This is a genomic window from Streptomyces griseorubiginosus (assembly GCF_001514195.1).
GTDB lineage: Bacteria > Actinomycetota > Actinomycetes > Streptomycetales > Streptomycetaceae > Streptomyces > Streptomyces griseorubiginosus.
The window spans coordinates 600,056-654,132 of record NZ_KQ948735.1; the positions used below are offsets into that span (position 1 = coordinate 600,056).

Sequence of the window (54,077 nt, forward strand, 5' to 3'; positions counted from 1 at the left end):
ACGGGCATCGAGCTCACCAAGGAGGAACTGGAGCTGCTGGAGCCGATCGCCGGCCAGGTGGCGGGCGACCGGTACGCGGACATGCGGTTCTCGTCGGCGGGCCGGGAGTGAGCCAGCCGGCCACCGATCACCCGACTGTCACCAAAGTCATGACCAGGTACAGCTAGAGCTCCGCCAGCAGTTCCGCCTTCTTCACGGAGAACTCCTCGTCGGTGACCAGCCCGGCCTGGTGCAGCTCCCCGAGGTGGCGGATCCGCTCGGCGATGTCCGCGGGGTCCCGGCGCGGCGCGGCCACGGCCGTGACCGCCGCCGTGGCCCCGCGCTGCTTCACCGCGGCCAGCACCGCGGCGGCGAAGGGCAACGACTCGTGCACGGGCCCGTACCCGAGCCCGAACACCACGGCCGCCGGGTCCTGGTCCGCCTGCACCGGCCCCGGCTCCCCGCGGAGCAGCCGCAGATGCCCCTCGAAGACCTCCGGTGACCGCCACTCGACACCCGTCAGCTCGGACACCGGGAAACTCTGGTCCCCGGCCTTCCACTTCGCCGAGGACGCTCCCGTCCAGAACCACCGGAAGCCGACGGTACGGCCGTCGAAGGACGCCTTCCCGTCGTACGCCTTGAACTGCAACGGCACTTCGGGCGCCGCGACCAGGAAACGATCCGCCTGCTCGTCGTCCTCCTTGAGCAGCCCGCGCAGCTCGTCCCGGTAGTACTCGGCGAGCGTCTCCTTGTCCGCCGGCAGCACCAGCCGGTACGGATCGCACCCTTCCTTCAGCTGCCCCGCCGCCGCCTCCATGAGGGGGTCCGCCCCCGGTCGCGGTACGGCGTGCAGCACCACTGTGCCCCGCTTGCCGGGAGACAGGGTCACCCCGGAGATCGCCCCCAGGGGGACCCGTCGTTCGCCCAGCGCCTGGAAGAGCTTCGGCGTGCGGATCCCCCGTTCGTAGCGGATGAGCACGGAGTCGGACTCGAACTCCCAGGCGGCATGAAATCCGGCCAGTACGTCACCCATGCGGGTCATCGTATGCGGCACGAGCTCCTTCGTCCCCTCCTCGCGCAGACCGCGGTTCCTGCGGTCTCTACGCGCGTCCGGCCGTGGCCGTGCCGGACAAACCGGCACGGCAGGCTTCGTCCTCGTGGGCGCACCGCACCGAGCGGTATGCGCCAACGCCGATGTCGGCGAAGTTGTCGAGACTCTCCGTTCCGGGTTGGAAGTAACCGGCGTGGCCGTCCGCACCCTGCGCGGACAGCACCCGGGCACCGAACGCGGAGGACACCGGGTCGGCGCCGTGGCCGAGCCCGCCGAGCTCCAGGTACGGCACGTCCTGGATCCAGTCGTCGGCGTCCCGCATCGCCCACACCCGCGCGGAGGTGCGCAGATGGGAGGCGTTGGCGACCCGCATCCCGGGGCTGCCGGCCACCGCGATGTCGGCCACCCGGGCGGGCAGCGTGTGCGCGGCGACCCCGCACACCACGGAGCCGTAGCTGTGGCAGAACAGGGAGACGGGGGTGGCGCCGGGCAGCGCGCGCACCAGCGCGTTCAGCCGTACGGCGCCGCTCTCGGCGCGCATCGCGGTGGCCGATTCGATGCCGAGTCCGGCGGGGGCGGTGTAGTCGGCCCAGGCGATCACCGCCGTACGCGTGGCCGGGCTCGCCGCGCGCTCGGCCTGGTACAGGGCCTTGGCCATGCCGACCGGGGCGGACCAACTGCGGTTGGTGCGCTGGAAGGTGAGCAGGTCGGTGTCGACACCCGGCACGACGACCGAGACCCGCTCCGCCGTGCGCAGGTCGCCGAAGACCTCGGCGACCCGGCCGGAGCCGTCGGGGTCGAAGGCGAGGATGTGGCGGTCGGGGGCGGTCAGCGCCTCGAAGCGGCGCATCCGCTCGCCCGCCTCCTGCTGGCCGGAGGGCGTGAGCCGGGGGTCGTGCATGCGTGCACGCTCGACGCCACGGGCCTGGAGCAGCGCGAGGCGGTTGGCCTGGTAGCGCAGTCCGACCGGGGCGCCGTTCATGTTGCCGACCGCGAGCGGGTAGCGCTGCGCGAGGTGGACGCGCTCCTGCGAGCCGAGCTTCGCGAAGTACCGGGAGAGCAGCGCGGGGGAGGCGTCCGGGTCGGGCAGCCGGTGTCCGTGGAGCCGGCCGTGCGTCCAGGAGTCGAGGGAGGCCTGGAGCGGGGTGGTCTCGCGCTGGTTGTGCAGCGCGGTCCACCCGGTGGTCGCCAGCATCACGAACACCACGGCCAGCGCGAGCAGTACGCGCCAGACGCTGAGTTGCGGGGAGGTGTCGAAGGAAGTCACTGAAAGGACACACTAGGAGAACGGGACGGTCTCGGGTTAATCGAGTGACGGGTATCACGTTTTGGTGTAAGGGAGCCACTTGCCCGCCAGGGCCGGTCCCAGCAGTTCCAGGTGGGAGACCGTCAGCTCCCGCATGGCCTCCAGGCTGAAGTCCCCGTCCGTCATCCAGCGGCGTTCCGTCATCCGCATCACCCCGCCGAAGGCGGCCACGGTCAGGCGTGGCCGCGGGTCGGTCTCCGGGTCGAGGCCCTCGCGTTCGGCGAGCACCTGTGCGAGGACCTCCTCGGCCTCCACCGAGCGCCGCAGATGGGCGGCGAGCAGCACGGGGGTCGATTCGATCACCCGGTACAGGGCGAGGAACCGCTCCACCGGTACGACCGAGTCCACGACCTCGTGCAGGGTGTCCCAGCCCTCCAGGACGGCCTGGCGCAGCGCCTGGAGCGGCGGCTCGTGCGCGGGGCGCGCGCGTACCGCCTCGACGAAGTGCGCGACCGTCATCTCGTCGAGCGCGAGGGCCGCGTCCTCCTTGCCGGCGAAGTAGCGGAAGAAGGTGCGCTGCGAGACGCCGACGGCGTCGGCGATGTCGTCGACGGTCGTGCCTTCGTAGCCGCGGGTGGTGAACAGTTCGACGGCGACCCGGAGGAGTGCCTCCCGGGTGCGCTGCTTCTTGCGTTCGCGCAGGGTTTCCATTGGTGTCAGTTACCGACTTGTGAATTGGTTTGTCAATTGTCAGTGGCTGTCACTAGCCTCGAACACATGACTAGTCAGACCACCCTCGACACGACGGGACCGGGGGACGGGGCGTCGCCGTCCGCGTCGGATCAGGTGCCCGCCTCCGGGCTGCGCGGACACCCCTGGCTCACCCTCCTGACCGTGGCTGTCGGCGTCATGATGGTCGCCCTGGACGGCACCATCGTGGCCATCGCCAACCCGGCCATCCAGGCCGACCTCAAGGCGAGCTTCGCGGACGTCCAGTGGATCACCAACGGCTACTTCCTCGCCCTGGCGGTCGCCCTGATCACCGCGGGCAAGCTCGGTGACCGCTTCGGCCACCGCCAGACCTTCCTGATCGGCGTGGTCGGCTTCGCCGCCGCCTCGGGCGCGATCGGGCTCTCCAGCTCCATCGCCGCCGTCGTCACCTTCCGCGTCCTCCAGGGCCTGTTCGGGGCGCTGCTGATGCCGGCCGCGCTCGGTCTGCTGCGGGCCACCTTCCCGGCCGAGAAGCTCAACATGGCGATCGGCATCTGGGGCATGGTCATCGGCGCCTCCACCGCCGGCGGCCCGATCCTCGGCGGTGTCCTCGTCGAGCACGTCAACTGGCAGTCGGTGTTCTTCATCAACGTGCCGGTGGGCGTCCTCGCGCTCGTCCTCGGTGTGCTGATCCTGCTCGACCACCGTGCGGAGAACGCCCCGCGCTCCTTCGACCTGCTGGGCATAGCCCTGCTGTCCGGCGCGATGTTCTGCCTGGTGTGGGCGCTCATCAAGGCCCCGACCTGGGGCTGGGGCGACGGACTGACCTGGACCTTCATCCTGGCCTCCCTGGCGGGCTTCGCCCTCTTCGCCCTCTGGGAGACGAAGGTCAAGGAGCCGCTGATCCCGCTCGCGCTGTTCCGCTCGGTGCCGCTGTCGGCGGGTGTGGTCCTGATGGTCCTCATGGCGATCGCGTTCATGGGCGGCCTGTTCTTCGTGACCTTCTACCTCCAGAACGTGCACGGCATGAGCCCGATCGACGCCGGTCTCCACCTGCTCCCGCTCACCGGGATGATGATCGTCGGCTCCCCGCTCGCGGGCGTGCTGATCACCAAGCTCGGCCCCCGTATCCCGCTGGCCGGCGGTATGGCGTCGGTGGCGATCGCGATGTTCGGCATGTCGACGCTGGAGACGGACACCGGCAGCGCGGTCATGTCGCTCTGGTTCGCCCTGCTCGGCCTCGGCCTCGCGCCGGTGATGGTCGGCGCCACCGAGGTCATCGTCGGCAACGCGCCCATGGAGCTGTCCGGTGTGGCCGGCGGTCTCCAGCAGGCCGCGATGCAGATCGGCGGCAGCCTCGGTACGGCCGTGCTGGGCGCCGTGATGGCCTCCAAGGTGGACGGCGACCTCGCGGGCAACTGGAAGGACGCGGGCCTGCCCCCGCTCACGCCGGCCCAGCTGGACCAGGCGTCCGAGGCGGTCCAGGTGGGTGTGCCGCCGGTCACCAAGGGGACTCCGCCGGAGATCGTCGCGAAGATCACCGATGTCGCCCACGACACCTTCATCTCCGGGATGAGCCTGGCGTCCCTGGTCGCCGCCGGGGTTGCGGCGTTCGCCGTCCTGGTGGCCCTGCTCACCAAGCGCGGGGTGAACGCCGAGGCGGGGGCGGGCGTGGGACACATCTGAGCAAGAACCGCAGGTCACGCCTGACGGGACGTCAGCGTTCTTCCCCTATCAGGGTGAAGGGGCTAAAGATTTCTCGCACCCGGTACGCGCCGCAGGTCACAGTAAGTCATGCCCTCCGCACGGCACATCTCGTGTGACGGGGAGGGCGGACGGCGCTGCGGCGCGCTGCCGGAGGGGGGCGGCGCGCCGCAAGGCCGGAGGATTATCGGCCTGAACCGGGGTACTCGCATCGTTGAACCCAAGACGAACCCAACCAACCGAGGGTGTCAGGGAGTTGATGATGGCGGGCTTCGGACAGGGAACGCGCAGGTACCCCCGATCACGTGGCCGTACGTGGTCACGGAGCGGGCCGGATCGCGCGACGCTCGGGATCATCGGAGTCATCTGCGCGGTGGCCGGTTTCTTCGTGCTGGGCATCGTTCTAGGCCCCGTTGCGATGGTCTGTGGTTGGCTCGCGATGGGTCGCAGCTGGTCGGGCGGCGGCAACCGCGCCTGGCCGGCCTTGGTCGCCTTCGTACTGGGCGCCATCGACACGCTCCTGGCGATCATCTGGCTCGTCGGAGCGGCCACCCCGGGCACCGGCATGTTCTGACCCGGGGCGCGTGAGGGAAGGGCCCCCGGTGGGACGACCGAGGGCCCGCCTCATGCCTGCCGACGGCTGAGCGGCTCCGGGACTGTTCCCCAGAGAGGCCGGTACCCGTGTGCTCACGGGCTGCTTCGTGCCGGGCGTCATCCGTGGCCCCTCACGATCAGCTGCGGCCCGCTCGCAATGGCCGCCGGGTGAGAGCCCAAGCCGGCCGCGTCCTCGGCGGAGTCCCCGTCAGCCGCCGACGGACGTCTTGCGCAAGGCCGCCACCTCGGCTCGTAGTGCGCGGACCTCCTCTGTCAGGGCTCTGATCGCCTCCGTCTGTTCGCGTTCCTCCACGTCGTCCTTCTCGAAGCGTTCGATGAACCAGGCGGCGATGTTCGCGGTGACGACACCGAGGAGGGCGATGCCGGAGAGCATCAGCCCGACCGCGATCATCCGGCCCAGGCCGGTCGTCGGGGCGTGGTCGCCGTAGCCAACCGTCGTCATCGTGGTGAAGGACCACCACACCGCGTCACCCAGCGTCCGGATGTTCCCGTTCGGTGAGTCCCGCTCCACCGAGAGCACCGCCAGCGAGCCGAACATCAGCAGCCCGACGACCGCCCCGCCCACGTACGTCGTCACCCTGATCTGCGAGGCCATCCGCGCCCGCCGCCCCACCAGCAGCAGCGTGGAGACCAGCCGCAGCAGACGCAGGGGCTGTATGAGCGGGACCACCACGGCACACAGGTCCATCCAGTGCTGCCGTACGAACCCCCGGCGGTCCCGCGACAGCGACAACCGCATCAGGTAGTCGACCGCGAAGAACCCCCACACCACCCACTCGGCCACCGTGCACGCCGCCGTCAGCGAATGCCCCGCCGAGGTGTCCACGATCGGCACGGCATAGGCGACGGCGAACAACACCGCGAGGGCCAGCAGGGGCCGCTGAGTGTGCTGTTCCCAACGGTCCTGCGCCGACTGTTCCTTCATGTCCGCATAGTAGAGAAACGGTAAAGGGCGGTGAGCCTTAGAGCCCACCGCCCCTGCAACCCCCAGGGGCGCGGGGAACTGCGCGACCAGCCCCCACGCGCCCGCAGCCGAAGAACTACGCGTCGCCCCCAGCCGCACCCGGGTCAGCCGCCGACACATCCAGCAACTGGTACCGGTCGATCGCCTGCTTCAGCACCGACCGGTCCACCTTCCCCTCCCGCGCCAGCTCCGTCAGCACGCCCACCACGATCGACTGCGCGTCGATGTGGAAGAACCGCCGGGCCGCCCCGCGGGTGTCCGCGAAGCCGAACCCGTCCGCGCCCAGCGACTGGTACGTCCCCGGCACCCACCGCGCGATCTGGTCCGGAACCGCCCGCATCCAGTCGGACACGGCCACGAACGGACCCTCCGCGCCGGCGAACTTGCGCGTCACGTACGGCACCCGCTGCTCCTCCTCGGGGTGCAGCAGGTTGTGCTCCTCGCAGGCCACCGCGTCGCGCCGCAGCTCGTTCCAGGAGGTCGCCGACCAGACGTCGGCCTTGACGTTCCAGTCCTCGGCGAGGATCTTCTGCGCCTCGACCGCCCACGGCACCGCCACCCCGGACGCGACGATCTGCGCCGGGATCGACCCCGCCACACCCTCGCTGAAGCGGTAGACGCCCTTGAGGATGCCCTCCACGTCCACGTTCTCCGGCTCGGCCGGGTGCTGGATGGGCTCGTTGTAGACGGTGAGGTAGTAGAAGACGTCCTCACTGTCCGGGCCGTACATCCGCCGCAGACCGTCCTGCACGATGTGCGCGATCTCGAACCCGAACGCCGGGTCGTACGCCACACAGCCCGGGTTGGTCGAGGCGAGCAGCTGCGAGTGGCCGTCCGCGTGCTGGAGCCCCTCACCGGTCAGCGTCGTACGGCCCGCGGTCGCGCCCAGGACGAAACCGCGCGCCAGCTGGTCCGACATCTGCCAGAACTGGTCGCCGGTGCGCTGGAAACCGAACATCGAGTAGAAGACGTAGACCGGGATCAGCGGCTCGCCGTGGGTGGCGTACGCCGAACCCGCCGCGATCAGCGAGGCCGTGCAGCCCGCCTCCGAGATGCCGTCGTGCAGCATCTGGCCCGTCGGCGACTCCTTGTACGCCAGCAGCAGCTCGCGGTCCACCGACTCGTACTGCTGCCCGAGCGGGTTGTAGATCTTCGCACTCGGGAAGAACGAGTCCATGCCGAAGGTGCGGTACTCGTCCGGCGCGATCAGCACGAACCGCTTGCCGATCTCCTTGTCCCGCATGAGGTCCTTGAGCAGCCGTACGAAAGCCATGGTGGTGGCGATCGACTGGTGCCCGGAGCCCTTCTTCACGGTCGCGTACGTCTTGTCGTCCGGCAGTGCGAGCGGCTCGGCGCGCACCACACGCGTGGGGACGTAACCGCCAAGACCCTGCCGGCGGTCGTGCATGTACTGGATCTCCTCCGAGTCCCGGCCCGGGTGGTAGTAGGGCGGCGCGCCCGACTCCAGCTCCTTGTCGGAGATCGGCAGGTGCAGCCGGTCGCGGAAGCGCTTGAGGTCGTCGACCGTCAGCTTCTTCATCTGGTGCGTGGCGTTGCGGCCCTCGAAGTTGGGGCCCAGCGTCCAGCCCTTGACGGTCTTCGCGAGGATGACCGTCGGCTGGCCCTTGTGCTCCACGGCCGCCTTGAACGCCGCGTAGATCTTCTTGTGGTCGTGCCCGCCGCGGCCCAGGTGCAGGATCTGGTCGTCGGTCATGCCCTCGACCATCGCGCGCAGCCGCTGGTCGTCGCCGAAGAAGTGCTCGCGGATGTAGGCGCCCGACTCGGTGGCGTAGGTCTGGAACTGGCCGTCCGGAGTGGTGTTCATCCGGTTGACCAGGATGCCGTCGCGGTCCTGCGCGAGCAGCGGGTCCCAGGTGCGGTCCCAGATCAGCTTGATGACGTTCCAGCCGGCGCCCCGGAAGACCGACTCCAGCTCCTGGATGACCTTGCCGTTGCCGCGCACCGGGCCGTCGAGGCGCTGGAGGTTGCAGTTGACGACGAAGGTCAGGTTGTCCAGGCCCTCGCGGGCCGCGATGGTCAGCTGGCCGAGCGACTCCGGCTCGTCCATCTCGCCGTCGCCGAGGAACGCCCACACCTGCGACTTGCTCGTGTCCGCGATCCCGCGCGCGTGCATGTAGCGGTTCATCCGGGCCTGGTAGATCGCGCCGATCGGGCCGAGGCCCATCGACACGGTCGGGAACTCCCAGAAGTCCGGCATGAGCCGCGGGTGCGGGTAGGAGGACAGGCCGTGCGGGGCCTTCGACTTCTCCTGGCGGAACGCGTCGAGGTTGGCCTCGCTCAGCCGGTCCAGGAGGAACGCGCGGGCGTAGATGCCGGGGGAGGCGTGGCCCTGGAAGAAGACCTGGTCACCGCCGTCGCCCTCGTCCTTGCCGCGGAAGAAGTGGTTGAAGCCGACGTCGTAGAGGGAGGCGGAGGAGGCGAAGGTGGCGATGTGGCCGCCGACGCCGATCCCGGGACGCTGGGCGCGCGAGACCATCACGGCCGCGTTCCACCGGGTGGCGTTCAGGATCTTGCGCTCGATCTCCTCGTTGCCCGGGAAGAACGGTTCAGCCCTGGTCGGGATGGTGTTCACGTAGTCCGTGCTGCGCATCTCGGGCACGGCCACGCGCTTCTCACGGGCCCGCTCGATGAGCCGCAGCATCAGATAGCGGGCCCGCTCCCGGCCGCGCTCGTCCACGGCGGCGTCGAGGGAGTCGAGCCACTCCTGGGTTTCCTCGGGATCGAAGTCAGGAACCTGACTCGGAAGGCCGCCAATGATGATCGGGTTGCGATCGGATCCGGAAGCCACGCTGTTCCTTACCTGTCAGAGGGCCGTATTTCTAGAGGTCTGCACCGCTCCCCATCGTGTACCTCGGGGGGCCAAACGTCATCTCTACTCCGGGGTAACCCAAGGCCCTTTACCCGGGTATGGTTCCCAAACACGCAAAGAGGGCAGAAAGGTGTGGCATGCGTCACGACGTGACCGCGACGATGTGCCTGGAGTTGCGGTGACACGTTCCGGAACGTCACCGTTTCGGCCGTCAGAAACGCCGGGTACTTGCGCGATCCGCCCCGCCCGTGTGGACTACGGCCATTGCTTCGCGCACGCGCGTGGCTGATACATACCCAAAGACAAGATCAGGAGGCACCCCGTGAGCGCGACCGCGGACCACGCGGAGACGAGCCCTGCCGTGAGGCTGGGGTTCCAGCCCGAGCAGGTGGTCCAGGAGATCGGCTACGACGACGACGTAGACCAGGAGCTCCGCGAGGCCATCGAGCAGGTCATCGGCAGCGACCTTGTGGACGAGGACTACGACGACGTCGCCGATGCCGTGGTGCTCTGGTTCCGTGACGAGGACGGCGACCTGACCGATGTGCTGGTGGACGCCACCACGTACATCGAGGAGGGCGGCTCGATCCTGCTGCTGACGCCGAAGACCGGCCGGGACGGCTACGTCGAGCCGAGCGACATCTCCGAAGCCGCGACGACGGCGGGCCTGTCCGCCTCCAAGAGCGTCAGCGTGGGCAAGGACTGGAGCGGCAGCCGGCTGGTGACGCCCAAGGCGGCCAAGTCCAAGAAGTAGCCCTGTGGGACCGGACGGGCCGGTACGACCGGCCCGTCCGCTTCCGTGCGGTGATCGCTGCGTAGGGTGGTTCCGTCACTCGAACAGCTCCCGAAGGGACATCCACGCGATGGCGATCCAGGTCGGCGACAAGGCCCCCGACTTCGAGCTCAAGGACAACCACGGACGCACCGTGAAGCTGTCCGACTTCCGCGGCGGCAAGAACGTCGTGCTGCTCTTCTACCCCTTCGCCTTCACCGGCGTGTGCACCGGTGAGCTGTGCGAGCTGCGTGACAACCTTCCGCAGTTCTCCGACCGCGACACCCAGCTGCTCGCCGTCTCCAACGACTCCATCCACACCCTGCGCGTCTTCGCCGAGCAGGAGGGCCTGGAGTACCCGCTGCTCAGCGACTTCTGGCCGCACGGCGAGGTCTCCCGCGCCTACGGCGTCTTCGCCGAGGACAAGGGCTGCGCGGTCCGCGGCACCTTCGTCATCGACAAGGAGGGCGTGGTCCGCTGGACCGTCGTCAACGCCCTGCCGGACGCCCGGGACCTGAACGAGTACGTGAAGGCGCTCGACACCCTGTGATTGTTCGCCTCCAGGGACTGCGTGGGCCGGGAACCCCTCACTAGGATCGAATCGTTGATCCGGCAGCATCACACACCAGCAAACCTATGGAGGACTCGTGGGAGTCAGCCTCAGCAAGGGCGGCAACGTATCGCTGACCAAGGAGGCCCCGGGCCTGACCGCGGTCATCGTCGGTCTGGGGTGGGACGTCCGCACCACGACCGGCACCGACTTCGACCTCGACGCCAGCGCACTGCTGCTGAACTCGGCGGGCAAGGTCGCCAGCGACGCCAACTTCGTCTTCTTCAACAACCTCAAGAGCGCGGACGGCTCCGTCGAGCACACCGGCGACAACATCACCGGTGAGGGCGAGGGCGACGACGAGCAGATCAAGGTCAACCTCGCCGCGGTCCCGGCCGACGTCGACAAGATCGTCTTCCCGGTCTCGATCTACGACGCCGAGAACCGCCAGCAGTCCTTCGGCCAGGTGCGCAACGCGTTCATCCGCGTCGTGAACCAGGCCGGCGAGGCGGAGATCGCCCGCTACGACCTCTCCGAGGACGCGTCCACGGAGACGGCCATGGTCTTCGGCGAGCTGTACCGCAACGGCGCCGAGTGGAAGTTCCGCGCCATCGGCCAGGGCTACGCCTCGGGCCTGCGCGGCATCGCCCAGGACTTCGGCGTCAACGTCTAGGGCCGCTCCCGGTCACCCGTCCGGCGTCGCACCGTTTGCGTGCGGCGCCGGACGCGCAGGTACAGCACAGCAGCACTCTCCCGGGGAGGGAACAGCACATGGGCGTCACGCTCGCCAAGGGGGGAAACGTCTCCCTGTCCAAGGCCGCACCCAACCTCACCCAGGTGATGGTCGGGCTCGGCTGGGACGCGCGCTCCACCACCGGAGCCGACTTCGACCTCGACGCCAGCGCCCTGATGTGCGCGGGCGGGCGGGTCATGGGCGACGAGTGGTTCATCTTCTACAACCAGCTCAAGAGCCCGGACGGGTCCGTGGAGCACACCGGCGACAACCTCACCGGTGAGGGCGAGGGCGACGACGAGTCGCTCCTGATCGACCTCTCCAAGGTGCCGGCCGGCTGCGACAAGATCGTCTTCCCGGTCTCCATCCATGACGCCGACAACCGCGGCCAGACCTTCGGCCAGGTCAGCAACGCCTTCATCCGGGTGGTCAACCAGGCCGACGGCCAGGAACTGGCCCGCTACGACCTCTCCGAGGACGCCTCCACCGAGACCGCGATGATCTTCGGCGAGGTCTACCGGTACCAGGGCGAGTGGAAGTTCAGGGCGGTGGGGCAGGGGTACGCGTCGGGGCTCAGGGGCATCGCCCTGGACTTCGGGGTCAACGTCTCATAACGCGATATGAGCAAAAGCCGGGGCAGGGCGGGCGGCGAACGGGGCCCGACTAGACTTCGGCTTCAAAAGTTCGTAAAGCCGAGTGCGGCACGGGGGAGCCCCGTACACGTACGGATTGGGTAGCCAGTGGTTCTCAAAACCTTCGGCTGGTCGTTCGCGGTCACCGCGCTCGGCCTGGTCGCCGCAGTCTTCTACGGGGGGTGGGAAGGCTTCGGTGTCGTGGCGATCCTCTCCATCCTCGAGATCTCGCTGTCGTTCGACAACGCGGTGGTCAACGCCGGAATCCTGAAGAAGATGAACGCCTTCTGGCAGAAGATCTTCCTCACCGTCGGTGTCCTGATCGCCGTGTTCGGCATGCGGCTGGTCTTCCCCGTCGTGATCGTCGCGATCAGCGCCAAGATGGGCCCCATCGAGGCCGTCGACCTCGCCCTCAACAACAAGGACCAGTACCAGGAGCTGGTCACCGACGCGCACCCGGCGATCGCCGCGTTCGGTGGCATGTTCCTGCTGATGATCTTCCTGGACTTCATCTTCGAGGACCGGGACATCCAGTGGCTGCGCTGGATCGAGCGCCCGCTGGCCAAGCTCGGCAAGGTCGACATGCTGTCGGTCTGCATCGCCCTGGTCGTCCTGCTGATCACCGCCTTCACCTTCGCCACCCACGCCCACCAGCACGGCGGCGCGCACGTCGACAAGGCGCAGACGGTCCTGATCTCCGGTATCGCGGGCCTGATCACCTACATGATCGTGGGCGGTCTCTCCGGCTACTTCGAGGACAAGCTCGAAGAGGAGGAGGAACGCGAGCACGAGGAGGAGGAGCGCGCCGAGCGCGAGGGCAAGCCCAAGTCGGCCGTGGTGATGGCCGGCAAGGCCGCGTTCTTCATGTTCCTCTACCTGGAGGTCCTGGACGCCTCCTTCTCCTTCGACGGAGTGATCGGCGCGTTCGCCATCACCAACGACATCGTCCTGATGGCGCTGGGCCTCGGCATCGGCGCGATGTACGTCCGGTCGCTCACCGTGTACCTGGTCCGCCAGGGCACCCTGGACGACTACGTCTACCTGGAGCACGGCGCCCACTACGCGATCGGCGCCCTCGCGGTGATCCTGATGGTCACCATCCAGTACGAGATCAACGAGATCATCACCGGCCTCGTCGGTGTGGTCCTGATCGGCTGGTCCTTCTGGTCCTCCGTGCGCCGCAACAACGCGCTGGCGGCCGCCGAGGGAAAAGCCGAGGGCTCGGACGAGAAGACTGAGGTCTCGTCCGGGGTGTGACACCCTTCCTGGTGAGGAACGCTCTGAGCGGGGCGGCCGGCCTCCGGCCGCCCCGCCGGTTTTCCAGGTAGTGACGCCGGTTTTCCAAAGTGAGCGTGGGGGCGGGAATGGGCTTCTTCGACGGGCTCCGGGGCGGCCGCGAGGTCGACTTCGACTCGGGCAGCGCGGCCAGCAACGCGATCGAACTGACCAAGCGGCACAACCGGGTCTCGCTCACCAAGCAGGGCGCGGCGACCGGGAACCTGCGCATCAACCTGACCTGGCGGATGCGGACCTCCGACATCGGGGGCTCACAGCGGGAGTCGCTGCTGCGGCACCCCTTCAAGGCGCTCAAGCCCCCGGAGGTCATGGGGCACAGCCAGTCCATGGTCAACGTCGACCTCGACCTGGGATGCCTGTACGAGCTGGCGGACGGCACGAAGGGGGTCGTACAGCCCCTCGGCGGTCTGCTGGGGGACGTCAACGCGCCGCCGTACGTGAAGCTCAGCGGGGACGACCGGTTCGGGTCGGCGTCCGGCGAGACGATGTACGTCAACCTCGACCACCGGGACCAGATCAAGCGGCTGCTGGTCTTCGTGTACATCTACGACCAGACGCCGGCGTTCGACCGTACGCACGCGATCGTGACGCTGTACCCCAGCAACGGGCCGCGGATCGAGATAGGCCTCGACGAGCGGCACCCCCAGGCGCGGTCCTGCGCGGTGGTGATGATCGAGAACGTCAAGGGTGAGCTCGTCGTGCGGCGTGAGGTGCAGTTCGTGTACGGGTTTCAGGGGGAGCTGGATCGGTTGTACGGGTGGGGGTTGCAGTGGGGGCGGGGCTATAAGGCGAAGGCGGATCGGTGAAGTTCGCCTGAGGGCTCGGGAGGTTCTGCTGGTTGGCGCCTGCGGGTCGTCCGTGGCTGATCGCGCAGTTCCCCGCGCCCCTGAAGGCGCTACTCCTCACCGCCCGATGAATTGGGGCCCTTGCGGCGGCATACGGAATTCGCCCGCTTGCACGGGCACCGGAGCCACCGGCTGCGGGTAGCCGTAGCCCGAGGCCGGGACCGTGGCCGGGGGAGTGGTCGGCTGGGGGTAGCCGTAGGCCGGCTGGGTCGGGACCGAGGTGGCCGACTGGGCCGGCTGCTCCGGGGGAAGGGGCTGGGCGGCGGGCTCCTCGGGGTCCGACTCGTCCACCGTGATGCCGAAGTCCGTGGCCAGGCCCTGGAGGCCGTCCGCGTAGCCCTCGCCGGTGGCGCGGAACTTCCAGCCCTCGCCGCGCCGGTACAGCTCGCCGCAGATCAGGGCCGTCTCCGCGCCCGTCTCGGGCTTGATGTCGAAGTAGGCCAGCGGCTCGCCGTCGGCGACCGAGGCGTCGTACAGCAGGATGCGCAGATCCCGTACCTGGTCGAAGGTGGCGCCCTCCGCCGAAGCGACCACGAGAATCTGACTGATGTCGGACTCGACACCGGCGAGATCCGTCTGGATCGTGTCGGTGGGACCCTCGGCGAGACGCTTCTTGCCGAGGAGCCAGACCTTGCCGGAGGGGTGGCGGGGCTGGTTGTAGAAGACGAAGTCCTCGTCGGACCGCACGCGACCGTCGGGGCCGAGGAGAAGTGCGGAGGCGTCGACCGGCGGAACCCCCTGGCCGGGCGCCCAGCGCAGCACAGCGCGTACCGTGGTGGCATCCAGCGGGACGTTCGACCCCTTCAGCATGGCGTGCGTCATGCGGTCATCCTGCCCTCTCGGTCCTGGTCACGACAACGCGGGGGTGCGGGAAAAGCGGTTCATGTCGTACCGGTGTCCAGCGGGCCGTGTTCCGCCGCGTTACCTGAAATTCATGCCCGGTGGGAACCTGGGACATGGGTACCTACGTACTATTACCGGCCACCTGTGAGCGGTTCGCAGGCGGCACAACTGCCACGGGGGAGTCCTATGCGTCATTTCGGGCACATCGCCCCTGAGGTGCGGCAGCGCCTCTTCCACCAGCAGCCCTGCGAGTTCACCGCGGACTCCCCGGCCCGGCTGCTCTCCGCGGCCCTGGGCGCCACGCTCTACAGCCCGGCCACCCGGCCGCGACTCGCCGACGACATCGTCAAACAGGCAGGGCTCGGCGTGGTCTCGATGGTGCTGTGCCTGGAGGACTCCATCGGCGACGAGGACGTGCCCGCGGGCGAGGAGAACCTCGTCCGCCAGTTCACCGACCTCGCGGACCGGGCGGTGGACCTGCCGCTGCTCTTCATCCGGGTCCGCCACCCCGAGCAGATCCCCGACCTCGTACGACGGCTCGGCCCCGCGGTGCGGCTGCTGTCCGGATTCGTGCTGCCCAAGTTCACCGAGGAACGCGGCATCCCCTTCCTGGAGGCCCTCTCCGTCGCCGAGGCCGCGAGCGGACGCCGGCTGTTCGCCATGCCCGTGCTGGAGTCGCCGGAGCTGCTCTACCGGGAGACGCGCGTAGAGACCCTCGAGGGCATAGCCCGCGCGGTCGACAAGTACCGCGACCGGGTCCTCGCGCTCCGCCTCGGCGTCACCGACTTCTGCTCCTCCTACGGCCTGCGCCGCGCCCCCGACATGACCGCCTGGGACGTCCAGATCGTCGCCTCCGTGATCGCCGACGTGGTGAACATGCTGGGCCGCGCCGACGGCACCGGCTTCACCGTCACCGGACCCGTCTGGGAGTACTTCCGCGTCCAGGAGCGCATGTTCAAGCCCCAGCTGCGCCGCAGCCCCTTCCTGGAGGGCCAGGCCGAGGAACTGCGCGAGGCCCTCATCGAGCACGCCATGGACGGCCTGCTGCGCGAGATCACCCTCGACCAGGCCAACGGCCTGCTCGGCAAGACCTGCATCCACCCCTCCCACGTCCTCCCCGTGCACGCGCTGTCCGTGGTCAGCCACGAGGAGTTCAGCGACGCCCAGGACATCCTGCGGCCCGAGCGCGGCGGCGGCGGGGTGCTGCGGTCGCAGTACACGAACAAGATGAACGAAGTGAAGCCGCACCGCGCCTGGGCCGAGCGGACCATGCTGCGCGCCGAGGTCTTCGGGGTCGCCAACGAGGACATCGGCTTCGTCGAGCTGCTCGCCGCCGGAATCACCAGCTAGACCACTCGTGGCATTCGTGGACACCAAGGGACGCATGAACAAGGCAGTGAACGACCGGACACCGGGCAAGGTCTGGTCGGGGACCTGGGTCGCCGACCGGCTCGGCGTCGAACTCGTGGGCGACGACCGGCTGAGGGACCTCCTGGGACTCGCCCTCCGGCGCAACCCCAAGCGGGCCCATCTCCTGGTCTCCCACGTGCTCGGCAAGCACGTCCCGCAGTCCCCCGCGGTGGTCTACGGCGAGGGCGTCGCCCTGGGCCGCAGGGTCCGCGAGCTGCTGGGCGACGAGGAGGCGGCCCGGGCGGTCGTCCTCGGCTACGCGGAAACGGCGACGGGCCTCGGCCACTCGGTCGCCGACGGCCTCGCCCTCGCCCCCTACCTCCACTCCACCCGCCGCCCGGTCCCCGGGGTGACCCCCGCGGGCGGCTTCGAGGAGTCCCACTCCCACGCCACCTCGCATCTGCTGCTGCCGGAGGACCCGGCCCTGCTGGCCGGCGAGGGCCCCCTGGTCCTGGTCGACGACGAGTTCTCGACGGGCAACACGGTCCTGAACACGATCAGGGATCTGCACAGCCGCTATCCGAGGAACCGGTACGTGGTGGTCGCCCTGGTGGACATGCGCTCGGAGGAGGACGCGGGCCGCCTGTCCGACTTCGCCGCGGAGATAGGCGCGAGCGTGGACCTGGTGGCAGCGGCATCGGGCACGGTGAGGCTCCCGGAGGGGGTGCTGGAGAAGGGGCAACAACTGGTCGCCGATCATGAGGCCCACCTAGGGGCGCGGGGAACTGCGCGACCAGCCCCCACACACCCGCACCCGGCAATCAACCGTGTGGACCTGATGTGGCCCCGCGACCTCCCCGACGGTGGCCGCCACGGATTCACTCCGGCGCACCGAATACGCCTCGAATCCGCACTCCCCGCGATGACGGCAAGGCTCGCCGAGGCGCTCCCCGCAAACGTGCACCACGTGCACATCCTCGGCTTCGAAGAGCTGATGTACGCCCCCCTCAGACTCGCCCACGCCCTCGAAGAGACCGCGGCCGAGACCACCGAGGTCACCTACTCCACCACCACCCGCAGCCCCGTCCTCGCCGTGGACGACCCGGGATACGCGATCCGCACCCGCCTCACCTTCCCGGCCCACGACACCCCCGCGGACGGCCCCGGCGACCGCTACGCCTACAACGTCGCCGGAGCCGGCTTCGACGCCGTGGTCGTCGTCGTCGACGACACCGCCGACACCCCCGAACTGCACGCGCCCGACGGCCTGTTGGCGCAGCTGGCCGCGCACACCCCGCACGTGGTCCTCGCCGTCGTCCCCAGTCATACGCCCGAAAGGCCCTCCATGCTCCCCGAGCCCCTCCGCGGCCCAGCCTTCTCCTCGTACGCCCCCGAAGAGGTCGGCTGGCTGCTCCAGGACCTCTCGGACGTCACCCTGGAGGCGCCGACCGAGGAGCGCGAGGAGGCCATCCAGAGCGGCGGCGCGCACTACGCGGAGTCGCTGCCCGTGGAGTACCAGCCGAGCGAGCAGTACCAGGAGCTGTTCCAGACGGCCCTGAAGGAGTCCTCCGCGAGGCTCGCGCAGGCCGTCGGCGCCGTCACGGAGATCGTGCTCCAGGAGCGCTCACCGCGTCCCGTCCTCGTCTCGCTGGCCCGCGCCGGCACCCCCGTCGGTGTCCTGATGCGCCGCTGGGCCCGCTTCCGCCACGGTCTCGAACTGCCGCACTACGCCGTCTCGATCGTCCGCGGCCGCGGTATCGACGCCAACGCCCTGCGCTGGCTGGCCGCCCACCACGACCCGGCCGACGTCGTGTTCGTCGACGGCTGGACCGGCAAGGGCGCGATCACCCGCGAACTGGCCGACGCGATCAAGGAGTTCGAGGCCGAGGACGGGGCCACCGGCTTCGACCCGGAGATCGCGGTACTCGCCGACCCCGGCTCCTGCGTGCGGACGTACGGCACCCGCGAGGACTTCCTGATCCCCTCCGCCTGCCTCAACTCCACGGTGTCCGGCCTGATCTCACGGACCGTCCTGCGCGCGGACCTGGTCGGCCCCGACGACTTCCACGGCGCGAAGTTCTACCGCGAACTCGCGGACGTCGACGTGTCGGTGGACTTCCTCGACGCGGTCGCCGCCCGTTTCCCCGAGGTCGTGGACGCCGTTGACGCCACTGTGAAGGAACTGCTGGCCGGCGACCGCGAACCGACCTGGGAGGGCTGGGCGGCCGTCGAACGCATCAGTGAGGAGTACGGCATCCACGACGTCAACCTCGTCAAGCCGGGCGTCGGCGAGACCACCCGGGTGCTGCTGCGCCGGGTGCCCTGGAAGATCCTGGCGCGCGCCGGTGCGGGCGCCGACCTGGACCATGTCCGTCTGTTGGCCGAGCAGAGAGGTGTCCCCGTGGAAGAGGTCGCCGAACTCCCGTACACCTGCGTGGGGTTGATCCACCCCAAGTACACGCGGGGCGCGACTGGCGCCGACGGCCGGGCGGTGAACCTCTGATGCCGACCCAGCCTCCCGTGCTCGTCGCCAGCGATCTCGACCGTACGCTCATCTACTCCGCCGCCGCCCTCGCGCTGACCATGCCGGACGCGCGGGCGCCCCGGCTGCTCTGTGTCGAGGTGCACGAGAGCAGACCCCTGTCGTACATGACGGAGACGGCCGCCGGACTGCTCTCCGAGCTCGGTGACCAGGCGGTGTTCGTGCCGACGACGACCCGCACCCGCAAGCAGTACCAGCGCATCAACCTCCCCGGCCCCGCACCCGCCTACGCGATCTGCGCCAACGGCGGCCACCTGCTCGTCGACGGCGTCACCGACCACGACTGGCACGCCGGCGTCACCGCCCGCCTTGCCGACGAGTGCGCGCCCCTGGAGGAGATCAGCGCCCACCTCCACGAGACGGCCGACCCGGTGTGGCTGCGCAAGCACCGGATCGCCGAGGACCTCTTCGCCTACCTCGTCGTCGAGCGCGAACTGCTGCCCGAGGACTGGGTGAAGGAGCTCGCGGTGTGGGCCGAGGAACGCGGCTGGACCGTCTCCCTCCAGGGCCGCAAGATCTACGCCGTCCCGAGGCCCCTCACCAAGAGCGCGGCCGTGCGCGAGGTCGCCCGGCGCACCGGGGCCTCCTGGACGCTGGCCGCGGGTGACTCCCTGCTCGACGCCGACCTGCTGCTGGCCGCCGACCGGGGCTGGCGGCCGGGCCACGGGGAGCTGGCGGACGAGGGCTGGACGGCCCCCGCGATCAGCGCGCTGCCCGAGAGGGGCGTGCTGGCGGGGGAGCGGATCCTTCGGGAGTTCCTGAAGGCGTCCCGTCCGTAGCGGACGTCCCGTCAGTGGCGGACGTTCCGTCAGTGGCGGACGTTCCGTCAGTGGCGGACGTCCCGTTGGTGGCGGACGCCGGCCGCCGCCGCAGTCGTACGACCACGAAGGCCGCGACCGCGACGGCGGCGGCGACCAGGACGACCTTCGAGTACGCGGACACCACGTCGGTGACCTGGGTCCAGTTGGCGCCCAGGGCGTGGCCCGCGAGGACGAACGCCGTGTTCCACAGGGCGCTGCCGAGCGTGGTCAGGGTCAGGAACACCGGCAGCGGCATGCGTTCGACACCGGCCGGGATCGAGACCAGGCTCCGGAAGACGGGGATCATGCGGCCGAAGAACACCGCCTTGGTGCCGTGCCGCAGGAACCAGGCCTCGGTGCGCTCGACGTCACTCGCCTTGACGAGCGGCAGCCGGGCCGCGAGGGCCACCGTGCGGTCCCGGCCGAGGAGCGCGCCGACGCCGTAGAGCGCGAGGGCGCCGATCACCGAGCCCGCCGTCGTCCACAGCAGCACGGCGAGCAGGCTCAGCCTGCCGGTGCTCGCCGCGAAGCCCGCGAGCGGCAGGATCGCCTCGCTCGGGATGGGCGGGAAGAGGTTCTCCAAGGCGATGGCCACCCCGGCGCCGGGCGCGCCCAGGGTGTCCATGAGGCCGTTGACCCACTCGATGGCTGACATGGGCCCACGTTAGGGAAGCGGACCTGAAGCCCACCTGAAGAGACTGCTGCCGTACGGCCGCCGGCTCGCCGTCGCGCTGTGCTGTGGCCGTCAGCCGCAGCAGCCGCCGCCGCAGCACCCTCCGCCGCCGCCTGCCTGAGGGGCCGGGGCCGACGCGGCGGCCGAGCCGCCCACCGCCACTGTCGACAGCAGCTTCACGGTGTCGTCGTGGCCGGCCGGGCAGTCGGCGGGGGCCGAGGACTCGGCCATGGGGCGGCTGAGTTCGAAGGTGTCGCCGCAGGTCCGGCAGCGGTATTCGTAGCGAGGCATGAGCACAGGTTAACCGGACCGCCCCGAGCGACCCAGGCCCCGCTCCGACCCCTCCGACGTACCCGGGTTGCCGGTCCGTCGGCATCCGGTGCTGCGCCGGGCGGCCCCTTCCTGTCGTCCGATGCGCGGACGGGCGGGGGGATCGGACATCCCCTGAGGCGTTTTCGGCAAGGCCTAGGGATTCGAGATGTCTCGTACCCCCTATCCGAGGAGACCCCCATGGCCCACAGACACGCTGCGGCAGGCGGTGCCGCGTTGACGGTGCTCGGCGCGCTCGTGCTGGCAGGACTGCCCGCGGCCGCGGCCGCCGAGCCCCCCGCGCCGCCGCCGGTACCCTCCGCCGCCGGGGCACCCGGCGTCGGCGAGCCCTCGCCCGCGATGCTGCGGGCGCTGGAGCGTGATCTGAAGCTGACCGAGGCGCAGGCCAGGGCCCGGCTGGTCAACGAGGCCGAGGCAGGCTCGCGCGCCGGCCGGCTCCAGAACGCGCTCGGCGAGCGCTTCGCCGGCGCGTGGCTCAGCGGCCTCACCTCCGCGGACCTGTCGGTCGCGACCACCGACGTCGCGGACACCCCGGCCATCGAGGCCGCCGGTGCGCGGGCCGTGGTGGTCAGGACACCGCTGGAGGAGCTGAAGGCCGTACGGGCGAAGCTGGACGCCACCGCGACCGGCAAGGCAGTCGACACGCCGGTCCGGTACATCGACGTCCGCACCAACCGGGTCACGGTGCAGGCGACGAGCCGTGCCGCCGCGGACACGCTCGTCGCGGCCGCCGGTGTCGACAGCGCGCTCGTGGATGTCCAGGTGTCGGCCGACCAGCCCCACGCGCTGTACGACATCCGGGGCGGCGACCCGTTCTACATCGACGGCACGGCCCGCTGCTCGGTGGGATTCGGGGTCACCAAGGGCGACCAGCAGGGGTTCGCCACGGCCGGTCACTGCGGACAGGCGGGTGCGACGACCACCGGGTACAACCAGGTCGCGCAGGGCACCTTCCAGGCCTCCGTCTTCCCCGGCAACGACATGGCCTGGGTGGGCGTCAACTCCGACTGGACCGCGACGCCCGCCGTGAAGGGCGAGGGCGACCAGGACGTCCAGACCGCCGGCTCGGTGCAGGCGCTGACGGGTGCCGCGGTGTGCCGCTCCGGCTCCACCACGGGCTGGCACTGCGGCACGATCCAGCAGCACGACACGAGCGTCACCTACGCCGAGGGCACGGTCGACGGCGTGACCCGTACGACCGTGTGCGCGGAGCCGGGCGACTCCGGTGGTTCCTTCATCTCGGGCGTCCAGGCCCAGGGCGTCACGTCCGGCGGCTCCGGCGACTGCACGCGCGGCGGCATCACCTTCTACCAGCCGATCAACCCGCTGCTCAGCGCGTACGGCCTCACGCTCAAGACCAGCACGGCGGAGAGCGGGACGCCGGCTCCCGAGGACGGCGGCCAGGCGGGCGGCTGGGCCGCGGGCCGGGTGTACGAGGTCGGGGCGCGGGTGACCCTCGGCGGCGTCTCCTACGAGTGCCTCCAGGCCCACCAGGCGCAGACCGCCTGGCAGCCGGCGCTGGCTCCCGAGCTGTGGCAGCCGGTGTGAGGACGGGCTGAGGTCGCGGTGGTGGTGACGGGGGCGGTGACGGGGCGGTGACGGGGGCGGCCGAGGTCCGGCCGCCCCCGCCGCGCTACAGCTCGGCCAGCAGTGCGTAGGCCGTCGGCACGAAGGTGTCGCGGGCACGGAAGCGGCGGGTGCACAGCGCGGCCAGGGCCGTGCCGGTGGCGGGCCGGAAACCCAGGAAGGCCTGTTGGCCGAGGGTCGCCCCGCCGTGGAAGTACATCGGGCCGTGCTCGGTGGGGTGCTGGAACCAGGCGACGGTGTGCACGTGCCGGTGCCCGATCCCGCGCCGGAGCACCGGGCGGCGTACCGCGCGCAGCGCGTCGGCGAGCGGGTGGTCCGACGGATCCAGGTGGGCTTCGAGGAACGTGAGCAGGTCGTGCGGGTCGGCCCGGACGGCGCCGGCCGCCTGGAAACCGCCGACGTCCAGTGGGGGAACGGGCGTTGTGCCGTCCTTGCGGTGTCCGGTGGCATCGGTGTCCGGCCCGCCGGGGCCGAGGGTGATGCCGCCGAGCCCCAGGGGACGCAACACCTGTCCGGTGAGCAGGGCGTCCCACGGGGTGCCGGTCGCCGCCGTGAGGGCGTGGCCGAGGACGGCGACGCCGAAGTTGGAGTAGTGCCAGCGGGTGCCGGGCCGGTGGCGCGGCCGGTGGCGCAGGAAGGCGTCGACCACGCGCTCGGCCGGATAGCGGGCGTAGGGGTTGGTGTGCCAGACCGGCAGCCCCCGGACGAAGAAGTCGGCGGGCAGGGCGGGCAGTCCGGCGGTGTGGGTGATCAGATGGGCGAGCGTGACGGGGTCCCTGTCCGAGCGCCGGGATGGGTCCAGCAGCGCGGCGGCCGGCAGTCCCGCGGACAGCGCGCCCGTCCGCGTCCGGTGGGCGAGGAGCAGTCCGGTGAACGTCTTGGAGGCCGAGCCCAGTTCGTAGCGCAGCCGGTGGCGTGGGACGGGCGGGGGCGGCGCGGTGCCGCCGGTGCGCAGGGTGCGGCGACCGTGCCGGGAGAGGGCGAAGACCACGTCGGGCGCGTCCACGGCGTCGACGGCCGCGGCCAGCAGCTCATCAGGCTCGCCGGACTCCTCCGGCTGCTCCGACTCCTCCGGCTGCTCCGGCTGCTCTGACTCCTCCGGCTGTTCCGGTTGCTCCGGCTCGCCCGGCCACGGAGCGGGACGCGCCCGAGGGTGTGCGCGGGTCGTCATGACGGGGTCCGTGCGAGTCGCGTCAGGGCGCGGGAGGTGGCCAGCACGGAGGCGAAGGCGGCGACCAGCGTCGGGTGGTACACGATGTCGAACACCTCGTCGGGGTCGCCCTCGGGCATCGTGCGCACGGCGGGCATCGCTCCGTCGGGCTGCTGGGCGGCGGCGAAGCCTTCCCAGGCCCGCACGTCGAAGGTGGGGTCGGGCAGACAGGCGTCGACGACGAGCAGTTCACCGAGCAGGTCCCAGCGGCGCAGATCGAGCCAGTCGTCCAGCCAGGCCGGCAGCCAGAGCGCGAGGTAGTCGGCGATCCCGGCCGGCAGGCCCTCGGGGCGCTCGCCCCAGTCGGTGAGGTGGAAGACGGTGTGGGTGATGTCGTAGGCGATGTGCCCCTCGACCGTCCAGGGTTCGGGCGAGCGCCCCAGCCAGGTCGCGCCGACGAGCTCGGCCTCCGGGGGCCGGGGCGGCACGCCGAAGCGGCGCTGGAACGCGGACAGGCCGAGGCGGCGGACCGGTGACATCTCCAACGCGGCGAAACTGTCGAGCCGTTGGTTGAGCCGGAAGGCCCGTTCGGCCTCGGGGCTGCTGTACCCCAGTTCCCTGAACGGCAGATACACCTCGAAGGGGATCGGCGACAGGGGCTCGACGTGCTGGCCGCGCACCAGCATCCGGCCGCCGTCCAGGGTGTGGCACCAGGCGTGGTCGATCAACTGCCGTGCCAGCGTGGCCTGTCGGGAACCGGCCACGCCCTCGCGGAACAACACCGCGCAGATGAGGGCGAGTTCACCAACCGGTTTGAAGCGTTCGAGGAAGCCCACCTCGGGGTCGACGTCCGACTCCAGCCGGAAACCGTCCCGGTGGGCGTGCAGCCACTCCAGGGCCCGGACGCCGACGTTGTGGACGAGACGCGTGTGGTTCATTCCGGCCCTCCCCGTCCTCCTGTCGGCCTTCCCCGTCCGCCGGCCGCGGCCCCGCGCAACCGGTCGAGGGTCAGTGCGGCGGCGAACGCCGTCATCAGGGTCGAGTGGTAGCAGTCGAGGAAGGCGGGTGCGGTCGTACGGCTGCCGCGTCCGCCGACCTCCGGGACGGCACCGGAGTCGTCCTGGGCCGCCGAGAGTCTCGCCCAGGCCTCGCCGAGCAGGGCGCGCTCGGGCGGGCCGGGCAGGCTGCTCGCCACCGCGAGGAGTTCGCAGCACAGGTCCCACTGCTCGTCCTCCAGACAGGTGTCGAGCCAGGGCGGGAGCCAGTGCCGCAGGTAGTCCGCGACCTGCGGGGGCACGGCTCGCGGGGTCAGGCCCCAGTCGGTGAGGTGGAAGACCACGTGGGTCAGCGTGTAGCCGGAGGGGAGTTCGAAGGTCCATGGTTCCGGCAGCCCGGCGAGCCAGGTGCGCTCCAACGCCCGTGCCATGTCGCCGTGCGGGGTGATTCCGCTGCGGCGCTCGGAGTTGAGCACGCTCAGCCGCCGGTTGGGTTCCTGCTCCGTGACGTGCCAGCCGCGGGTGCGGGCCACCGTCGCGGTGGCGCTCTCGTAGCGGTCGTGCCGCAGGCCCGCGGAAGCGAACGCCGCGTAGACCTCCAACGGGTAGGTCGCGAAGGGTTCGAGGCGTTGCAGCTCCATGAACAGGGCGCCCCGGCCGGTCTGTTGCCACGCGAACGACAGCAGGTCGGACGCCAGCACATGCAGCGGATCGGTCCGCCCGGTGTGCCGCCGTACGCAGACGCACACCTGGGCCAGCTCGCCCAGGGGCTTCCAGGTGGTGTTCACGTTGCCGTGCTCGGCGAGCGCGTCCTCGTCGAGCGCGAAGCCGTCGCGGTGGGCGGACACCCAGGTCAGCGCGGCCTCGCCCAGGCCCCGGACCCCGCGCGCCGGGCGGACCTCCGCGGCCGCCGTCACACCGGCACCCGGGTGCGCAGCAGTTGGGCGGCCCGCACCTGGAACGCCACGCGTGCGTCCTCGCCGCCCATCTGGGCCACGAACTCCAGCCCGGTGTCCAGGCCCAGGGTTTCCGGCACCCCGTCGAGGAGGGTCAGCCAGCGTCCCGCTCCGGCCGCCTGGAGCCAGTCGCGGCGGCGGACGGCCCGGACGAATCCCCGGGCGACGTCGACCGGGCGGCCGCGTGCCACGCGGGTCACCGCGCTGTCCTCGCCGGGCAGCGCGAGCGGGGCGAGCACGGCGAGTTGGTGGGTCAGGAACTGCCACGGCGCCTCGTCGAGCCACTGCGCCCCGGGCTCGCTCCCGTCGCCGGGCGCGCCGTCGAGGCTCGCGTCCAGCCGCAGCAGCGCCCGCCGCATCGCCCAGTGGCTCCACAGCGAGGTGGGCGGGGCGTCGGCGGGTGGCGGCCAGGCGTGAACGGCCTTGGCGAACACGGTGAGATCGGCCGGCTCGGGGGGTGCGCAGCGCAGCAGCACGCTCGGCAGGACGGCATCGGCTCCCACCACGCGTACGGCGGCGAGGGCCGGGTCGGGGGCCGCCTCGGGGCCGTCCCCGTCCATGACCCTGCCTGCGAGCCGGAAGCGGTCTCCGCTCCGAAGAGCGGAGACCAGTTCCGACATGAGGTCCTGCACCGCGCCCGCGAGGCGGGTCGAAGCGCCTGACTGCTCCATGCGGATTCTCCCGTCAGCCCTTCTTCGGCCGTGGCGTCGGAGGCGACAGCAGGAGGTTGCTCGACGAGGACGTCAGAGCGAGCGCCGCGCACTGGCGGCTGTCGCGGTAGTAGCCGTCGGCCTCGACGGGGTCGAGAGCCGCTTCGACGTCGATGCCCTGGACCTCGGTGAGGTCGTCGAGCTGGAACTCGGTGGAAGACATACCACCATCTCCTTTGAGAGAGATCTGCGGGTCTAGTTCCATGTCACCGCATTGGGGCGATCTATGCAAAAAAGGATGAAATGTCCAATTCGGAGTGCACGTTGCAGAGTGCACGGCCCCGGAGTGCGCGGGTCAGTGCGCGCCGCCGCGCTCCTCGCGGATCTGGGAGACCACCCGCGCCACCGCCTGCCGTACCGCTTCCGTCTCGGTCAGGAAGTGCCAGTAGTCGGGGTGGCGGCCCTCCAGCGTGCCGATCGCCCGGTCCAGCCGGGCCACCGCGTCGTCCAGGGGGCGCGCGTGCCGTGGGTCGGGAGTGGTACGGCCGGTCATCGCCAGGCGCTGGGCGTCCCGCAGGGCGAAACGGGTGCGGTCGATCTCCTGCTGGGGGTCCTTCTGCACGGCGTTCAGCCGGCGCAGCCGGTCGCCTGCCGCCGAGACGGCCTCGTCGGTGGTGTTGAGCAGGGCACGGACCGTGGAGAGCAGCGAGGTCGCGTCCGGCCAGCGCTGTTCGTCGCGCGCGGCCCGCGCCTCACGGAGCTTCAGCTCGGCCTGCCGGACGTTCTCCGTGGCCTGGTCCGGGACGTGCTGGAGGTCCTGCCAGCAGGCCGCGGTGAACCTGCGGCGCAGTTCGCTCAGGACCGGGTCGACCTGGCCAGCGCGGGTGGTGAGCGCCTCGGCGCGGGTCCGCAGCGAGACCAGCCGGTGGTCGATCTCCGCGGCCCGCTCCGGCAGCCGCTCGGCCTCCGCCCGGATCGCCCCGGCCTCCCGGGCCACCCGCTCGGCCCGCTCCAGGGTCTGCGGCACACCGTGCTGCCCGGCGCCCTGGTTCAGCTTCGTCAGCTCCGGTCCGAGGGCCGCGAGCCGGGTGGCGAGGTCGTCCGCCTTCAGCCCCGACTCCCGTACGGCGTCCAGGGCGTTGGAGGCGGCCAGCAGCCCCTGCCGGGCCCGTTCCACGGCCGGGGCGAGCCGGGCCAGCTGGGTCTCGGCCTTGCCGAGCAGCGGGGCGAGGCTGTCGCCGAAGCGGTCCAGCTCCTTCTTGACGTTGCCGAGGTCGTCCTTGGCCCGGGTCAGCTCGGTGCGCGCGCGGGCGGCGGCCGACGCCTCCAGGTCGTCCCGGTCGAGGTCATGGGCGTCCACGGCCTCGATGTAGTGGCTGCTCGCCTCGTCGATGCGCGCGCTGATCGCCTGGAAGTCGGCGACCGCGCGCTTGGCGGCGGGGGAGTCGTCGACGGCCGTGATGGTCTCTATCGAGATCCGCAGATCCCGCTGGGCGGTGTCCAGTTCGTAGAACGCGGCCGCGGCGGCGTCCTTCGCGGCCTGCGCCTCGGCCCGCTGGCTCTCCGCGCGCCCGCCGAACCAGCGCCGGGTACCCCCGCCGGCGAACGCGGCCGGGAGCGCGAGGCCGGCGAGCAGCGGCAGCCCGATCAGGGTGAGGGTGTCCTTGAGCGCCTGGCGGTGTGCGCGCGGCCTCGACGGCGACAAGTACGGCTGCTTCGGTGTCGCCGTCACATCCCTCTCCCGTGCTGTGGTCCGTCCTGGCGGTGCCCGGTGTCATTCTCCCACCGGTAAGGGACGAACACACGGGCCGGTCAGTTCGCGGTTCGCACCGTGATCTTCCCGTCTCCGCTCTCGGCGGACACGACGTGCCCGGCCGAGTCGGAGCGGGGCACGGACACGTCGACCCCGCCGTCACCGGACCGCGCGTCCACCCGGTAGGTGGCCCTCGGCAGCTCCACGGTCACGGAACCGTCGCCGCTGCGGGTCTCCACCCGCTCCGGTACGGCGCCCAGTTCGAGGTGGAGCGAGCCGTCGCCGCTGCGGGCGGTGACCCGGCGGGAGGTGACCTCCGCGCGGATCGAGCCGTCGCCGGTGCGCAGGTCCAGCGGTCCGCTGGAGTCGGTGACGCGCACCGAGCCGTCACCGGAGCTGATGCCGAGCGGCCGGGTGAACCCGCGTGCCCGCACGCTGCCGTCCCGGTTCTCGACCTTCACGGCGATGTCCCGGGGCACCTCTATGCGGTGCTTGGCCGCGCAGTCGGCGACGACACCGCTGCACTTCATCCGCAGCGTCAGCCGGTCGTTCTTCATCGACCAGGTCACCTCCGGGTCCTTGCCGACGGCGACGGTCCCCTGGAACCAGCGGGTCACCTCGATCGAGCCCGGCTTGTTCGAATCGGCGGCGACGATCTCCAGCGCCGAGTCGTCGGAGTCGACGGTGAGGGTGCGGCCCTGGAGGGCGAAGGACTTGTGGTCAGGGGTCTTGTCGTCCCCGGCGGAGGCGCAGGCGGTGGCGCCGGCGACGAGAAGCGCGACGACCCCGGCCGCGGCGGCGGCACGTGCGGGAACGGAACGGACCATGACGATCTCCCCCTGAAGTGGCCCTGGGCGGGCGGTCGCGGGCACTCCGCGACCCTGCTTCCGACCCTAGGGACCGGGGTGGTCGAGGGGGATCCGGGCCGCTCCCGGAGAAGGGGTGGGGTTTTCCCCCGTATCGACCCTGACCCTCGTGGCCGTGCGGGTAAGGGTTTGCAGGACAGGGTCCGCGGCAAGGTAGGCTGTCGACTCGTCTCGGGTGCGTAGCTCAGGGGTAGAGCGCCTGCCTTACAAGCAGGATGTCGGCGGTTCGAAACCGTCCGCGCCCACATCGGGAGAAGACCCCGGCCGATCACGGCCGGGGTCTTCTCATGTGCGCCGGGTTCCTCCCGCGTTCAGTCGCTCTCCCGTGCGCCGGTTCCGTGCGCGTGCTTCAGGCCGGAGCGGGCCTCCACGCGCTCGGACGACGCCACCTCCGTCCAGAAGCGGTGGGTGGTGACGAAGACCGCGAGTTCGTGTTCGCGCTGCCGGAGCTTCTCCACCTCGGCCTGTTCGTCCGGGGTCCAGCCGGGAGAGGCGGGGCGCTCCACCTTCCGCCAGCCGCTGTCGTCGCTGAAGCCGTCCAGGGGCGCGACCGACCAGGGAAGCCGCTTGAGCAGGGCCGACAGCTCGGCCCGGACCTGATGCAGCTCCTCCTGACCGGCGAGGAGGTCACTCGGAAAGTCATAGGTCGTTGCCACGGCACAATGCTACGCCTGTTCGATTTTGGGTGGCGAGTGTCTTCTGGGGGTTCACGCGAACGGGTGTGCCCCCGGGCGGTAGCCGCTGGTGACGGCGGTAATACGGGCGAGGCGGGGTAAGGGGACGTCCATCAGCCGCTGTTGAGAACGCGACCAGCCCGTGCGCAGAGGGAGCCGAGGATGACCGACGACGCCTACCTGTTCCTGCTCGACGACCCGTCCGTGCCGCTCGGCGTGGCCCCCGCCGAGGTCGGGGAGCTGGCCTGCATGGACACTCCCGCGGTCCGCGCGTGGCTGGACGCGCAGGGCAGCACACCCACCTCGCCGCATCTGCGGCTGCTGCCCCCGGAGGAGAACGCGGCCGTGCCCGAGGGGGCGGAACGGCTGCCCGTGCCGCTGAGCGACGAGGAGCTGAGCCGGGTCCGCCATCTGTCGGCACCCGGTTCGCACGCCGACGTCGAGCAGGAGCTGCTCGCCTATCGCGACCTCGCGGACGGCCGGGACGACCTCATCGGCCGCGCCCTGGCCGCGGGTGTGCCCCCGCACCGGATCGTCGAACTGACGGGGGTGGACCCGGCCACGGTCACGGCGGCGGCGGGAGGCTGACGGCAGGGGCGGACCCCCTCATGGGCTGCGGGCCGCGCCCCCTCACGGGCGCACCCTCACGGGAGCCGTCCGGGGTCAGTCGCCCGGGCCGGGGTCCGGGTGGACGGCCGACTCGATGCCGGCCCGGGCCGCCTCCAGCTGGGCGGCGAACGCGATGCCGAGGAAGAGCGCGACCCCGGTCAGATTGGCCCACAGCAGCAGCGCGATGAAGGCCGTGAGCGGCCCGTACACCGCACCGAAGGCACCGCTCTCCTCGACGTACAGCGCGAGCAGCCAGGTGGCCGCGACCCACAGCAGCAGATGCACGGCCGAGCCGAAGGCCAGCCAGGTGTAGCCGGGCTGCACGCGGCGCGGCGACCAGCGGAAGATCACCGCGGACGCCACCCAGGCCAGCGCCAGCCCCACGGGCACGTCCAGCACACCCCACCAGCGCGGCCCGCCGCCGTCCTCGCCGAGGGTCCGGGCCACCGCGTCGCCCACCGCCTCACCGGCCACCAGCACGACGAAGCCCAGCACCAGGGGGAGCCCGGCGGCGAGCGCGAGCACGATCCCGCGCCCGTACTTGCGCGGGAAGGGCCGGTCGCGCTCGATGCCGTAGATCCGGTTGGCGCCGCGTTCGATCTGGCCCATGGCGGAGGCGAGGTTCAGCAGGGCGAAGCCGAGGCCCAGCCACAGGGCGAGCGTGCTCCAGACACTGCCGTGGGCGGTGCGCCGGGTCCCCTCGAAGGCCTCCTCGACGATGTCGGCGCTGGCGCCCGGCACGATCCGGCCCAGCGTGAGCTCGATGACCCGGCCCACGCTCTCCGTGTGCACCGAGGTGGCCAGGCCCACCAGCGCCACCGTGCACGGCACCAGCCCGAGCACCACCTGGAAGGCGAGGGCACGCGCGTTGGTGAAGCCGTCCGCGTAGCGGAACCGTGCGAAGGAGTCGGTGAACAGCCGCAGCCCCCCGTAGTGGCGCAGCGCGGCGAACGCCTCGTCTCCGGAGAGTTCGTCCCCGATCATGTCCCTGGTCTGCGGGACGTGGACGGCGGTACCCATGGCGCTCCTTGTCGTACGGCGGCTCCCTGTGCGCATGCCCCGTGAAACGGGCTTTTCAGCGTCGGCCGCCGAACTCCCACGCGTGGACCTCCACGGCCGCGTACCGCTCCTGGGTCAGCACGGCCCGGGCCCGGTCCGGGTCCGCGGCACGGACCAGGGCCGCGGTGCCCAGCCAGGCGGTCGCGTCGTCGGACAGCAGCGGGCCGTACGCGATCAGGTCGTCCTTGCCGGGCGGTACGGCGAGGTCGGCGGCCTCTCCCGAGCCGAGACCGAGCACCAGGTACCGGTCGTCACCGGTCCGGCCGCCCGGGAAGTCCCACATGGTGCGGCCCAGCAGGTTGCGCCAGCGGCGCAGCAGGACGTCCCGGTAGGCGCCCGCCTGGTAGTTCGGCTCATCGAAGGCGAACGCCCGCGCGGCGGCGGGATCGGGCAGGTCGACGATGTGCACGCTGCCGGTGAGCGTCTCGCCGTCGGTGGTGAAGGTCGGCCCACGGGCGATCAGCTCGGCCTCGTACCCGTCCATGTAGGCCCAGTGCGCTTCCGTCAGCTCCTCACGCAGGGGCAGGGAGCCGGGACGGTCGCGGTGATAGCAGAAGAACTCCATGCCCGGCAGCCTCGCCCACGACGGGCGACGGCTCAACGGCATTACGCCTGTCGTGAGTTCGCGAGCACTGGGGACGGGGAGTGCACCGGGTGTCGTCGTGGCCGGGGGGTTGTCAGACCCGGGCTCTAGTGTGGGGGACATGGTCGGGGTGGCGGCGGAGGTGCGGGTGGAGCGGGTGGAGCAGGTGCGGTTGGTGCCCTGGGCGGAGGGGGACTTCTGGCTGCTGGAGCGGACCAACAGTCCTGAGATGACCGCGCACCTGGGCGGGCCCGAGAGCGAGGAGAAGCTCGTCTCGCGGCATCGGCGGTATGTCGAGCTGTCGGCGGGGCGGATGTACCGGGTCACGCTCGCGGAGGGCGGCGAGACCGTCGGTTCCATCGGGTTCTGGGAGCGGGAGTGGCGGGAGGAGTGGGTGTGGGAGACCGGGTGGGGGATCCTGCCGGAGTTCCAGGGGCGGGGGCTGGCCGCGCAGGCGGCCCGAGCCGTCGTCACGGAGGCGCGGGCCGCCGGCGGACACCGGTATCTCCACGCGTTCCCGAGCGTGGAGCACCTCGCGTCGAACGGGGTGTGCCGCCGGGCGGGCTTCACGTTGCTGGGACAGGCCGAGTTCGAGTACCCGAAGGGGCACTGGCTGACGTCCAACGACTGGCGGTTCGATCTGGAGGCAGGGGAGGGCTGAGCCGAGTCGGTCAGGGGCGGGTGCGGGGTGCTGCCGTCACAGGCTCCGCCGGCCGTTGAGGTTCATGGCATTCGTTCAGGAGCGGGCGGAAGCGCCGATCCGCTCCGGGAGGGAGACTGTCGGTATGTGCCGCAGTATCAAGACGCTTCGTCCACCCGTACTGCCCGAGGAGGCGACGGAGGAGGAGATCCGGGCCGCCGCGCTCCAGTACGTGCGCAAGGTGTCGGGGTTCCGCGCCCCGGCCGCACACAACCAGGAGGTGTTCGACCGCGCCGTCGAGGTGATCGCCGAGGCGACCGCGGAACTGCTGGCCGGCCTGGAGGTCCGCGGCGCCGCCCGACGAGAGGCGAGCTGAGCGCGGCGAGGCGTAGGTGATCCGGGTTCAGCTGGAGCTGGAGCCAGGGTCTGTCGTGCTGTTCTCCCGGACCGTCATCCCTCGCCCTACCCCGCCTCAACCGGTCGGCGGCGCATCACGTACGCCGCTCCCGCGCCCGCTCCGAACAGTGCTGCCACCGAGACTCCCGTGGCCAGCCATGTGGCCCCCAGCCAGTGCGCGCCGAAGTAGCCGAGGGCGACGCTGTACGCGGCCCAGGAGAGACCGGCCAGGGCGGACCAGGGGAGGAAGTCGCGGGCTCGGCGTTGGGCCGTGCCGGCGAGGAGGGAGACCACCGAGCGGCCGGCCGGGGCGAAGCGGGCCAGGACCACCAACGCCCCGCCCCCCGCGGCCAGCGCATCGCCGAGACGTTCCTGCGCCGTGGTGAGGCGACGGGAGCGGGCGATGGCGCGGTCGAGGCGTTCTCCGCCCCGGAAGGCGAGGCGGTACGCCGCGAGGTCGCCGAGGACGGACGCGGTCGTCGCGCAGAGGATCAGGGAGAGGACGTCCGGGACCCGTCCGGTCGCCGCGCTGCCCGCGGCCGCCGCCGTCGCGGCCGTGATGACGAGCACCCCGCTCGGCAGCACCGGCAGGAACACGTCGAGGAGCACCGACAGCGCGACCATGGCGTAGATCCATGGACTGCCGGTCAGCGACCCCAGACTCTCCAACACCGCGTCTCCCCGTGATTCCCCCTGGACAGCCATACAGCGTACGCGTGGAGTGTGACAGGAGATTCACGGGGGGCTCACGAGACGCGTGCGACTTGTTCACCCGGCTGCCGGGTCCCGGGGAGCGGGCCGGGGTCTCGCGAACGTGCCGGTGCCCTCCCCAGGGACGCGGGGAGGGCACCGTACGGGATCCGCTCAGACGGCCACCGGCTCGGCGGCCGGCTTGCGTTGCTCCGTCGAGCGCTTGGCGAGCAGCCGGTCCAGGCCGAACGCGCCGGACCCGGTGAAGACCAGCAGCAGGAGGGCCCAGCAGAACATCGCCGCCGCCTCACCGCCGTTCTCCATGGGCCACAGGGCGTGCGGCTGGTGGACCTTGAAGTACGCGTACGCCATGGATCCCGCCGCGACGAACGCGGCGACGCGCGTGCCCAGGCCGAGGAGCACGAAGGCTCCGCCGACGAGCTGGATCACGGCCGCGTACCAGCCGGGCCAGGTACCGGCGTCGAGGGTGCGGCCGGTGCCCATGGCACCGCCGAGCACGCCGAAGAGCGAGGCGGCGCCATGACAGAGGAAGAGCAGGCCGACGACGATGCGGTACAGGCCGAGGGCGTATGGCTGGGCGCTGTTCAGGCGTCCGGTCATGTGGGGGACTCCTTCGGTCGGGTCGGTCCCACTAGGGGGATCGCCCCAGGGGGATGGGACCGAGTGAGCCATCCACGGTAGGGGCCCCTCTTTGATGCTTGCAAGTTCAACATCTGGCCACTGATTCGTCTCAGTCGTCCCAGTCATTTCGCTCGCAGCCGCACGTGGGAGGGCTGTGGTCGCCGTATCCGCTTCCGAAAGTGTGTCCGAATGTGCTTCTGGGTCCGTTCCTGCGGGAAGAGCAACTCCCGTACAGGGCCACGTTATTGACGAGCAATCAGATAGGGGTCAGAGTTCGGACTCCGACACCGTCAGCAGCCGTACCCGCCCCTGACCCGACTCCCGCGCCTGCTCCAGCCGCAGCCGTGCCGAACGGCCGTTCAGAGTCAGTGTCATGAGCTGGTTGCCGAACCACGGGCCGCCCGTGTGCCGCCAGGACACCGGCGGTTGCTCACAGCGGCCGTGCCGGGCGAGCCGCCGGCCGAGCGCCCGCGCCGTCGCGCTCCAGCCGAAGCGGAAGCCGAACCGGATGTAGCCGGGGACGGAGTTGTGGACGGGCGAGCAGGTGAGCTGGAGGACCCGCGCGTCGGGACCGCCGGTGTGCCACTTCGGCTCGGCCACGTACGCGTGGTGCACGTCCCCGGAGAGCACCAGCACCGTCGCCGGCGCCTCGGGCCCGGAGCCCACCTCGGCGATCAGGTCCGCCAGCGCGGCGAACGACCGCGGGAACGCCGCCCAGTGCTCCAGATCCGCCTTGCGCCGCAGATCCTCCCCGAAGCGGGCCCAGCGCGCCCCGCGCTCCCCCCGGCACAGCGCCGCGTCCCAGGCCTCGGCGTCGTGCACCAGGTGCGGCAGCAGCCAGGGCAGCGAGGTGCCGATCAGGAGATGGTCGTAGGAGGAACGCTCCGCCAGCACCTGCTCGCGCAGCCACTCGGCCTCGCCGGGGTCCAGCATCGAGCGCTTCTCCTCCTCGAGGACCCGGGCCGCGCGGGAGTCGACCATGAGCAGCCGCACCCGGCCGAAGTCGCGCCGGTAGCTCCAGCGCACGGAGGCGGCGTCGGCGTCGGCCCGGCAGGCGAAGGCGCGCAACTCGTCGGTGCCGTCCGGGGACTGCCGTACGGCGGCGTAGAGCGGGTCGGCGGCCAGTTCGGCCGGCGGGAGGTTGCCCAGGTGCTGGTAGACCCAGTACGACATGAGGCCGCTCAGCAGCCGCTCGCGCCACCAGGAGACCGCGCGCATGTCCTCCAGCCAGGCGGCGGAGGTGTTCCAGTCGTCGATGACGTCGTGGTCGTCGAAGATCATGCAGCTGGGGACGGTGGAGAGCAGCCAGCGCACCTCGGGGTCGAGCCAGGACTCGTAGTAGAGGTGGGTGTACTCCTCGTAGTCCGCCACCTGGGCGCCCGGCGGGTCGCTCAGATCGCGGCGGGCGGCCAGCCAGCGCTGGGTGGCGGGGGAGGTCTCGTCGGCGTAGACCTGGTCGCCCAGCAGCAGCAGGACGTCCGGGCGTTCGCCGTCCGGGTCGGCGGCGATCCGGGTCGCGAGGGTGTCCAGGGCGTCCGGGCCCACCGGGTCCTTCTCGCCCTCCGGTGGCGCGGCCCAGCGGCAGGAGCCGAAGGCGACCCGGACGGCGGCGTCCTCGGCGGGGGTGTGGATGACCGACGGGGGGAACGGCGAGTCGGGCAGCGGCCACACGCGGATGCCGTCCAGGAACACCTCGTACGACCGGGTCGTGCCGGGGGTGAAGCCGTCCACCGGGACGAGGGCGTAGTGGTGGCCCGCGATCTGGAAGGTGCCGGACGTGCCGGAGGTGCCGTCCGAGCAGCGCACCTCGGCCGTGCACGGACGGCTCGTCTCGACCCACACGGTCGCGGACGAGCCGTCGACGTACCTCAGCAAGGGACCCAGCCGCAGATCGGTCACGTGATCCTCCTCCGTCGCCCCGTACGGTACGGAACGACGGAGGTCCGCGGGGAGGTTCCGACGCGGAATCGTCAGCAGTTCGCCAGGTAGTTCGTCAGCGCGGTCTTCTCGGCCGAGTCGACGGAGAGGTCGTAGTAGTACTTCACCTGGACCCAGGCGCGGACGTAGGTGCAGCGGTACGAGGTGAGGGACGGCATCCAGGTGGCCGGGTCCTGGTCGCCCTTGGACTGGTTCACGTTGTCCGTGACCGCGAGCAGCTGCGGGCGGGTGACGTCGTTGGCGAAGGCCTGGCGCTGGGCCGTGGTCCAGGCGCTCGCGCCGGAGTCCCAGGCCTCGGCGAGCGGGACCAGGTGGTCGATGTCCAGGTCGGAGGCGGCGGTCCAGGTGGCACCGTCGTAGGGGGAGTACCAGCTGCCGCTGGTGGCGGTGCAGGCGGAGTTGGTGACGACGTTCGAGCCGTCGCGCTTGAGGATGTACTCGCGCGTGTTGCAGGTGCCGCTGATGGTGATCCAGGTCGGGAACAGGTCCCGGTTGTAGCCGGTGCGGTTCTCGGTGGCCACGGTGAGCGAGGCGAGGTAGGTGCGGGCGGTGGCCGCGCTGACCGGGGTGGGGAGGGCCGCGGAGGCGGACGGGCCGTTGAGGACCGCGACGGAGGCTATGAGCGCGGTGAGGGCGCCGAGTATGCTGAGCCGTCGACGCGCGTAGAACTTCGACATGCGAACTCCCTGGCGGGGTGGGGGTGTTGAGGCGCGGGCGATCGAATGCTCGGCGCACCGTGTTGCCGGGAGGTGTGCGCCCGGTAAGAAGTTAGTGACGCGTACATGACATGACAAGGTTTACGGTGAAACGATCACGTAGGATGGTCGGAGTTGAAGGGGAGTAGCTCTTCGCCGGACCGTCGACATACTGCTCAGCTCGTCTGAGCCGGCGCCCGGAGGCAGGCCCGCCCGCGCGGACCGGCCAGCGAGACCTTCGGCAAGCAGTGCACGCCCGTGCCGTACCGGCCCGGGTGCCGAGTGCTCTGCCGTGCCGAGGTGTCGTCGTGTGAGGTGCAGCACTCTCGGTGGGGCAGCCCGACCGATTGAGGACCCTTGATCAGCATCACCGTGACGGCCGTCGTGTTCGGCGTCGTCTTCCTCGCCGAACTGCCCGACAAGACCGCGCTCGCCGGCCTCGTCCTGGGCACCCGCTACCGCGCCTCCTACGTCTTCGCGGGCGTCGCCGCCGCCTTCGCGCTGCATGTCGCGCTCGCCGTCGCGGCCGGCAGCGTGCTGACCCTGCTGCCGCAGCAGATCGTGCAGGCGATCACCGGCGTGCTCTTCCTGGGCGGCGCGGCCGTCCTGCTGCTGAAGAAGGACGACGGCGACGAGGAGATCCGCAAGCCCGAGAACCAGTCCTTCTGGAAGGTCGCCGGGGCCGGGTTCATGCTCATCCTGGTCGCCGAGTTCGGCGATCTGACCCAGATCATGACGGCCAACCTCGCGGCCCGTTACGACGACCCGCTCTCCGTGGGTCTGGGTGCGGTGCTCGCGCTGTGGGCGGTGGCCGGACTCGGGATCGTCGGCGGAAAGGCCCTGATGAGGCGGGTGCCGCTGAAGCTGATCACCAGGATCGCGGCGCTGCTGATGCTGGCCCTCGGCCTGTGGAGCCTGTGGGAGGCCGTGGGCGGCTGAGGCGAACAGTGGGTGAACTGTTCCGGGTCGTTCCCGAAGGCGGTGGCGTGAACCCGCTCCGGTTTTGTACCGTGGGGAAACAAAGTGGCTCCCGCCCGTTTTCCCTGACCGGCGGGCGGGGCCGCCTTGTCTCTCTCGTCTGCGCCTTTCTCGTCTGCGCTTGGAGTTGCCGATGACGGCCGCCGTGTCCACCGTGCTCACCGCCCGCGCCCTCCTGCTCGACATGGACGGCACCCTCGTCAACTCCGACGCCGTCGTCGAGCGCATCTGGCGCCGCTGGGCCACAGAGCACGGACTCGACGGCGACGAGGTCATGAAGGTCGTCCACGGCCGCCAGGGGCACGCCTCGATGGCGCTCCTGCTGCCGGGGCGGCCCGTGGAGCAGAACCTCGCCGACAACACCCGCCTGCTCGCGGAGGAGACCGCGGACATGGACGGGGTGGTGGCGGTACCGGGGGCGCCCGAGTTCCTCGCCTCCCTGCGGGGACTGCCGCACGCGCTGGTGACCTCGGCCGACGTGCCGTTGTCCACGGCGCGGATGGTGGCGGCCGGGCTGGCCCTTCCGGAGGTCCGGATCACGGCGGAGTCCGTGGGCGCGAGCAAGCCGGACCCCGAGGGGTTCCTGAAAGGGGCGGCGGAGCTGGGCGTCGCGCCCGCCGACTGTGTCGTCTTCGAGGACTCCGGTGCGGGGATCGCGGCCGGGAAGGCGGCGGGGATGAGGGTGGTCGGGATCGGGGCCCGGGCGGGGGTCCACGGACCTGATGTGGTGGTGCCGGATCTGACGCGGGTGCGGGTGGAGGCCCTGGAGGACGGCGGCATGCGGTTGCACGTCGGTTAGGGCGGCGCTCCGGGACACGCGCGAGCGCATTGTCGCCTCGTGCGGTGGACTGCGGTTCCGGGTGTCGTTGGTCTGCGGTCTGCGGTCTGCGGTCTGCGGTCTGCGGTCTGTGTGTCGTTTCGTGTGGCGGTCCGCGGCTTCGCGCGTGACCCCCTAGGGCTCTGTCGTCTCCGACTCCAGCCGGTCCCGGGTCGCCAGGTCGTACACCCCGTACTCCGGCGGCTGGATTCCGCGTGCCCACTGGTAGCGGGTCACCGCGTCCTCGACGACCTCGTCGTACTGGCCGCTCGCCTTCCTCGTGTACAGGCCGAGCTGGGTGAGGCGGAGCTCCAGCTCGACGACCTCCGGACCCTCCGACCCGCGCCGCAGCACCGGCGGGGCCGCCTTCCGGGCCGCGTCCGAACCGGCCGCCGAGTCCGTCGCCGTGCCGGAGGCGGTCGGGGCGCCCGTCGGGGACGCCGACAGGGACGCGCTCGGTGCGGCGCTGGACACCGACGGGCTCGGCGACGCCGACGGACTCGCGCTCGCCGTCCGGGACGGGGGTGCGGCGGGCGGCCGTACGGGCTCCGTGGTGGTGGACGGCGAGGCGGACGCCGGGGTCGTCGTCGCGTCGGGGACGGCCGGCCGTACGTCCCGCGGGGCCGCCTCGTCCCGTGACGGGGACTCGTAGGCGAACAGGCCGCTGGCGAAACCGGCCGCGGCGACCACGGTCACGACCGCTCCGGCCGCGGCGAGGAGGACGGTACGGGGGCGCGGGCGGCGAGGGTGCTCGCGGGTGGGGGCCGTGGGGGCGTCAGGGTGTGGCGCCCGGGAGAGGCTCCGGTCGGCGGGGAGCGCTGTCGTCTCGTCGGGTGCGGGGGATGTCGGGGGGACTGCCCGTAACGGCATCGTCTGTTCGGTGGTGGGCATCCGGGGTACGGGGGTGGTCTCGTCGGCCAGGTCCACGTACGGGCGTATGCGGAGCGGGTCGAAGTCCTCCGCCGCGGCCGCCTCCGCCGTGCGCGTGTCGCGCAACGCGTCCGCCGCGCGCTCGGTGCAGCCGCAGGACGGGGTGCGGTCGGCCCCTCTGGGTGCCCCGCACTCCGGGCACAGATGACCGTTCGACTCCGCCATGTGTTCGTCCCTCCCCTCGCGAACCCCAGAGATTATGCAGAACCTCTCCACGGGCGGCACACGGAAGCCCCCGGAAGGACGGCTTCCAAAAGGACTCGACAGGCCATAAGCGGTCACACCGACCACGATGGAGTGGCAACGAGAGCCCCGGGAGGTCTTCATGACGGCGGATGCGCAGGGTATGACGGGAGATGTGCGCGACACAGGTGAAGAACATGTGTCCGGCAACGTCCTCGTCTCCATCGGGGCCCTGCTGCTCGGCATGCTGCTCGCCGCGCTGGACCAGACGATCGTGTCCACCGCGCTGCCCACGATCGTCAGCGACCTCGGCGGGATGGAGCATCTGTCCTGGGTGGTGACGGCGTATCTGCTGGCCTCCACCGCGGCGACCCCGCTGTGGGGCAAGCTCGGGGACCAGTACGGGCGCAAGCGGCTGTTCCAGACCGCGATCGTCATCTTCCTCATCGGGTCGGCGCTGTGCGGCATGGCCCAGGACATGCCGCAGCTCATCGCGTTCCGGGCCCTTCAGGGGCTGGGCGGCGGCGGGTTGATGGTGCTGTCGATGGCGATCGTCGGCGATCTCGTCCCGCCGCGCGAACGGGGGCGCTACCAGGGGCTGTTCGGGGCGGTCTTCGGGGCGACGAGTGTCCTCGGGCCGTTGCTGGGCGGCCTGTTCACCGAGCATCTGAGCTGGCGGTGGGTGTTCTACGTCAACCTGCCGGTGGGCGTGGTCGCGTTGGCCGTGATCGCGGTCGTGCTGCGGATTCCGCGCAGGTCGGCGAAGCACGTCATCGACTACCTGGGCACGTTCCTCATCGCCGCCGTCGCCACCTGTCTGGTGCTGGTGGCCTCGCTGGGCGGTACGACGTGGGGCTGGGGGTCGCCGCAGATCGTGGGGCTCGCGGTGCTGGGGGTTTTGCTGGCGGTCGCTTTCGTGGCGGTCGAACGGCGGGCCGCGGAGCCGGTGTTGCCGCTGAAGCTGTTCCGCATCCGGACCTTCGCGCTGTCCGCCGTCATCAGCTTCATCGTGGGGTTCGCGATGTTCGGGGCGATGACCTATCTGCCCACCTTCCTCCAGGTGGTGCAGGGCGTCTCGCCGACGATGTCCGGGGTGCACATGCTGCCGATGGTGTTCGGGCTGCTGCTGTCCTCGACGGTCTCCGGGCAGATCGTCAGCCGTACCGGGCGGTGGAAGGTCTTCCCGGTCGCGGGGACGGCCGTCACGACACTGGGGCTGCTGCTTCTGCACCGGCTCGACGAGGGCAGCTCCACGTGGGTGATGAGCCTGTACTTCTGTGTGTTCGGTCTGGGACTCGGGCTGGTCATGCAGGTGCTGGTGCTGATCGTGCAGAACGCCGTGTCGTACGAGGATCTCGGCGTCGCCACGTCCGGTGCGACCTTCTTCCGGTCGATCGGGGCGTCCTTCGGTGTCGCGATCTTCGGCACGGTCTTCGCGAACCGGCTCGGGGACAAGCTGGCCGAGGCCCTGCGGGGCGTCCAACTGCCGCCCGGCGTCTCGGTGTCGGGGCTGGAGTCCGACTCCCGGGGGCTCGGGGAACTGCCGGCCGCGCTGCGTCCCGCGGCGCTGCACGCGTACGCCTCGTCCATCACCGACGTGTTCCTGTACGCCGCGCCCGTCGCGTTTCTCGGGTTCGTGCTCGCCTGGTTCCTCAAGGAGGACCGGCTGCGGGGGTCGGTCACGGCGCCCGACGTCACCGAGACGCTGGCCAGCAATCCGGTGGAGCGGTCGTCGTACGACGAGGTGTGCCGGGCGCTGTCGCTGCTGGGGACGCGGGAGGGACGGCGGGACCTGTACCGGAGGATCACGGAGCGGGCCGGGTACGACCTGCTGCCGGCGTCGAGCTGGCTGGTGCTGCGGATGCGGCGGCACGGGTGGGTGGAGCCGGCGCTGCTCGCCGAGCGGACGCCGGTGCCGTTGGGTGTGATCGTCGAGGCGGCTCGGGAGGTGGAGTCGCTGGGGCTGGCGGAGCGGGAGGGGCCTGATCTGCGGCTCACGGCGGCGGGGCGGGAGGTCGCGGAGCGGTTGGCCGCGGCGCGGGAGGAGTCGTTGGGGGAGTTGCTGGGGGACTGGTGGGGGCCGGATCGGCCGACGGATCTCACGCAGCTGGTGAAGTCCCTGAACGATGAGATGTGCGGGTCGGATCGGGAGCGGCCGGGTGGGGAGGGGCCGGGGGCGGGGGTGCGGTTGTGAGTCTGCGGGTTCGGTGGGGGCGGGCGTTTTTGCGCAGTTCCCCGCGCCCCTGAGATGCCTGCGGCGGCCCGTTGCTGTCCGGTAGGGGCGCGTGTAGCGCGTGCGGGTGCGTTGTGGGTCGGTGCCGGGGTGGGGGCCCTTCGCACCATCGGCGGCTGCGACTCCCCAGGGGCGCGGGGAACTGCGCGACCGGCCACGACGGGCCCGCACCCGCCGAACAACCCAACCCGGCACCCCTCTAGGCGCCCGGCCCAAGCCCAGCGCAGCGGGGGCGCGGGGAACTGCGCGACCAGCCACGACGGGCCCGCACCCGCCGAACAACCCAACCCGGCACCCCTCTAGGCGCCCGGCCCAAGCCCAGCGCAGCGGCGGCGCGGGGAACTGCGCGACCAGCCACGACGGACCCGCACCCGCCGAACAACCTCGTACACATATGCGGAGACGGTTTGAAGGGGGCGTTCACGGCAACCCGGCAGACATGTCAACAGGCCTGATCATCGCTCTGATCGTGATCGTGGCGGCCGTCCTCGTCGTGGCGGCCGTCCTGACCCTGCGAGGCCGGAGCCCGCAGCACGGCCGGGGCCTGAAGCGCCGCTTCGGGCCCGAGTACGACCGCGCCGTGGCCCGGCACGACGGGGACGAGAAGGCCGCCGAGCGCGAACTCGCTGAGCGCGTGGAGCGGCACGGATCCCTGCGCGAGCAGCCCCTCGAACCGGCCCAGCGCCAGCGGTACGAAGAGCGCTGGACCGCCGCCCAGGAACGCTTCGTCGACTCCCCTCGGGAGGCCGTCGCCGAGGCCGACCGGCTGCTCGCCGAGCTCGCCAAGGACCGCGGGTTCCCGGACGGCGGACAGTACGAGGAGCAGTTCGCCGCGCTGTCCGTGCACCACGCGCACCACGTGCACGGCTACCGGCGGGTGCACACCGTGGCTGGCGCCCGCGTGAACGCCGACCGGGACGGCGACGGCCGGGTGGACACCGAGGAGATGCGCGAGGCCATGGTCGAGGCGCGCGCCCTCTTCGAGGACCTCATCGGGTCGCACCGCCGCGAGGAGTCCCGCACCACGGACGTGCGCGCGGGTGAGTCCCGCGACGGTCGTGACAACGGTCGCGGCCAGCACACGTGGGCATTCAACAGGCGTCACGCGAAGGGGAGTTGAGTGACATGACGGATGCCACGAGCAAGCCGGGAGCCGACGGCGCCCGGGGCGAGGGCAGGATCGGCGGCAAGGGCGCGACGAGTGAGTCCACGGGTGCGCACAGCCCCCTCGTGGCGCCCACCGGGACGGAGGCCCCGGAGCGGGTCGGGAGCGAAGGACGCCGGGAGGCGGTGCCGGGTGCGGTGCCGCCGGCCGTCGGCGACCGGGACGGTGCGCGGGGCGGCGAGGGCGGCCTCAAGCACGACTCCGGCGCACGGGGTCTCGGGCACGACTCCGGTGAGCGGGGTCTCGGGCGGGACTCCGGTGAGCGGGGTCTCGGGCGGGACTCCGGTGAGCGGGATCCTGGGCGGGACTCCGTCGCCGGGGGCGTCAAGACGTCCGGGCGCGATGCCCGGCTGCTTCCGCACGAGGAGTCCGACAAGCTCAGCACGCGGCTCCAGCACGCCGTCGCCGGGTTCGTCGACGAGCCCCGGTCCGCCGTCGAGGAGGCCGACCACGTGCTGGAGGAGGTCGCCGCGCGGTTCGCCGACGCGGTGAAGGAGCGTCGGCGTACGCTGCGCAACTCCTGGCAGGCCGGTGACGGCGGTCAGGGCAAGGGCGGCGCCGCCGGTGACACCGAGCAACTCCGGCTGGCGCTGCGGGACTACCGTGAGCTGACGGAGCGGCTGCTGCACAGCTGACGTCTCGTCGTACACATGACCGGCCTGTTGCCCGGACCCGGGCGGCGGGCCGGTCTTGCGTTGCCTTGCACCGGACAGCGCCGTGCCGGGCGATTTATCATGCGGCGGCGGTGGTCCAACGGGGGCGCCGCGCAAGGAACCTTCCAGGAGGAGCGCACGTGCTCGAACTCACCATGGCCGTCGTCACCGCGGCGGAGGAGGGTGCCACGGCCGGGATGCAGATGGCCGAGGCGCCCAGTGACCCGGGCACCGTGCTCCGCGTGGGCCGGGACAAGTCCGTGTGCCGGCTCGTGACGCCCGACGACTGGCTGTTCGTCTCCCGGGTGCACCTGGAGTTCCTGTGCGGACCCGAGGGCGTCTGGCAGGTCACCTGGCTCCAGGGCTCGCAGCCCGATCCCTCGTCCGAGGTGCAGCTGGTGTCGGGGGCGTACGCCCAGCCGCTCGTCTACGGCGGCTCCGTGACGCTGCCCCGGGGCGGCAACGGCGAGATCGTGATCCGCGACCGCACCGCCCCGCGCAGCGTCAACGTCGGCTTCTACCACGAGGTGTGAGCGGCGGGGGCTACGGCAGTACTCGCGCCAGTGCGAAGCCGTCGTAGCCCTTGGTGCCCACCGTCTGGATCGCCGTGGCGCTCAACCTCGGGTGCGCGCCGATGAGTTCGAGGGCCGCGCGGGTGCCCTGGACGTCGGGGGCCGGGTTGTCGGGGTCGGCGACCCGGCCGCCGCGTACGACGTTGTCGACGACGATCAGGCTGCCCGCGCCGGTGAGCTTGAGCGCCCACTCCACGTAGTGCGGGTTGTTGGCCTTGTCGGCGTCGATGAAGACCAGGTCGAAGGGGGGCGGGTTCTCGTCGGCCAGCAGGGGGAGCGAGTCCAGGGCGGCCCCCACGCGGATCTCGACCAGTTTGTCGAGGCCCGCTCGGGCGAGGTTGCGGCGCGCGACCTCGGCGTTCTTGGGGTCGTACTCAAGTGAGACCAGGCGGCCGTCGGCGGGCAGGGCGCGGGCCAGCCAGATCGTGCTGTAGCCGCCGAGCGTGCCGAACTCGAGGATGGTGCGGGCGCCCTGGATCTGGGCCAGGAGCTGGAGGAGCTTGCCCTGCGGCGCCGTGACGGCGATGGACGGGAGCCCGGCGGCCTCGCTGTCGCGCAAGGCCGCCCGGAGCACGTCGTCCTCAGGGGCGAGGTGGGTGGTGAAGTAGTCGTCGACGTCGTCCCAGAACTGCGACTCGTTCATGCACCTGTGCCTTCCATAAGCCTAGTTAGGTCAGCTAACTAGTTGCGCTAATGAATATAGGCGGGCTCCCGGCTCCTGTCAGGGAATTTCAGTGCTGAGGCGGTGAGCCGGGCAGCGGGCGGCCCGCCGACTCCGTCATGAACCACACCGCCACGCCGCCGATCACGGCCGCGGCCATCATGTAGTAGGCGGGCATCATCACGTTCCCGGTCGCGCCGATCAGCGCGGTGACCACCAGCGGGGTCGTGCCGCCGAAGAGGGACACCGAGACGTTGAAGCCGACCGAGAGGGAGCCGTAGCGGACCCGGGTGGGGAAGAGGGCCGGGAGCGCGGCCGGCATCGCCGAGGTGAAGCAGACCAGGAGCAGGCCCAGTGCGCCCATGCCGAGCGCGATCGCGAACAGGCTGCCCTGACGGATCAGCAGCAGGGCCGGGACCGAGAGTGCCAGGAAGCCCACGCAGCCCGCGGCGATCACCGGTCGGCGTCCGACCCGGTCGCTCAGGGCGCCGGCGAAGGGCTGGACGACCATCATCAGCGCCATCACGCCGAGGACGACCAGCAGGCCGTGCGTCTCGTCGTACTTGAGCTCGCTGGTCAGGTAGCTCGGCATGTAGGACAGCAGCATGTAGTCGGTGACGTTGAAGACCAGCACCAGGCCCACGCAGAGCAGCAGCGTCCGCCACTGGCCGGTGATCATCTCGCGCAGCGGGACCTTGGGGCGTTCGGACTTCGCCTTCTCGGTCTCGGCCGCGAACGCCGGGGTCTCCTCCAGGCGCAGTCGCAGGTAGAGGCCGATGGCGCCCATCGGACCCGCGATCAGGAACGGGATCCGCCAGCCCCAGGACAGCAGGTCGTCGCTGGACAGCAGGGCCGTCATCACGGTGACCAGGCCGGCACCGGCGATGTACCCGGCCAGCGTGCCGAACTCCAGCCAGCTGCCGAGGAAACCGCGCCGCTTGTCGGGGGCGTACTCGGCGATGAAGGTGGAGGCGCCCGCGTACTCGCCGCCGGTCGAGAAGCCCTGGACCAGGCGGGCCACCAGGAGCAGCAGGGGTGCCGCGACACCGATGGAGGCGTACGACGGGATCAGGCCGATGGCGAAGGTGCCGGCCGCCATCATGATCATGGTGACGGCGAGGACCTTCTGGCGGCCGACGCGGTCGCCCAGCGGGCCGAAGACCAGTCCGCCGAGCGGACGGACGAGGAAGGCCGCGGCGAAGGCGCCGAACGTCGACAAAAGCTGTGCGGTCGGGTTCCCGGACGGGAAGAACACCTTGCCCAGGGTGACCGCGATGTAGCTGTAGACACCGAAGTCGAACCACTCCATGGCGTTGCCGAGCGCGGCGGCCTTCACCGCGCGCTTCACGAGCGCCGGGTCGACGGTCACGGCTTCGGAGGGGTCCGGGGTGTCCGGGGTGTGGGCCGACGGGGTGATGACTTGAGCACCGGGCAAAACTTCGCTCGCCTGCCTTTCGACGGGGACAAGGGCAAAAAGCGACCATAGGTGGACTTGCCGGGCCTACGGAGCGCTCAAGTCCAGTCGCCTTGTGTGAACAAACGTGCTCTATGCAGCTACCCCGCCCTTGGTCGAGGACGCCCCTTCCCGCGGCGCATGTGATCCATCTCGCGCTCCGATCGGGTGGTGACGCTTCCGGCGGACTATCGTCATTCGGACAAATCGAAGCGGACGTCAGGTGAATCCGGAATGCCTGCGTCCTTCTTCACGGACGCATGGCACGAACGGGACGAGAGGCCGGCGCGGCGTGACGAATGCGGAGCACAGGGGGACCACCGAGATCCACGCGCGGATGCGTGCGGCCAGACTCGCCCTGTGGCTGGTGGCGGCCGTCCTCGCCCTGCGGGAGGTGGCCGTCGTCCTGCGCACCCCCAGAGGCGAGCGGCTGACGGACCTGGAGACCTGGGTCGGTCCGGACGGTGTGCTGCATGTGAAGGGGTCGCTGTACGACTCGACGCAGTTCACCGGTACCCCGTTCGGGGGACTTGTCCTGAAGCCGCTCACCCGCGCCGCCGAACAGGCGCTCGGCTGGGGCTGGACCTTCGGCACCCTGCTCCTGGTCGTCGCCCTCGGTCTCGTCGCCGCCCGAGCGCTGCCCCAGCCGGTCGGCCGCCGCACCTCCCTGCTCGCCGCGCCGGTCGCGATCAGCCTCCTGATGCTGTCGCTGCCCGTGCGCAACACGCTCTACCTCGGGCAGACCAGCATCATCCCGGTCCTGCTGGTCCTCGTCGCCTGCTTCGCCGTCCGGGGTGAGCGGGCCGCCGGACTGCTCATCGGGCTCGCCGCCGCCCTCCAGCCCACGGTCCTGCTCTTCGCGGCCCTGCTCTGGTTCACCGGCCGCCGCCGGGGCGCCCTCACCGCGGCCGCGACCTTCGCCGCCGGCACCGCGCTGGCCTGGGCCGCGCTGCCGCACGACTCGTACACCTACTGGGTGCACCACATCGCGGGCACCGGCCTCGGGGGCCCCGCCGACGACCTCGCCAACCAGTCCCTGCACGGCCTGCTGCTGCGCCTGGGCGTTGCCGGGCCGCTGGAGATCTCCCTCTTCCTGGTGCTCGGCGCGGCCGTCGCCGTGCTGGGCGTGCGCCGGGCCGTGCGCTACGCCCGCGACGGCCAGCTGCTGCTCGCCGTCGCGATCACCGGCTGCGCGGCGATCGCGGTGTCGCCGACCACCTGGCAGCACCAGTTGCTGTGGGTGCTGCTCGCGGTCGTCGGACGGGTCGGCAAGCGGGCCTCCGACCGGTACGTGTGGCCGGTCGCCGTCGTCGTGGTGATGACCCTGCCGACGACGATGCTGCTGCCGCACATCGCGACGCTGTACCCCCTGCGGGACAACATGGTGCTGCTGGCCGCGCTCGCCGCCGCCACCGTGATCCCCTTCCTGCCACGCACCTCGCCGTACTACCGGACACCGACCGCCCCGCAGTACGCCCCTCGGGTGCCCGCCCGGTTCCGGCACGTGCCGCTGCTGCCGTTCCTGCGGCGGGTGCTGACGCGGCCGAACCTGCTCCTCGAACTCCTGCTGATCCGGGTCACGTACGCCGCCTACCAGCAGGTCCGACTCGCGGCGACCGGCGGCAGCAACTCCGCGGGGCGGGCCACCGCCGAGCGGCACGGGCAGCAGATCCTCGATCTGGAGCGCTTCCTGCACATCGACATCGAGCACTGGGCCAACCACGCGGTCGTCAAGGTCGGCTGGCTGCGGAACTTCTTCGACCAGTACTACGAGTCCCTCCACTTCGTGGTCCCGCTGAGCGTGCTGGCCGTCCTGTACTGGCGGCGCCCGGTGGACTACCGGTGGGCCCGGGCCTCGCTCGGGTTCGCGACGCTGCTGGCCCTCGTCGGGTTCTGGCTCTATCCGCTCGCCCCGCCACGGCTGATGCCGGCGCTCGGGGTCATCGACACCGTGCACGGCGTGCAGGACTTCTCCAAGCCGGACTACGGCACCCTGACCGCGCTGACCAACCAGTACGCGGCGATGCCCTCGCTGCACTTCGGGTGGGCGCTGTGGTGCGGGGTCGTCATCGCGGTCGTCGCGCCCCGCTGGTGGATGAAGGGACTCGGGCTGCTGCACCCGCTGTTCACCGTCTCGGCGATCGTGGCCACGGGGAACCACTGGGTGCTGGACGCGGTGGGCGGTGCGGCCGTGGTCGCCGGCGGGTTCGGGCTGTCGTACCTCTTCCAGGGTCCGCGGGCCCGGGTGGTGCGCGGTGCGGCCGGGGTCGATGCGGAACGGGCGCTCGTGAAGCGGTGAGTCCCGCGGCCCCGAGGGGGGCTTCGGACGACAGGGGAGGGGCGGTGCGATGGGCTCGTGGTGCACCGGGTTCCGGCCGGACGTCCCCTGGATCGACCTGGACGTGTTGGACGGGGACGGGGAGCCGGTGCAGTGGCGCGGGGTCGTCGAGGGGGGCCGGGGCGCTGTGTGGTGGGGCGGCTGTTCCCGTACGCGATGGCCTCGTCGATGAATCCAGGGCGTGGGGCGGGACGCGGAGTTCGTCGTACGGCATCCGGCGGGGCGGACCGGCCGGGCCTCCGTGGCGGAGCGGGCCGACGGCTCGCCGAAGCCGTCGGCCCGCCGCGCCGGAACCGGGGTCAGTCCAGGGTGACCTGGAGTTCCTTGACGCCGTTGATCCACGCCGAGCGCAGGCGGCGGGGGTCGCCGGCCGCGCGGAGGTTCGGCATGGCGTCGGCTATCGCGTTGAAGATCAGGTCGATCTCCAGGACCGCCAGGGACTTGCCGAGGCAGTAGTGCGGGCCGCCCCCGCCGAAGCCGAGGTGCGGGTTGGGGTCACGGGTGATGTCGAAGACGTCCGGGTTCTCGAAGACGTCGGGGTCGTGGTTGGCGGCGGCGTAGAAGATGCCGACCCGGTCGCCCTTCCTGATCTGCTTGCCGCCGAGCTCGGTGTCCTGGGTGGCCGTGCGCTGGAAGGCGTTGACCGGGGTCGCCCAGCGCACGATCTCCTCGGCCGCGGTCGAGGGGCGTTCGGCCTTGTACCGCTCCCACTGGTCGGGGTGGGTGAGGAAGGCGTGCATGCCGTGGGTGATGGCGTTGCGGGTCGTCTCGTTGCCCGCGACCGCCAGCATCAGCACGAAGAAGCCGAACTCGTCGGAGTTCAGGCTGCCTTCGTCCTCCGCCGACACCAGCCTCGTGACGATGTCCTGGGCCGGGCACTGCTTGCGGTCGGCCGCCATGTTCATCGCGTAGGCGATGAGCTCCATGGCCGACTCCTGGCCGACCTCCTCGGTGATCGCGTACTCCGGATCGTCGTACGAGATCATCTTGTTGGACCAGTCGAAGATCTTCGCCCGGTCGTCCTGCGGGATGCCGATGAGCTCGGCGATGGCCTGGAGGGGCAGTTCGCAGGCGACCTGGGTGACGAAGTCGAAGGAGTCACCGGGCAGGGTGCGGGCGGTCTCGACGATCGCGAGGGCGCGGTCGCGCAGGCGTTGCTCCAGGGCGCGGATGGCCCGGGGCGTGAAGACCCGCTGGACGATCCCGCGGACCCGGGTGTGCTCCGGCGGGTCCATGTTCAGCAGGATCAGGCGCTGGGCGTCGATCGCGTCCCGCTGGATGTGCTCGTTGAAGCGGATGATCGCCGTGTTGAGGTACGACGAGAAGATCTCGGGGTGGGTGGAGACGTACTTGACGTCCGCGTGCCGGGTGACCGCCCAGTACCCCCCGTCCTGGAAGCCGGCGATGTTGCCCGACTGGGGGATCCAGCGCACCGGTTCGGCCCGGCGCAGTTCGGCGAACTCCGGCAGCGGTACACGGCTTTGCAGCAGGTCGGGGTCGGTGAAGTCGAACCCGTCGGGAAGCGCTGGACACTGCATCGGCAACTCACTCCAGCTGTTCGACAGCTTTCTGACGGCCCATCAGGAACAGAGCTGCCGTGAAGGTAGTAACGGGTTCTACAAGAGGCAAGGGGTGCGGAGACCCCAATTGCCTGCAAGACCCTTGCGGTGGTGGCCGGATCGTCCGCAGACTGCAAGCAGTGCGCCAACTAGAACACGTACTAGTTCCAGGGATCCGTTCGGAGGAGAGGACCCGCACCCATGGCCGCCGAACCCGTGATCGTCGAAGCCGTCCGCACTCCCATCGGCAGGCGCGGCGGCGCGCTCGCCAATCTGCATCCCGCGTATCTGCTGGGCGAGACCTACCGTGAACTCCTCGGCCGCACCGGCATCCCCGCCGACGCGGTCGAACAGATCGTCGGCGGTACGGTCACGCATGCCGGCGAGCAGTCGATGAACCCCGCGCGCACGGCCTGGCTGACGGTCGGGCTGCCCTACGAGACGGCGGCGACCACGGTCGACTGCCAGTGCGGGTCCTCGCAGCAGGCCTCCCACATGGTCGCCAACATGGTCGCCGCTGGGGTCATCGACGTCGGCATCAGCTGCGGGGTCGAGGCGATGTCCCGGGTGCCGCTGGGGTCGGGCTCCAAGCACGGGCCGGGCAAGCCGTTCCCCGACGAGTGGAACGTGGACCTGCCCAACCAGTTCGAGGCGGCCGAACGCATCGCCCGGCACCGGGGGCTGACCCGTGAGAACGTCGACTCGCTCGGGCTGATCTCGCAGGAGCGTGCGGCCGTCGCCTGGTCCGAGGAGCGCTTCAAGCGGGAGACGTTCGCGGTCCAGGTGCCGACCACCGAGGACGAGCAGCGGGCCGGGCAGGGCATGTGGCGGCTGGTGGACCGGGACGAGGGGCTGCGGGACACGTCCATGGAGGCGCTGGCGGGCCTGAAGCCGGTCATGCCGACGGCGATCCACACGGCGGGCAACTCCTCGCAGATCAGCGACGGGGCCGCGGCGATCATGTGGGCGTCCAAGCGGATGGCGCGGGCGCTGAAGCTGAAGCCGAGGGCGCGGATCGTGGCGCAGGCCCTGGTCGGGGCCGACCCGCACTTCCACCTGGACGGCCCGATCGACGCGACCCGCGCGGTCCTCGGCAAGGCGGGCATGTCCCTGAAGGACATCGACCTCGTCGAGATCAACGAGGCTTTCGCGTCGGTGGTGTTGAGCTGGGCCCAGGTCTTCGAACAGGACCTGGAGAAGGTCAACGTCAACGGCGGCGCGATCGCGCTCGGGCACCCGGTGGGGGCGACGGGGGCGCGGCTCATCACCACGGCGCTGCATGAACTGGAGCGCGCGGACAAGGAGTTCGCGTTGATCACGATGTGTGCGGGGGGCGGTCTGGCGACCGGGACGATCATCCAGCGTCTGTAGAGGTCCAGTTGACGAAGGCGGTGAAGACGGCGGGGTCGATCGTGAGAATCGGTCCCGCCGGGGTCTTGGAGTCACGGACGGCGACGGCGGTGGTGGTCTCGGCGATCTCTACGCAATCGCCGCCTTGGTCGCCGCTGTAGCTCGACTTACGCCACTTGCTCTCCATAGCGGTCCTCCATCGTGCGCCGGATCAACTCCGCCGAGTCCTTGGGGGATAGAGCGGCGGCCCGGAGATGATCGTAACGGAGTGAGCAGTCCCTGACGCTGTCCGGGTTCGCGGTCGGATGTCCGGTGCCGTATCCCTCTGTGTAGACGATCGTCGGATCGCTGGAGAAGCGGTAGAGGTTGAACGAGCCTTGCAGCCCTGCATGAGATCCGACCGAGAACGGCAGTACCTGAATGTTGATCCGGGGGTTGGCCTCGAAGGCCAACACGTGTGCCAGTTGGCCCCGCATGGTTCCCCTGCCGCCGATCTCTTGGTAGAGCGCGGCCTCGCTGATAACCATCCAGAAGACCGGGGGCGCTTCCTTGTTGAAAATGCCCTGACGGGCCAGCCGTACGGTGGTGCGGTCTTCGAGGTCGGTCTGGTCCAGCGCGCCAAGCACTCCGCGGGCGTAGGCGCTGGTCTGGAGCAGGCCATGGATCATGTGGGTCTGGAAGGTGCAGATCTCAAGCGCCCGCGCCTCGAGCTCGGCCACCTGCTGAAACCAGGCCGGGAGTTGACTCCGCAGCACCAGCTGGACGAGCCGCGTCAGCAGTCCGTCCGACCCCAGCGCCGCGTCCGCCCGCTCGCTGAACTCCGGTGTCGGCACCTTCCGTGCTGTCTCGATCTGGCCGACCAGTGACCCCGTGTAGTTGAGGATGTCCCCCAGTTGACGCTGGGTCAGGTGGGCGGACTCCCGGAGCCTGCGCAGCTCGTAGCCGTAGTAGTCGAGCGGCGAGGCGCCGGGGTCAAGGGCGTTGATGCTCGTCACGCGAAGTCCCCTCTCGGGCAACCCGGCCCACTGTCGCACTGGTTGCGCCCGTTCGATAGCTAAGCGTAGTCATGCGAGGTCACCCTCGTCCTGTGAACGCATACATCTCCCAGTGGCGGCTGGATCTCACCGCGAGCGCCCACTCGGCCCGCCATGTCCGCCGTATCGTCCGCTCGCTGCTGCGCGAGTGGGAGCTGCCGGAGCTGTCCGACGCCGCCGAGCTCGGTGTGACGGAGCTGGTCGCCAATGTCGTACGCCATGTTCCGGACCGGCGGTGCGTGGTGCTGGTGCTGCGGCTGGAGTCGGGGGTGCGAGTGGAGGTCGCCGACGGGGCGTCCGGACTCCCGTGTCCGGTGCCGGAGTCGGACGGGGAGGCGGAGTGCGGTCGAGGGCTGGCGCTGCTGGACGCTGTCGTGGGGAAGTGGGGTGTGGGGCCGAGATCGGGTGGCGGAAAGACGGTCTGGTTCGAGTGTGTGAAACCTTGACCAAGTAGTCATGTACGTAGGGAGGAGTTCTCCATGCGTCAACGCCTTCGACAACCTGGTCGCTGACAGGATGACGGAATGACGGACGGACTCCGCTGGGTGGCCGAGGCGTACCCCTTCGGCTACAGCCTCATCTTCTGCGAGGGTCTGGCCCCGGAGGAGGTGCTCAGCAGACTCGGAGCCCCGCGCGAGTCCGTCTTTCCGCTGACCCGGCACGAGGCCCAGGAGATCGAGGTCCGCAACTCCATGGACGAGCCGTTCGATCTGGACCACCTGGAGGATCTGGACGTCGAGGCCGTGGAGGAGCTCGGCTTCCTGGGGCGCGCGGTGGACGCGGTGGTGCGGGCAGGGGAGACCGAGGGCTGGACCTTCGCGATCCAGGCCTCCACGTCGTACGTCTCCGCGGTGAACTACCTCCCCACGCTCTCCTCGGGCAGCCGCGTCCTCGCCGCCTGCTGTGACGTCAACGCCACGCAGCGGGTGGAGTACGCGGTCGACGGGCGGGTGCTGTCCTCCTTCGACCCCGCGGTCCCGGGGTACGAAGACGGCGAGGACCCGCCGGCCCTCGGCTGGTCGGCGGACGGCGGGGGCATGAGCGCGCCGCAGGTCCTCGAGTACCTGGAGAGCCGGTTCGGGCTGTGGGTGCCCAAGGACTCCGAGGGACGCCGGCTTCCGGCGGCGGGCCTGTCGACCCGCCGATGACTTCGCAGCACCGTTGATCTCGGTCCGCCGATGACTTCCGCGTGCCGACGCGGTCATCACTCGCAGGAGGTGGTCTCGATGGGCGCGACGGCGGAGCGGGAAGCTCTGGAACGGCTGCGGGTTCTGGTCGGGGAATGGGTGGTCGAAGCCGAGTTCCCCGGGCAGGAGCCTGCCGCCGGACGGTGTGTGTTCGAGTGGGAGGTCGGGGGGCGGTTCCTGGTGCAGCGGATGCGGGCGCCGGAGCCCGCGCCCCAGAGCATGGCCGTCGTGTCGGTCGAGCCGGACAGCGGGGCGTACACGCAGCACTACTTCGACTCGCGGGGCGTCGTGCGCGTGTACACGATGACCTTCGACGGCGAGGTGTGGCAACTGCTGCGCGAGGAGGCGGACTTCACCCCGCTCTCCTTCCGGCAGCGGTTCACCGGACGGCTCAGCGCGGACGGCGACAGCATCCACGGGGTGTGGGAGCGGTCGAAGGACGCGTCGGCGGAGTGGGAGACGGACTTCGGGCTGACGTATCGAAGGAGCCGCTGAGATGGGACCGAGCGCCGGGAACGCGCAGGCGATCGTCGAGGCGAGCAGGTACCTGGTGCTGGCCACGGCCGACGCGGAGGGGCGGCCGTGGAGCACGCCGGTCTACTTCGCGCACATGGG

At 70.9% G+C, this 54,077-nt stretch carries 56 protein-coding genes and 1 tRNA gene (2 of these 57 running past the window's edge); 29 read left to right on the top strand and 28 right to left on the bottom strand.

Annotation, left to right across the window (positions count from 1 at the left end):
* A protein-coding gene (locus AQJ54_RS09190) for an aldo/keto reductase (protein ID WP_030323486.1) crosses the window boundary here: on the top strand, positions 1-111 show its 3' end. It extends 906 nt beyond the left edge of the window; the window shows 111 of its 1,017 coding nt (coding positions 907-1,017); the start codon falls outside the window, past its left edge; the stop codon is at positions 109-111.
* A 52-nt stretch (positions 112-163) separates the two neighbouring features.
* Here the strand turns inward: AQJ54_RS09190 and AQJ54_RS09195 are convergent, their stop codons facing one another.
* Genes AQJ54_RS09195 through AQJ54_RS09205 form a run of 3 tightly spaced genes read right to left on the bottom strand, consistent with a single transcriptional unit; the run spans position 164 to position 2,987 of the window.
* Positions 164-1,021, bottom strand: a complete 858-nt coding sequence (locus tag AQJ54_RS09195) for a DUF4429 domain-containing protein (RefSeq protein WP_062235827.1) — start codon at positions 1,019-1,021, stop codon at positions 164-166.
* Between the two features lie 58 nt (positions 1,022-1,079).
* Positions 1,080-2,297, bottom strand: a complete 1,218-nt coding sequence (locus AQJ54_RS09200; protein ID WP_062235830.1) for an alpha/beta hydrolase — start codon at positions 2,295-2,297, stop codon at positions 1,080-1,082.
* 54 nt (positions 2,298-2,351) lie between these two features.
* The gene (locus tag AQJ54_RS09205; RefSeq protein ID WP_062033792.1) at positions 2,352-2,987 is read right to left on the bottom strand and encodes a TetR family transcriptional regulator; all 636 of its coding nucleotides are present in this window, start codon (positions 2,985-2,987) and stop codon (positions 2,352-2,354) included.
* Between the two features lie 66 nt (positions 2,988-3,053).
* On the opposite strand from AQJ54_RS09205, the gene AQJ54_RS09210 reads away from it, so the two are divergent.
* Positions 3,054-4,673 carry an MFS transporter gene (locus tag AQJ54_RS09210; RefSeq protein WP_062235835.1) on the top strand — a complete coding sequence of 540 codons (1,620 nt, stop codon included), beginning with the start codon at positions 3,054-3,056 and terminating at the stop codon, positions 4,671-4,673.
* Positions 4,674-4,950: 277 nt separating this feature from the next.
* A complete protein-coding gene (locus AQJ54_RS09215) occupies positions 4,951-5,265 on the top strand; it encodes a hypothetical protein (protein ID WP_062235838.1) in 315 nt (104 codons plus the stop codon).
* A 228-nt stretch (positions 5,266-5,493) separates the two neighbouring features.
* On the opposite strand, the gene AQJ54_RS09220 is transcribed toward AQJ54_RS09215, so the two are convergent.
* A complete protein-coding gene (locus AQJ54_RS09220) occupies positions 5,494-6,231 on the bottom strand; it encodes a potassium channel family protein (protein ID WP_062033801.1) in 738 nt (245 codons plus the stop codon).
* 115 nt (positions 6,232-6,346) lie between these two features.
* Entirely contained in the window at positions 6,347-9,079 is a 2,733-nt protein-coding gene (gene aceE / locus AQJ54_RS09225; protein WP_062033804.1) for a pyruvate dehydrogenase (acetyl-transferring), homodimeric type, read from the bottom strand.
* Positions 9,080-9,422: 343 nt separating this feature from the next.
* Between aceE and AQJ54_RS09230 the strand changes: the two genes are divergently transcribed.
* From AQJ54_RS09230 to AQJ54_RS09255, 6 genes are all read left to right on the top strand, one after another.
* Entirely contained in the window at positions 9,423-9,854 is a 432-nt protein-coding gene (locus AQJ54_RS09230; protein ID WP_020116104.1) for a DUF3052 domain-containing protein, read from the top strand.
* 109 nt (positions 9,855-9,963) lie between these two features.
* Positions 9,964-10,422, top strand: a complete 459-nt coding sequence (locus AQJ54_RS09235; protein WP_062033808.1) for a peroxiredoxin — start codon at positions 9,964-9,966, stop codon at positions 10,420-10,422.
* A gap of 97 nt (positions 10,423-10,519) precedes the next feature.
* Positions 10,520-11,095 carry a calcium homeostasis/redox stress adaptation protein gene (locus tag AQJ54_RS09240; protein ID WP_030323468.1) on the top strand — a complete coding sequence of 192 codons (576 nt, stop codon included), beginning with the start codon at positions 10,520-10,522 and terminating at the stop codon, positions 11,093-11,095.
* A gap of 98 nt (positions 11,096-11,193) precedes the next feature.
* A complete protein-coding gene (locus tag AQJ54_RS09245) occupies positions 11,194-11,769 on the top strand; it encodes a TerD family protein (RefSeq protein WP_030323460.1) in 576 nt (191 codons plus the stop codon).
* 126 nt (positions 11,770-11,895) lie between these two features.
* Positions 11,896-13,044, top strand: a complete 1,149-nt coding sequence (locus tag AQJ54_RS09250) for a DUF475 domain-containing protein (protein WP_062033811.1) — start codon at positions 11,896-11,898, stop codon at positions 13,042-13,044.
* A gap of 107 nt (positions 13,045-13,151) precedes the next feature.
* Positions 13,152-13,889, top strand: a complete 738-nt coding sequence (locus AQJ54_RS09255) for a TerD family protein (protein WP_030325530.1) — start codon at positions 13,152-13,154, stop codon at positions 13,887-13,889.
* Between the two features lie 96 nt (positions 13,890-13,985).
* Here the strand turns inward: AQJ54_RS09255 and AQJ54_RS09260 are convergent, their stop codons facing one another.
* A complete protein-coding gene (locus AQJ54_RS09260; RefSeq protein WP_062033814.1) occupies positions 13,986-14,750 on the bottom strand; it encodes a TerD family protein in 765 nt (254 codons plus the stop codon).
* Positions 14,751-14,957: 207 nt separating this feature from the next.
* Between AQJ54_RS09260 and AQJ54_RS09265 the strand changes: the two genes are divergently transcribed.
* From AQJ54_RS09265 to AQJ54_RS09275, 3 genes are read left to right on the top strand one after another with little or no spacing between them, the layout of a single operon-like run.
* Positions 14,958-16,121 carry an HpcH/HpaI aldolase/citrate lyase family protein gene (locus tag AQJ54_RS09265; protein ID WP_030325533.1) on the top strand — a complete coding sequence of 388 codons (1,164 nt, stop codon included), beginning with the start codon at positions 14,958-14,960 and terminating at the stop codon, positions 16,119-16,121.
* A 34-nt stretch (positions 16,122-16,155) separates the two neighbouring features.
* Positions 16,156-18,624, top strand: coding sequence for a phosphoribosyltransferase (locus AQJ54_RS09270; RefSeq protein WP_062237073.1), 2,469 nt, complete (start codon positions 16,156-16,158; stop codon positions 18,622-18,624).
* A complete protein-coding gene (locus tag AQJ54_RS09275; RefSeq protein ID WP_062235840.1) occupies positions 18,624-19,442 on the top strand; it encodes an HAD family hydrolase in 819 nt (272 codons plus the stop codon). The genes AQJ54_RS09270 and AQJ54_RS09275 overlap by 1 nt, the downstream gene beginning before the upstream one ends.
* Here AQJ54_RS09275 and AQJ54_RS09280 read toward each other — a convergent pair.
* On the bottom strand, positions 19,366-20,118 hold the full coding sequence (locus AQJ54_RS09280) for a DedA family protein (protein ID WP_062235843.1): 753 nt from the start codon (positions 20,116-20,118) through the stop codon (positions 19,366-19,368). The two genes, AQJ54_RS09275 and AQJ54_RS09280, sit on opposite strands and share 77 nt — an antisense overlap.
* A gap of 90 nt (positions 20,119-20,208) precedes the next feature.
* Positions 20,209-20,427 (bottom strand): FmdB family zinc ribbon protein, encoded by a 219-nt coding sequence (locus tag AQJ54_RS09285; protein ID WP_030325537.1) that lies wholly within the window; start codon positions 20,425-20,427, stop codon positions 20,209-20,211.
* Between the two features lie 219 nt (positions 20,428-20,646).
* Between AQJ54_RS09285 and AQJ54_RS09290 the strand changes: the two genes are divergently transcribed.
* Entirely contained in the window at positions 20,647-22,014 is a 1,368-nt protein-coding gene (locus AQJ54_RS09290; RefSeq protein WP_062235846.1) for an alpha-lytic protease prodomain-containing protein, read from the top strand.
* A gap of 85 nt (positions 22,015-22,099) precedes the next feature.
* On the opposite strand, the gene AQJ54_RS09295 is transcribed toward AQJ54_RS09290, so the two are convergent.
* The 7 genes from AQJ54_RS09295 to AQJ54_RS09325 form a co-directional block, all read right to left on the bottom strand.
* Positions 22,100-23,224 (bottom strand): serine hydrolase domain-containing protein, encoded by a 1,125-nt coding sequence (locus AQJ54_RS09295; RefSeq protein WP_062235849.1) that lies wholly within the window; start codon positions 23,222-23,224, stop codon positions 22,100-22,102.
* Entirely contained in the window at positions 23,221-24,141 is a 921-nt protein-coding gene (locus AQJ54_RS09300) for a DUF6895 family protein (RefSeq protein WP_062235852.1), read from the bottom strand. Before AQJ54_RS09300 ends, AQJ54_RS09295 begins: the two co-directional genes overlap by 4 nt.
* Positions 24,138-25,115, bottom strand: a complete 978-nt coding sequence (locus AQJ54_RS09305; RefSeq protein ID WP_062235855.1) for a DUF6895 family protein — start codon at positions 25,113-25,115, stop codon at positions 24,138-24,140. Before AQJ54_RS09305 ends, AQJ54_RS09300 begins: the two co-directional genes overlap by 4 nt.
* The gene (locus AQJ54_RS09310; protein WP_062235858.1) at positions 25,112-25,825 is read right to left on the bottom strand and encodes a hypothetical protein; all 714 of its coding nucleotides are present in this window, start codon (positions 25,823-25,825) and stop codon (positions 25,112-25,114) included. Before AQJ54_RS09310 ends, AQJ54_RS09305 begins: the two co-directional genes overlap by 4 nt.
* Positions 25,826-25,838: 13 nt before the next feature.
* Positions 25,839-26,027 (bottom strand): hypothetical protein, encoded by a 189-nt coding sequence (locus tag AQJ54_RS09315; protein WP_020136474.1) that lies wholly within the window; start codon positions 26,025-26,027, stop codon positions 25,839-25,841.
* A 132-nt stretch (positions 26,028-26,159) separates the two neighbouring features.
* Positions 26,160-27,536 (bottom strand): coiled-coil domain-containing protein, encoded by a 1,377-nt coding sequence (locus AQJ54_RS09320; RefSeq protein ID WP_062235861.1) that lies wholly within the window; start codon positions 27,534-27,536, stop codon positions 26,160-26,162.
* A gap of 80 nt (positions 27,537-27,616) precedes the next feature.
* Positions 27,617-28,384: a DUF4097 family beta strand repeat-containing protein gene (locus tag AQJ54_RS09325; RefSeq protein ID WP_062235863.1), complete on the bottom strand. Its 768-nt coding sequence runs from the start codon at positions 28,382-28,384 to the stop codon at positions 27,617-27,619.
* A 212-nt stretch (positions 28,385-28,596) separates the two neighbouring features.
* Here AQJ54_RS09325 and AQJ54_RS09330 point away from each other — a divergent pair.
* Positions 28,597-28,668: transfer RNA gene (locus tag AQJ54_RS09330), tRNA-Val, on the top strand.
* 66 nt (positions 28,669-28,734) lie between these two features.
* Here AQJ54_RS09330 and AQJ54_RS09335 read toward each other — a convergent pair.
* Entirely contained in the window at positions 28,735-29,079 is a 345-nt protein-coding gene (locus AQJ54_RS09335; RefSeq protein ID WP_062235867.1) for a hypothetical protein, read from the bottom strand.
* A gap of 180 nt (positions 29,080-29,259) precedes the next feature.
* Here AQJ54_RS09335 and AQJ54_RS09340 point away from each other — a divergent pair, with 180 nt between their 5' ends.
* Entirely contained in the window at positions 29,260-29,685 is a 426-nt protein-coding gene (locus AQJ54_RS09340; protein ID WP_062033858.1) for a DUF6003 family protein, read from the top strand.
* A 75-nt stretch (positions 29,686-29,760) separates the two neighbouring features.
* Here AQJ54_RS09340 and AQJ54_RS09345 read toward each other — a convergent pair whose 3' ends face one another.
* Complete coding sequence (locus AQJ54_RS09345) at positions 29,761-30,726, bottom strand: YihY/virulence factor BrkB family protein (protein WP_062235870.1); 966 nt, start codon at positions 30,724-30,726, stop codon at positions 29,761-29,763.
* Positions 30,727-30,781: 55 nt separating this feature from the next.
* The gene (locus AQJ54_RS09350; protein WP_062033864.1) at positions 30,782-31,330 is read right to left on the bottom strand and encodes a YciI family protein; all 549 of its coding nucleotides are present in this window, start codon (positions 31,328-31,330) and stop codon (positions 30,782-30,784) included.
* A gap of 139 nt (positions 31,331-31,469) precedes the next feature.
* On the opposite strand from AQJ54_RS09350, the gene AQJ54_RS09355 reads away from it, so the two are divergent.
* On the top strand, positions 31,470-32,009 hold the full coding sequence (locus AQJ54_RS09355) for a GNAT family N-acetyltransferase (RefSeq protein ID WP_062025330.1): 540 nt from the start codon (positions 31,470-31,472) through the stop codon (positions 32,007-32,009).
* A gap of 124 nt (positions 32,010-32,133) precedes the next feature.
* Positions 32,134-32,364, top strand: a complete 231-nt coding sequence (locus AQJ54_RS09360; protein ID WP_020136484.1) for a DUF2277 domain-containing protein — start codon at positions 32,134-32,136, stop codon at positions 32,362-32,364.
* An 86-nt stretch (positions 32,365-32,450) separates the two neighbouring features.
* On the opposite strand, the gene AQJ54_RS09365 is transcribed toward AQJ54_RS09360, so the two are convergent.
* From AQJ54_RS09365 to AQJ54_RS09380, 4 genes are all read right to left on the bottom strand, one after another.
* Positions 32,451-33,008 carry a DedA family protein gene (locus AQJ54_RS09365; RefSeq protein ID WP_020136485.1) on the bottom strand — a complete coding sequence of 186 codons (558 nt, stop codon included), beginning with the start codon at positions 33,006-33,008 and terminating at the stop codon, positions 32,451-32,453.
* Between the two features lie 240 nt (positions 33,009-33,248).
* Positions 33,249-33,695 (bottom strand): DoxX family protein, encoded by a 447-nt coding sequence (locus AQJ54_RS09370; RefSeq protein WP_062235873.1) that lies wholly within the window; start codon positions 33,693-33,695, stop codon positions 33,249-33,251.
* Between the two features lie 288 nt (positions 33,696-33,983).
* On the bottom strand, positions 33,984-35,615 hold the full coding sequence (locus AQJ54_RS09375; protein ID WP_062235876.1) for an alkaline phosphatase D family protein: 1,632 nt from the start codon (positions 35,613-35,615) through the stop codon (positions 33,984-33,986).
* Positions 35,616-35,686: 71 nt separating this feature from the next.
* Entirely contained in the window at positions 35,687-36,331 is a 645-nt protein-coding gene (locus AQJ54_RS09380; RefSeq protein ID WP_062235880.1) for an HNH endonuclease family protein, read from the bottom strand.
* A gap of 375 nt (positions 36,332-36,706) precedes the next feature.
* Here AQJ54_RS09380 and AQJ54_RS09385 point away from each other — a divergent pair, with 375 nt between their 5' ends.
* Positions 36,707-37,288, top strand: a complete 582-nt coding sequence (locus AQJ54_RS09385) for a TMEM165/GDT1 family protein (RefSeq protein ID WP_062235882.1) — start codon at positions 36,707-36,709, stop codon at positions 37,286-37,288.
* Positions 37,289-37,460: 172 nt separating this feature from the next.
* Positions 37,461-38,126: an HAD-IA family hydrolase gene (locus tag AQJ54_RS09390; protein WP_062235885.1), complete on the top strand. Its 666-nt coding sequence runs from the start codon at positions 37,461-37,463 to the stop codon at positions 38,124-38,126.
* Between the two features lie 153 nt (positions 38,127-38,279).
* Here the strand turns inward: AQJ54_RS09390 and AQJ54_RS09395 are convergent, their stop codons facing one another.
* Complete coding sequence (locus tag AQJ54_RS09395; protein WP_062235888.1) at positions 38,280-39,239, bottom strand: peptidoglycan-binding domain-containing protein; 960 nt, start codon at positions 39,237-39,239, stop codon at positions 38,280-38,282.
* Between the two features lie 160 nt (positions 39,240-39,399).
* Here AQJ54_RS09395 and AQJ54_RS09400 point away from each other — a divergent pair, with 160 nt between their 5' ends.
* The 4 genes from AQJ54_RS09400 (at position 39,400) to AQJ54_RS09415 (ending at position 43,841) form a co-directional block, all read left to right on the top strand.
* Positions 39,400-41,451, top strand: a complete 2,052-nt coding sequence (locus tag AQJ54_RS09400; RefSeq protein WP_062237078.1) for an MDR family MFS transporter — start codon at positions 39,400-39,402, stop codon at positions 41,449-41,451.
* Positions 41,452-41,929: 478 nt separating this feature from the next.
* On the top strand, positions 41,930-42,610 hold the full coding sequence (locus tag AQJ54_RS09405) for an EF-hand domain-containing protein (RefSeq protein ID WP_062235891.1): 681 nt from the start codon (positions 41,930-41,932) through the stop codon (positions 42,608-42,610).
* Positions 42,611-42,615: 5 nt separating this feature from the next.
* Positions 42,616-43,290 carry a hypothetical protein gene (locus tag AQJ54_RS09410; RefSeq protein ID WP_062235894.1) on the top strand — a complete coding sequence of 225 codons (675 nt, stop codon included), beginning with the start codon at positions 42,616-42,618 and terminating at the stop codon, positions 43,288-43,290.
* Between the two features lie 158 nt (positions 43,291-43,448).
* Positions 43,449-43,841: an FHA domain-containing protein gene (locus tag AQJ54_RS09415; protein WP_062025215.1), complete on the top strand. Its 393-nt coding sequence runs from the start codon at positions 43,449-43,451 to the stop codon at positions 43,839-43,841.
* Between the two features lie 10 nt (positions 43,842-43,851).
* Here the strand turns inward: AQJ54_RS09415 and AQJ54_RS09420 are convergent, their stop codons facing one another.
* On the bottom strand, positions 43,852-44,523 hold the full coding sequence (locus AQJ54_RS09420; RefSeq protein WP_062235897.1) for an O-methyltransferase: 672 nt from the start codon (positions 44,521-44,523) through the stop codon (positions 43,852-43,854).
* Between the two features lie 88 nt (positions 44,524-44,611).
* Positions 44,612-45,958, bottom strand: coding sequence for a glycine betaine/L-proline transporter ProP (gene proP, locus AQJ54_RS09425; RefSeq protein ID WP_062237080.1), 1,347 nt, complete (start codon positions 45,956-45,958; stop codon positions 44,612-44,614).
* A 373-nt stretch (positions 45,959-46,331) separates the two neighbouring features.
* Here proP and AQJ54_RS09430 point away from each other — a divergent pair, with 373 nt between their 5' ends.
* Complete coding sequence (locus AQJ54_RS09430) at positions 46,332-48,293, top strand: bifunctional glycosyltransferase 87/phosphatase PAP2 family protein (RefSeq protein ID WP_248845330.1); 1,962 nt, start codon at positions 46,332-46,334, stop codon at positions 48,291-48,293.
* Positions 48,294-48,631: 338 nt separating this feature from the next.
* On the opposite strand, the gene AQJ54_RS09435 is transcribed toward AQJ54_RS09430, so the two are convergent.
* Positions 48,632-49,870 carry a cytochrome P450 gene (locus AQJ54_RS09435; RefSeq protein WP_062025209.1) on the bottom strand — a complete coding sequence of 413 codons (1,239 nt, stop codon included), beginning with the start codon at positions 49,868-49,870 and terminating at the stop codon, positions 48,632-48,634.
* Between the two features lie 222 nt (positions 49,871-50,092).
* On the opposite strand from AQJ54_RS09435, the gene AQJ54_RS09440 reads away from it, so the two are divergent.
* On the top strand, positions 50,093-51,262 hold the full coding sequence (locus AQJ54_RS09440) for a steroid 3-ketoacyl-CoA thiolase (RefSeq protein WP_030325585.1): 1,170 nt from the start codon (positions 50,093-50,095) through the stop codon (positions 51,260-51,262).
* Here AQJ54_RS09440 and AQJ54_RS09445 read toward each other — a convergent pair.
* Both AQJ54_RS09445 and AQJ54_RS09450 read right to left on the bottom strand, forming a co-directional pair.
* Complete coding sequence (locus AQJ54_RS09445) at positions 51,246-51,428, bottom strand: DUF397 domain-containing protein (protein ID WP_062025208.1); 183 nt, start codon at positions 51,426-51,428, stop codon at positions 51,246-51,248. The two genes, AQJ54_RS09440 and AQJ54_RS09445, sit on opposite strands and share 17 nt — an antisense overlap.
* Positions 51,409-52,236, bottom strand: coding sequence for a helix-turn-helix domain-containing protein (locus AQJ54_RS09450; RefSeq protein ID WP_062235902.1), 828 nt, complete (start codon positions 52,234-52,236; stop codon positions 51,409-51,411). The genes AQJ54_RS09445 and AQJ54_RS09450 overlap by 20 nt, the downstream gene beginning before the upstream one ends.
* 92 nt (positions 52,237-52,328) lie before the next feature.
* Here AQJ54_RS09450 and AQJ54_RS09455 point away from each other — a divergent pair, with 92 nt between their 5' ends.
* The 4 genes from AQJ54_RS09455 to AQJ54_RS09470 all read left to right on the top strand — a co-directional run.
* Positions 52,329-52,721 carry an ATP-binding protein gene (locus tag AQJ54_RS09455; protein ID WP_248844920.1) on the top strand — a complete coding sequence of 131 codons (393 nt, stop codon included), beginning with the start codon at positions 52,329-52,331 and terminating at the stop codon, positions 52,719-52,721.
* A 78-nt stretch (positions 52,722-52,799) separates the two neighbouring features.
* A complete protein-coding gene (locus AQJ54_RS09460) occupies positions 52,800-53,423 on the top strand; it encodes a DUF6461 domain-containing protein (RefSeq protein WP_062235908.1) in 624 nt (207 codons plus the stop codon).
* A gap of 78 nt (positions 53,424-53,501) precedes the next feature.
* Positions 53,502-53,957: a hypothetical protein gene (locus AQJ54_RS09465; protein ID WP_062235910.1), complete on the top strand. Its 456-nt coding sequence runs from the start codon at positions 53,502-53,504 to the stop codon at positions 53,955-53,957.
* 1 nt (position 53,958) lies between these two features.
* On the top strand, positions 53,959-54,077 hold the 5' portion of the coding sequence (locus tag AQJ54_RS09470; protein WP_062235913.1) for a pyridoxamine 5'-phosphate oxidase family protein. 331 nt of this gene lie beyond the right edge of the window; only the first 119 of its 450 coding nucleotides appear in the window; the start codon lies at positions 53,959-53,961; its stop codon lies off the right edge, out of view.

What these genes read in the sequence shown, in the direction of transcription:
- AQJ54_RS09435 (WP_062025209.1), bottom strand. Translation starts at nt 49,870, where the DNA reads ATGCAGTGTCCAGCGCTTCCCGACGGGTTCGACTTCACCGACCCCGAC.
- AQJ54_RS09380 (WP_062235880.1), bottom strand. Translation starts at nt 36,331, where the DNA reads ATGTCGAAGTTCTACGCGCGTCGACGGCTCAGCATACTCGGCGCCCTC.
- AQJ54_RS09355 (WP_062025330.1), top strand. Translation starts at nt 31,470, where the DNA reads ATGGTCGGGGTGGCGGCGGAGGTGCGGGTGGAGCGGGTGGAGCAGGTG.
- AQJ54_RS09255 (WP_030325530.1), top strand. Translation starts at nt 13,152, where the DNA reads ATGGGCTTCTTCGACGGGCTCCGGGGCGGCCGCGAGGTCGACTTCGAC.
- AQJ54_RS09205 (WP_062033792.1), bottom strand. Translation starts at nt 2,987, where the DNA reads ATGGAAACCCTGCGCGAACGCAAGAAGCAGCGCACCCGGGAGGCACTC.
- AQJ54_RS09340 (WP_062033858.1), top strand. Translation starts at nt 29,260, where the DNA reads ATGACCGACGACGCCTACCTGTTCCTGCTCGACGACCCGTCCGTGCCG.
- AQJ54_RS09280 (WP_062235843.1), bottom strand. Translation starts at nt 20,118, where the DNA reads ATGTCAGCCATCGAGTGGGTCAACGGCCTCATGGACACCCTGGGCGCG.
- AQJ54_RS09460 (WP_062235908.1), top strand. Translation starts at nt 52,800, where the DNA reads ATGACGGACGGACTCCGCTGGGTGGCCGAGGCGTACCCCTTCGGCTAC.
- AQJ54_RS09390 (WP_062235885.1), top strand. Translation starts at nt 37,461, where the DNA reads ATGACGGCCGCCGTGTCCACCGTGCTCACCGCCCGCGCCCTCCTGCTC.
- AQJ54_RS09325 (WP_062235863.1), bottom strand. Translation starts at nt 28,384, where the DNA reads ATGGTCCGTTCCGTTCCCGCACGTGCCGCCGCCGCGGCCGGGGTCGTC.
- AQJ54_RS09265 (WP_030325533.1), top strand. Translation starts at nt 14,958, where the DNA reads ATGCGTCATTTCGGGCACATCGCCCCTGAGGTGCGGCAGCGCCTCTTC.
- AQJ54_RS09310 (WP_062235858.1), bottom strand. Translation starts at nt 25,825, where the DNA reads ATGGAGCAGTCAGGCGCTTCGACCCGCCTCGCGGGCGCGGTGCAGGAC.
- AQJ54_RS09400 (WP_062237078.1), top strand. Translation starts at nt 39,400, where the DNA reads ATGACGGCGGATGCGCAGGGTATGACGGGAGATGTGCGCGACACAGGT.
- AQJ54_RS09345 (WP_062235870.1), bottom strand. Translation starts at nt 30,726, where the DNA reads ATGGGTACCGCCGTCCACGTCCCGCAGACCAGGGACATGATCGGGGAC.
- AQJ54_RS09410 (WP_062235894.1), top strand. Translation starts at nt 42,616, where the DNA reads ATGACGGATGCCACGAGCAAGCCGGGAGCCGACGGCGCCCGGGGCGAG.
- AQJ54_RS09440 (WP_030325585.1), top strand. Translation starts at nt 50,093, where the DNA reads ATGGCCGCCGAACCCGTGATCGTCGAAGCCGTCCGCACTCCCATCGGC.
- AQJ54_RS09260 (WP_062033814.1), bottom strand. Translation starts at nt 14,750, where the DNA reads ATGACGCACGCCATGCTGAAGGGGTCGAACGTCCCGCTGGATGCCACC.
- AQJ54_RS09395 (WP_062235888.1), bottom strand. Translation starts at nt 39,239, where the DNA reads ATGGCGGAGTCGAACGGTCATCTGTGCCCGGAGTGCGGGGCACCCAGA.
- AQJ54_RS09315 (WP_020136474.1), bottom strand. Translation starts at nt 26,027, where the DNA reads ATGTCTTCCACCGAGTTCCAGCTCGACGACCTCACCGAGGTCCAGGGC.
- AQJ54_RS09285 (WP_030325537.1), bottom strand. Translation starts at nt 20,427, where the DNA reads ATGCCTCGCTACGAATACCGCTGCCGGACCTGCGGCGACACCTTCGAA.
- AQJ54_RS09420 (WP_062235897.1), bottom strand. Translation starts at nt 44,523, where the DNA reads ATGAACGAGTCGCAGTTCTGGGACGACGTCGACGACTACTTCACCACC.
- AQJ54_RS09270 (WP_062237073.1), top strand. Translation starts at nt 16,156, where the DNA reads ATGAACAAGGCAGTGAACGACCGGACACCGGGCAAGGTCTGGTCGGGG.
- AQJ54_RS09235 (WP_062033808.1), top strand. Translation starts at nt 9,964, where the DNA reads ATGGCGATCCAGGTCGGCGACAAGGCCCCCGACTTCGAGCTCAAGGAC.
- AQJ54_RS09245 (WP_030323460.1), top strand. Translation starts at nt 11,194, where the DNA reads ATGGGCGTCACGCTCGCCAAGGGGGGAAACGTCTCCCTGTCCAAGGCC.
- AQJ54_RS09370 (WP_062235873.1), bottom strand. Translation starts at nt 33,695, where the DNA reads ATGACCGGACGCCTGAACAGCGCCCAGCCATACGCCCTCGGCCTGTAC.
- AQJ54_RS09430 (WP_248845330.1), top strand. Translation starts at nt 46,332, where the DNA reads ATGCGTGCGGCCAGACTCGCCCTGTGGCTGGTGGCGGCCGTCCTCGCC.
- AQJ54_RS09195 (WP_062235827.1), bottom strand. Translation starts at nt 1,021, where the DNA reads ATGACCCGCATGGGTGACGTACTGGCCGGATTTCATGCCGCCTGGGAG.
- AQJ54_RS09215 (WP_062235838.1), top strand. Translation starts at nt 4,951, where the DNA reads ATGATGGCGGGCTTCGGACAGGGAACGCGCAGGTACCCCCGATCACGT.
- AQJ54_RS09445 (WP_062025208.1), bottom strand. Translation starts at nt 51,428, where the DNA reads ATGGAGAGCAAGTGGCGTAAGTCGAGCTACAGCGGCGACCAAGGCGGC.
- AQJ54_RS09360 (WP_020136484.1), top strand. Translation starts at nt 32,134, where the DNA reads ATGTGCCGCAGTATCAAGACGCTTCGTCCACCCGTACTGCCCGAGGAG.
- AQJ54_RS09300 (WP_062235852.1), bottom strand. Translation starts at nt 24,141, where the DNA reads ATGAACCACACGCGTCTCGTCCACAACGTCGGCGTCCGGGCCCTGGAG.
- AQJ54_RS09220 (WP_062033801.1), bottom strand. Translation starts at nt 6,231, where the DNA reads ATGAAGGAACAGTCGGCGCAGGACCGTTGGGAACAGCACACTCAGCGG.
- AQJ54_RS09350 (WP_062033864.1), bottom strand. Translation starts at nt 31,330, where the DNA reads ATGGAGTTCTTCTGCTATCACCGCGACCGTCCCGGCTCCCTGCCCCTG.
- AQJ54_RS09210 (WP_062235835.1), top strand. Translation starts at nt 3,054, where the DNA reads ATGACTAGTCAGACCACCCTCGACACGACGGGACCGGGGGACGGGGCG.
- AQJ54_RS09405 (WP_062235891.1), top strand. Translation starts at nt 41,930, where the DNA reads ATGTCAACAGGCCTGATCATCGCTCTGATCGTGATCGTGGCGGCCGTC.
- AQJ54_RS09275 (WP_062235840.1), top strand. Translation starts at nt 18,624, where the DNA reads ATGCCGACCCAGCCTCCCGTGCTCGTCGCCAGCGATCTCGACCGTACG.
- AQJ54_RS09295 (WP_062235849.1), bottom strand. Translation starts at nt 23,224, where the DNA reads ATGACGACCCGCGCACACCCTCGGGCGCGTCCCGCTCCGTGGCCGGGC.
- AQJ54_RS09365 (WP_020136485.1), bottom strand. Translation starts at nt 33,008, where the DNA reads ATGGTCGCGCTGTCGGTGCTCCTCGACGTGTTCCTGCCGGTGCTGCCG.
- AQJ54_RS09465 (WP_062235910.1), top strand. Translation starts at nt 53,502, where the DNA reads ATGGGCGCGACGGCGGAGCGGGAAGCTCTGGAACGGCTGCGGGTTCTG.
- AQJ54_RS09290 (WP_062235846.1), top strand. Translation starts at nt 20,647, where the DNA reads ATGGCCCACAGACACGCTGCGGCAGGCGGTGCCGCGTTGACGGTGCTC.